Annotated in this window: 45 protein-coding genes, 1 other RNA gene, 2 pseudogenes and 1 riboswitch; of the genes and pseudogenes, 22 read left to right on the plus strand and 26 right to left on the minus strand. The window is 71.9% G+C overall.

The genetic code is table 11. The features are described from left to right. Positions 1-223 precede the first annotated feature (223 nt). Positions 224-1459, minus strand: coding sequence for a cytochrome P450 (locus AC067N_RS00005; protein WP_478676574.1), 1236 nt, complete (start codon positions 1457-1459; stop codon positions 224-226). A gap of 224 nt (positions 1460-1683) precedes the next feature. Here AC067N_RS00005 and AC067N_RS00010 point away from each other — a divergent pair, with 224 nt between their 5' ends. Continuing rightward, the gene (locus AC067N_RS00010; RefSeq protein ID WP_478676575.1) at positions 1684-2853 is read left to right on the plus strand and encodes a steroid 3-ketoacyl-CoA thiolase; all 1170 of its coding nucleotides are present in this window, start codon (positions 1684-1686) and stop codon (positions 2851-2853) included. Here AC067N_RS00010 and AC067N_RS00015 read toward each other — a convergent pair. Together AC067N_RS00015 and AC067N_RS00020 are read right to left on the minus strand one after the other, a co-directional pair. After that, positions 2837-3127, minus strand: coding sequence for a DUF397 domain-containing protein (locus tag AC067N_RS00015; RefSeq protein ID WP_478676576.1), 291 nt, complete (start codon positions 3125-3127; stop codon positions 2837-2839). The two genes, AC067N_RS00010 and AC067N_RS00015, sit on opposite strands and share 17 nt — an antisense overlap. Then, entirely contained in the window at positions 3120-3935 is an 816-nt protein-coding gene (locus tag AC067N_RS00020) for a helix-turn-helix domain-containing protein (RefSeq protein ID WP_478676577.1), read from the minus strand. The genes AC067N_RS00015 and AC067N_RS00020 overlap by 8 nt, the downstream gene beginning before the upstream one ends. Positions 3936-4027: 92 nt before the next feature. On the opposite strand from AC067N_RS00020, the gene AC067N_RS00025 reads away from it, so the two are divergent. Then, complete coding sequence (locus AC067N_RS00025) at positions 4028-4462, plus strand: ATP-binding protein (protein ID WP_478676578.1); 435 nt, start codon at positions 4028-4030, stop codon at positions 4460-4462. A 194-nt stretch (positions 4463-4656) separates the two neighbouring features. Here the strand turns inward: AC067N_RS00025 and AC067N_RS00030 are convergent. The 7 genes and pseudogenes from AC067N_RS00030 to AC067N_RS00060 form a co-directional block, all read right to left on the minus strand. After that, positions 4657-4980, minus strand: a pseudogene (locus tag AC067N_RS00030) (Fic family protein); the annotation flags it as partial. Between the two features lie 237 nt (positions 4981-5217). Next, complete coding sequence (locus tag AC067N_RS00035; protein WP_478676579.1) at positions 5218-5925, minus strand: hypothetical protein; 708 nt, start codon at positions 5923-5925, stop codon at positions 5218-5220. Between the two features lie 313 nt (positions 5926-6238). Further along, positions 6239-6652 (minus strand): aggregation-promoting factor C-terminal-like domain-containing protein, encoded by a 414-nt coding sequence (locus AC067N_RS00040; RefSeq protein WP_478676580.1) that lies wholly within the window; start codon positions 6650-6652, stop codon positions 6239-6241. 347 nt (positions 6653-6999) lie between these two features. Continuing rightward, entirely contained in the window at positions 7000-7857 is an 858-nt protein-coding gene (locus tag AC067N_RS00045; RefSeq protein WP_478677157.1) for an ECF transporter S component, read from the minus strand. A 53-nt stretch (positions 7858-7910) separates the two neighbouring features. Then, on the minus strand, positions 7911-9698 hold the full coding sequence (locus AC067N_RS00050; RefSeq protein ID WP_478676581.1) for an ABC transporter ATP-binding protein: 1788 nt from the start codon (positions 9696-9698) through the stop codon (positions 7911-7913). Next, complete coding sequence (locus tag AC067N_RS00055) at positions 9695-10867, minus strand: energy-coupling factor transporter transmembrane component T (RefSeq protein WP_478677158.1); 1173 nt, start codon at positions 10865-10867, stop codon at positions 9695-9697. The genes AC067N_RS00050 and AC067N_RS00055 overlap by 4 nt, the downstream gene beginning before the upstream one ends. 7 nt (positions 10868-10874) lie before the next feature. Then, a complete protein-coding gene (locus AC067N_RS00060; RefSeq protein ID WP_478676582.1) occupies positions 10875-11603 on the minus strand; it encodes an SCO2322 family protein in 729 nt (242 codons plus the stop codon). Between AC067N_RS00060 and AC067N_RS00065 the strand changes: the two genes are divergently transcribed. Beyond that, positions 11590-11766, plus strand: coding sequence for a hypothetical protein (locus tag AC067N_RS00065; RefSeq protein WP_478676583.1), 177 nt, complete (start codon positions 11590-11592; stop codon positions 11764-11766). The two genes, AC067N_RS00060 and AC067N_RS00065, sit on opposite strands and share 14 nt — an antisense overlap. Here AC067N_RS00065 and AC067N_RS00070 read toward each other — a convergent pair. Both AC067N_RS00070 and AC067N_RS00075 read right to left on the minus strand, forming a co-directional pair. After that, positions 11741-13036, minus strand: a complete 1296-nt coding sequence (locus AC067N_RS00070) for a prenyltransferase/squalene oxidase repeat-containing protein (RefSeq protein ID WP_478676584.1) — start codon at positions 13034-13036, stop codon at positions 11741-11743. The genes AC067N_RS00065 and AC067N_RS00070 overlap by 26 nt on opposite strands. 114 nt (positions 13037-13150) lie before the next feature. Continuing rightward, positions 13151-13290: riboswitch (cobalamin riboswitch) on the minus strand. A 64-nt stretch (positions 13291-13354) separates the two neighbouring features. Beyond that, positions 13355-14383 carry an MBL fold metallo-hydrolase gene (locus tag AC067N_RS00075; protein WP_478676585.1) on the minus strand — a complete coding sequence of 343 codons (1029 nt, stop codon included), beginning with the start codon at positions 14381-14383 and terminating at the stop codon, positions 13355-13357. A gap of 159 nt (positions 14384-14542) precedes the next feature. Between AC067N_RS00075 and AC067N_RS00080 the strand changes: the two genes are divergently transcribed. Both AC067N_RS00080 and AC067N_RS00085 read left to right on the plus strand, forming a co-directional pair. Next, positions 14543-16093 (plus strand): aldehyde dehydrogenase, encoded by a 1551-nt coding sequence (locus AC067N_RS00080; RefSeq protein WP_478676586.1) that lies wholly within the window; start codon positions 14543-14545, stop codon positions 16091-16093. Then, a complete protein-coding gene (locus AC067N_RS00085) occupies positions 16093-16326 on the plus strand; it encodes a ferredoxin (protein ID WP_478676587.1) in 234 nt (77 codons plus the stop codon). The genes AC067N_RS00080 and AC067N_RS00085 overlap by 1 nt, the downstream gene beginning before the upstream one ends. A gap of 419 nt (positions 16327-16745) precedes the next feature. Here AC067N_RS00085 and AC067N_RS00090 read toward each other — a convergent pair whose 3' ends face one another. Continuing rightward, on the minus strand, positions 16746-17402 hold the full coding sequence (locus tag AC067N_RS00090; RefSeq protein ID WP_478676588.1) for a TetR family transcriptional regulator: 657 nt from the start codon (positions 17400-17402) through the stop codon (positions 16746-16748). Between the two features lie 208 nt (positions 17403-17610). On the opposite strand from AC067N_RS00090, the gene AC067N_RS00095 reads away from it, so the two are divergent. Genes AC067N_RS00095 through AC067N_RS00105 form a run of 3 tightly spaced genes read left to right on the plus strand, consistent with a single transcriptional unit; the run spans position 17611 to position 20950 of the window. After that, on the plus strand, positions 17611-19086 hold the full coding sequence (locus AC067N_RS00095; protein ID WP_478676589.1) for a glycosyltransferase family 4 protein: 1476 nt from the start codon (positions 17611-17613) through the stop codon (positions 19084-19086). Then, entirely contained in the window at positions 19080-19850 is a 771-nt protein-coding gene (locus tag AC067N_RS00100) for a class I SAM-dependent methyltransferase (RefSeq protein WP_478676590.1), read from the plus strand. Before AC067N_RS00095 ends, AC067N_RS00100 begins: the two co-directional genes overlap by 7 nt. Continuing rightward, on the plus strand, positions 19847-20950 hold the full coding sequence (locus AC067N_RS00105) for a prenyltransferase (protein WP_478676591.1): 1104 nt from the start codon (positions 19847-19849) through the stop codon (positions 20948-20950). The genes AC067N_RS00100 and AC067N_RS00105 overlap by 4 nt, the downstream gene beginning before the upstream one ends. Positions 20951-21158: 208 nt before the next feature. Here AC067N_RS00105 and AC067N_RS00110 read toward each other — a convergent pair whose 3' ends face one another. The 4 genes from AC067N_RS00110 to AC067N_RS00125 form a co-directional block, all read right to left on the minus strand. Beyond that, positions 21159-21446 carry a hypothetical protein gene (locus AC067N_RS00110; protein WP_478676592.1) on the minus strand — a complete coding sequence of 96 codons (288 nt, stop codon included), beginning with the start codon at positions 21444-21446 and terminating at the stop codon, positions 21159-21161. 35 nt (positions 21447-21481) lie between these two features. Next, positions 21482-22492 carry an LLM class F420-dependent oxidoreductase gene (locus AC067N_RS00115; RefSeq protein ID WP_478676593.1) on the minus strand — a complete coding sequence of 337 codons (1011 nt, stop codon included), beginning with the start codon at positions 22490-22492 and terminating at the stop codon, positions 21482-21484. A 124-nt stretch (positions 22493-22616) separates the two neighbouring features. Beyond that, the gene (locus AC067N_RS00120) at positions 22617-23450 is read right to left on the minus strand and encodes a hypothetical protein (protein ID WP_478676594.1); all 834 of its coding nucleotides are present in this window, start codon (positions 23448-23450) and stop codon (positions 22617-22619) included. Positions 23451-23622: 172 nt separating this feature from the next. Further along, the gene (locus AC067N_RS00125; protein WP_478676595.1) at positions 23623-24618 is read right to left on the minus strand and encodes an N-acetylmuramoyl-L-alanine amidase; all 996 of its coding nucleotides are present in this window, start codon (positions 24616-24618) and stop codon (positions 23623-23625) included. 254 nt (positions 24619-24872) lie between these two features. On the opposite strand from AC067N_RS00125, the gene AC067N_RS00130 reads away from it, so the two are divergent. Continuing rightward, positions 24873-26993: a restriction endonuclease gene (locus tag AC067N_RS00130; protein WP_478676596.1), complete on the plus strand. Its 2121-nt coding sequence runs from the start codon at positions 24873-24875 to the stop codon at positions 26991-26993. Between the two features lie 22 nt (positions 26994-27015). Here AC067N_RS00130 and AC067N_RS00135 read toward each other — a convergent pair whose 3' ends face one another. Both AC067N_RS00135 and AC067N_RS00140 read right to left on the minus strand, forming a co-directional pair. Beyond that, positions 27016-27666, minus strand: coding sequence for a class I SAM-dependent methyltransferase (locus AC067N_RS00135; protein WP_478677159.1), 651 nt, complete (start codon positions 27664-27666; stop codon positions 27016-27018). Positions 27667-27813: 147 nt separating this feature from the next. After that, positions 27814-29301, minus strand: a complete 1488-nt coding sequence (locus tag AC067N_RS00140) for an MFS transporter (protein WP_478676597.1) — start codon at positions 29299-29301, stop codon at positions 27814-27816. 531 nt (positions 29302-29832) lie between these two features. Between AC067N_RS00140 and AC067N_RS00145 the strand changes: the two genes are divergently transcribed. The 3 genes from AC067N_RS00145 to AC067N_RS00155 all read left to right on the plus strand — a co-directional run bounded on the left by AC067N_RS00145 (position 29833) and on the right by AC067N_RS00155 (position 32917). Further along, positions 29833-30693 carry a MaoC/PaaZ C-terminal domain-containing protein gene (locus tag AC067N_RS00145; RefSeq protein ID WP_478676598.1) on the plus strand — a complete coding sequence of 287 codons (861 nt, stop codon included), beginning with the start codon at positions 29833-29835 and terminating at the stop codon, positions 30691-30693. A gap of 93 nt (positions 30694-30786) precedes the next feature. Further along, complete coding sequence (locus tag AC067N_RS00150) at positions 30787-31863, plus strand: Zn-dependent alcohol dehydrogenase (protein WP_478676599.1); 1077 nt, start codon at positions 30787-30789, stop codon at positions 31861-31863. 103 nt (positions 31864-31966) lie between these two features. Next, complete coding sequence (locus tag AC067N_RS00155; RefSeq protein ID WP_478676600.1) at positions 31967-32917, plus strand: 3-oxoacyl-ACP reductase; 951 nt, start codon at positions 31967-31969, stop codon at positions 32915-32917. Between the two features lie 165 nt (positions 32918-33082). Here the strand turns inward: AC067N_RS00155 and AC067N_RS00160 are convergent, their stop codons facing one another. Both AC067N_RS00160 and AC067N_RS00165 read right to left on the minus strand, forming a co-directional pair. Beyond that, complete coding sequence (locus tag AC067N_RS00160) at positions 33083-33244, minus strand: hypothetical protein (RefSeq protein WP_478676601.1); 162 nt, start codon at positions 33242-33244, stop codon at positions 33083-33085. Positions 33245-33387: 143 nt separating this feature from the next. Then, positions 33388-34914, minus strand: a complete 1527-nt coding sequence (locus AC067N_RS00165) for a hypothetical protein (RefSeq protein WP_478676602.1) — start codon at positions 34912-34914, stop codon at positions 33388-33390. A 412-nt stretch (positions 34915-35326) separates the two neighbouring features. Between AC067N_RS00165 and AC067N_RS00170 the strand changes: the two genes are divergently transcribed. Genes AC067N_RS00170 through AC067N_RS00180 form a run of 3 tightly spaced genes read left to right on the plus strand, consistent with a single transcriptional unit; the run spans position 35327 to position 38628 of the window. Further along, positions 35327-36202 (plus strand): Nif3-like dinuclear metal center hexameric protein, encoded by an 876-nt coding sequence (locus AC067N_RS00170; RefSeq protein ID WP_478676603.1) that lies wholly within the window; start codon positions 35327-35329, stop codon positions 36200-36202. Further along, positions 36199-36942, plus strand: coding sequence for a zinc ribbon domain-containing protein (locus AC067N_RS00175; protein WP_478677160.1), 744 nt, complete (start codon positions 36199-36201; stop codon positions 36940-36942). The genes AC067N_RS00170 and AC067N_RS00175 overlap by 4 nt, the downstream gene beginning before the upstream one ends. Before the next feature lie 30 nt (positions 36943-36972). Beyond that, entirely contained in the window at positions 36973-38628 is a 1656-nt protein-coding gene (locus AC067N_RS00180) for a bifunctional RNase H/acid phosphatase (protein ID WP_478676604.1), read from the plus strand. Positions 38629-38679: 51 nt separating this feature from the next. Here AC067N_RS00180 and eda read toward each other — a convergent pair whose 3' ends face one another. Beyond that, entirely contained in the window at positions 38680-39306 is a 627-nt protein-coding gene (gene eda, locus AC067N_RS00185) for a bifunctional 4-hydroxy-2-oxoglutarate aldolase/2-dehydro-3-deoxy-phosphogluconate aldolase (protein WP_478676605.1), read from the minus strand. A gap of 84 nt (positions 39307-39390) precedes the next feature. Further along, positions 39391-40173: a peroxide stress protein YaaA gene (gene yaaA / locus AC067N_RS00190; RefSeq protein ID WP_478676606.1), complete on the minus strand. Its 783-nt coding sequence runs from the start codon at positions 40171-40173 to the stop codon at positions 39391-39393. Between the two features lie 127 nt (positions 40174-40300). Between yaaA and AC067N_RS00195 the strand changes: the two genes are divergently transcribed. Further along, positions 40301-41803: an RNB domain-containing ribonuclease gene (locus AC067N_RS00195; RefSeq protein WP_478676607.1), complete on the plus strand. Its 1503-nt coding sequence runs from the start codon at positions 40301-40303 to the stop codon at positions 41801-41803. On the opposite strand, the gene AC067N_RS00200 is transcribed toward AC067N_RS00195, so the two are convergent. Together AC067N_RS00200 and AC067N_RS00205 are read right to left on the minus strand one after the other, a co-directional pair. Next, entirely contained in the window at positions 41754-42437 is a 684-nt protein-coding gene (locus AC067N_RS00200) for a hypothetical protein (protein ID WP_478676608.1), read from the minus strand. The genes AC067N_RS00195 and AC067N_RS00200 overlap by 50 nt on opposite strands. After that, on the minus strand, positions 42434-43216 hold the full coding sequence (locus AC067N_RS00205) for a MerR family transcriptional regulator (RefSeq protein WP_478676609.1): 783 nt from the start codon (positions 43214-43216) through the stop codon (positions 42434-42436). Before AC067N_RS00205 ends, AC067N_RS00200 begins: the two co-directional genes overlap by 4 nt. A gap of 260 nt (positions 43217-43476) precedes the next feature. Here AC067N_RS00205 and AC067N_RS00210 point away from each other — a divergent pair, with 260 nt between their 5' ends. From AC067N_RS00210 to AC067N_RS00235, 6 genes and pseudogenes are all read left to right on the plus strand, one after another. Continuing rightward, complete coding sequence (locus AC067N_RS00210; RefSeq protein ID WP_478676610.1) at positions 43477-44295, plus strand: helix-turn-helix domain-containing protein; 819 nt, start codon at positions 43477-43479, stop codon at positions 44293-44295. A gap of 143 nt (positions 44296-44438) precedes the next feature. Then, positions 44439-45155 (plus strand): annotated as a pseudogene (locus tag AC067N_RS00215) (DMT family transporter); the annotation flags it as partial. Between the two features lie 163 nt (positions 45156-45318). After that, an RNA gene (rnpB, locus tag AC067N_RS00220) (RNase P RNA component class A) lies at positions 45319-45725 on the plus strand. A gap of 221 nt (positions 45726-45946) precedes the next feature. Next, positions 45947-52714 carry a DUF3320 domain-containing protein gene (locus AC067N_RS00225; protein WP_478676611.1) on the plus strand — a complete coding sequence of 2256 codons (6768 nt, stop codon included), beginning with the start codon at positions 45947-45949 and terminating at the stop codon, positions 52712-52714. 127 nt (positions 52715-52841) lie between these two features. Next, positions 52842-54752 carry a DNA/RNA helicase domain-containing protein gene (locus AC067N_RS00230; protein ID WP_478676612.1) on the plus strand — a complete coding sequence of 637 codons (1911 nt, stop codon included), beginning with the start codon at positions 52842-52844 and terminating at the stop codon, positions 54750-54752. Between the two features lie 177 nt (positions 54753-54929). After that, positions 54930-57047 (plus strand): DUF2075 domain-containing protein, encoded by a 2118-nt coding sequence (locus tag AC067N_RS00235; protein WP_478677161.1) that lies wholly within the window; start codon positions 54930-54932, stop codon positions 57045-57047. Positions 57048-57099: 52 nt separating this feature from the next. Here AC067N_RS00235 and AC067N_RS00240 read toward each other — a convergent pair whose 3' ends face one another. Further along, on the minus strand, positions 57100-57228 hold the full coding sequence (locus AC067N_RS00240) for a DUF6408 family protein (protein WP_478676613.1): 129 nt from the start codon (positions 57226-57228) through the stop codon (positions 57100-57102). Between the last annotated feature and the right edge of the window lie 443 nt (positions 57229-57671).

Consider the following 57671-nt stretch of genomic DNA (forward strand, 5'->3'; position numbering starts at 1 on the left):
GGGCGAAGCCCGGCAAGCACGACACGAGCACCGACGACAGCACCCCGCAAACCGCCGCAACCGATCCACGCAACCCCGTCCACGGCTGACCCCCAGCCGACCCACGGAACCCCGTCCGAACGACGACGTGCGCGACGACGTGCGCGACGACGTGCGCGACGACGTGCGCGCGGAACGGGCCGACGGCGCCGGGAGGCCGTCGGCCCGAGTCGGGGCGATGTCGTCAGCTCGCGCTGACCTGAAGGTGTTTGACTCCGTTGATCCAGGCCGAGCGCAGCCGGTCCGGGTCGCCGACGAGCCGCAGGTTCGGCAGGGCGTCGGCGATCGCGTTGAAGATGAGGCCGATCTCCAGCACAGCGAGGGACTTGCCGAGGCAGAAGTGCGGTCCGCCGCCGCCGAAGCCCAGGTGGGGGTTGGGGTCGCGGGTGATGTCGAAGGCGTCCGGGTTCTCGAACACCTCCGGATCGTGGTTGGCGGAGGCGTAGAAGATGCCGACGCGGTCGCCCTTCCTGATCCTCTTGCCGCCGAGTTCGGTGTCCTGCGTGGCGGTGCGCTGGAAGGAGTTGACCGGGGTGGCCCAGCGGACGATCTCCTCGGCGGCGGTCGCCGGGCGCTCCCGCTTGAAGATGTCCCACTGGTCGGGGTGGGTGAGGAAGGCGTGCATACCGTGCGTGATGGCGTTGCGGGTGGTCTCGTTGCCCGCGACGGCCAGCATCAGCACGAAGAAGCCGAACTCGTCCGAGGCCAGGCTTCCCTCGTCCTCGGCGGCGACCAGGGTGCTGACGATGTCCTTCGCCGGGCACTGCTTGCGGTCGGCGGCCATGTTCATGGCGTAGGCGATGAGTTCGGTGGCCGACTCCTGGCCGACCTCCTCGGTGATCGCGTACTCCGGGTCGTCGTACGAGATCATCCGGTTGGACCACTCGAAGATCTTCGCCCGGTCGTCCTGCGGGATGCCGATCAGCTCCGCTATGGCCTGGAGCGGCAGTTCGCAGGCCACCTCGGTGACGAAGTCGAAGGGACCCGGCTGGGCGAGCGCCTCCCGGGCGATGGCGTGGGCCCGTTCGCGCAGGTTGTCCTCCAGCGCGCGGATCGCCCGAGGGGTGAAGACGCGCTGGACGATCTGCCGTACCCGGGTGTGCTCCGGAGGGTCCATGTTCAGCAGGATCAGCCGCTGCGCGTCGATGGCGTCCCGCTCGATGTGCTCGTTGAAGCGGATGATCGCGGTGTTCAGGAACGAGGAGAACAACTCGGGATGCGTGGAGACGTACTTGACGTCCGCGTGCCGGGTGACGGCCCAGTAGCCCTCGTCGGCGAAGCCCGCGATGCCCGGTGCCTGCGGGACCCAGTGGACCGGTTCCGTGCGGCGCAGCTCGGCGAACTCCGGGAGGGGGACACGATGGTGCAGCAGATCGGGGTCGGTGAAGTCGAACCCGTCGGGCATCGCTGGACAGGGCATCGGCAACTCCTGACGGAGCATCAGCTATGACGGAATTGCGGTGACCGTAGTAACGGGTTCTACAACTGGCAAGGGGTACGAGCCCCCCAATTGCCGCACGCCCCTTGCCTTGTCGGAGCCGCGCTCAGCAGACTGCTGGCGGGAACTAGAACGCGTACTAGTTCTGCGTGGCGGGCCGGGCCGGGACGCCCCGCGCCGCGCGGGTAACCGTTGAGAGGATCCTCATGGCCGCGGAACCCGTGATCGTCGAAGCCGTACGCAGCCCCATCGGCAGGCGCGGCGGCGCGCTCGCCAACCTCCACCCCGCCTACCTGCTGGGCGAGACCTACCGCGAACTCCTGGGCCGCGCCGGCATCCCCGCCGACTGCGTCGAGCAGATCGTCGGCGGCACGGTGACCCATGCCGGCGAGCAGTCCATGAACCCCGCGCGCACGGCCTGGCTGACCATGGGCCTGCCGTACGAGACGGCCGCGACGACCGTCGACTGCCAGTGCGGTTCGTCCCAGCAGGCGTCGCACATGGTGGCCAACATGGTCGCGGCGGGCGTCATCGACGTCGGGATCAGCTGCGGCGTCGAGGCGATGTCCCGGGTGCCGCTCGGGTCGGGCTCCAAGCACGGGCCCGGGAAGCCGTTCCCCGACGAGTGGAACGTCGACCTCCCCAACCAGTTCGAGGCGGCGGAACGGATCGCCCGCCACCGGGGACTGACCAGGGAGAACGTCGACGCCCTCGGCCTGCTCTCCCAGGAACGGGCCGCCGTGGCCTGGGCCGAGGAGCGCTTCAAGGGGGAGACGTTCGCGGTCCAGGTCCCCACGACGGAGGAGGAGCAGGGGGCCGGTCAGGGCATGTGGCGCCTGGTGGACCGGGACGAAGGGCTCAGGGACACGTCCGCGGAGGCGCTGGCCCGCCTGAAACCGATCATGCCGACCGCCGTCCACACGGCCGGGAACTCCTCCCAGATCAGCGACGGGGCGGCGGCGATCATGTGGGCGTCGAAGCGGATGGCCCGGGCGCTGAAGCTACGGCCGAGGGCGCGGATCGTCGCCCAGGCCCTGGTGGGCTCCGACCCCCACTTCCACCTGGACGGCCCGATCGACGCGACGAAGGCGGTGCTGGGCAAGGCGGGGATGTCGCTGCGCGACATCGACCTCGTGGAGATCAACGAGGCGTTCGCGTCGGTCGTGTTGAGCTGGGCGCAGGTCTTCGAGCAGGACCTGGAGAAGGTCAACGTGAACGGCGGTGCGATCGCTCTGGGTCACCCCGTGGGGGCGACGGGAGCGCGGCTCATCACCACCGCGCTCCATGAACTGGAGCGCCGGGACAAGGAGTTCGCCCTGGTGACGATGTGCGCGGGGGGTGGCTTGGCCACCGGCACGATCATCCAGCGGCTGTAGTGGCCCAGCCGACGAAGCGGTTGAACGCGGCGGGGCCCAGGGCGAGATGGGGTCCCGCCGGGTTCTTGGAGTCTCGGATGGCGATGGTGGGGGTGGGGGAGGAGGCGGGGGGTGTGGCGATCTCCACGCAATCACCGCCCTGGTCGCCGCTGTACGACGACTTGCGCCAGGTGAGGGGGCCGAGTGGGGCGCATTCGACGCAGGAGCCGCCGGTGTCCGTGCTGTAGCTCGACTTACGCCATCGGGCGCCGGTCGGGCGAGGGATGCTACCCATAGCGTTCCTCCATCACATGCCGGATCAGCTCCACCGAGTCTCTGATGGACAAAGCGGCAGCCTGCAGATGATCGTAACGGAGCATGCGGTTCTCGACCGCGTCCGGATTGGCGGTCGCGTGGCCCGTTTCGTAGTCCTCGCTGTACACGACGGTGGGGTCGTTCGAGAAACGGAAGACGTCGAATGCCCCCGGGAAGCCCGCGTGGCTTCCGGCGGTGAACGGGAGTACCTGAATGTTGACGTTCGGGTTCTTCTCGCAGGCCAACAGTTTCAGCAGTTGGCCTCGCATGACGTCGGTGCCGCCGAGCTTCTGGTACAGCACTGCTTCGCCCAGTACGGCCCAGAAGGTGGGGGGCTTGTCCTTCTCGAAGATGCGCTGTCGCGCGATCCGGGCAGCGATGCGATTGTCCAGGTCGTGGTCGTTCACGGCGCTGAAAACGGCACCTGCGTACGCCTCCGTCTGAAGCAGGCCGTGCACCAGTTGAGGTTGGAAGACGTAGATCGCGGTTGCCCGTGCTTCCAGCTCCGCCACTTGCTGGAACCAACCTGGAAGTTGACTGCGCATCACCAGCGTGAGGAGACGCGACAGCAGCCCGTCAGTTCCCAGCGCCACGTCCGCCCGCTCGCTGAACTCCGCCGTCGGCACCTTCCTCGCTGTCTCGATCTGGCCGATGAGCGACGCGGTGTAGCCCAGGATGCTCCCCAACTGCTTCTGCGTCAGGCCCGCCGCCTCCCGGCAACGCCGCAACTCGTAGCCGTAGTAGTCCAGCGGTGAGGCGCCGGGGTCGAGGGTGTTGATCTGGGTCATGGGCCGTCCCGTCGTTGAAGGTTGAACTCACTGTTCTACGGGTTGTGTCCGTTCTGTCGCCGACAGTAGTCGCGGCAGGTCACCCTTGTGGTGTGAACGGACACTTTCCCCCCATCGTTCTGGGCGCTCGTCCCGTCCAGTACCGGATGTGCTTCACCGTGGGTGAGCACTCCGCGCATCACATCCGCCGCATCCTCCGCTCCTGTCTCGACGAGTGGGAGATGCCGGAGCTGGCCGACGCGGTGGAACTCGGGGTCACGGAACTGCTCGCCAACGTCGTACGGCACGTCCCGGACCGGCGCTGCACGCTGCTGATGCTGCGGTCCGCGGCCGGGGTCCGGGTGGAGGTGACGGACGGGTCGACTCAACTCCCGGTGTTACGGGCGGACCTGTCGCCGGACGCGCTCGGCGGCCGGGGGCTCGTGCTGGTGGACGCGGTCGCGGACAAGTGGGGTGTGGGCATGTGGGGCGACGGCAAGACCGTCTGGTTCGAGTGCCGCAGCGGCGGAGAGGAGAGGTCCGCGTGAGCGGCGCGACGGGTGGTGCCCGCGATGGGTACGGCGACCAGATCGGCCAGGGACAGCGCGCCGCCGGGATCGTCGGCGGGGCGGGGCACCCGGCGTACGGGCCCCACTTCGTCCAGCGCGACACCGTCGCGGGCCAGTACGTACGTCAGCGCCAGGAACGCGGAACGGGCGTTTCCGTCGGTGAACGGGTGGAAGAAGCAGACGTCGAGGTAGACGCGGGCGGTGCGCGCCGGGAGCACAAGCGTCGGGTTCGCGCTCTGCGCGAGGCGGTCGGCGAGGCGGTCCGGAAGGCCGGGGCCGGTGCCGTAGCGTTCGCGGCCCTGCTTGGCGTACGCGGGGAACGCGCGGAACGCCGGGCGCTTCGGCAGGCCCAGGACATGGCGTTGCCAGGTGGCGAGGTGCTCGAAGGTGAGGGGCCGGCCGGCGCTGACGTCGGCGCCGGCCCGGTCGAGGGCGGCGCGGAGGCGGACGGAGCGTACCGGGGACCGCGGGTGGTCGTGGGCGTGGACGTCCTGCACCGCCCCGTCGTCTACCGGGGTGACCGGTACGACTGGGAGGCGTTCGTGCGGGCCGGTGGGAAGGAGCCCGGGCGGGATGACTGCACGTGTGCGGTCCCAGGGGACCGTGTCGCGGAGGGTCAGCCACAGCCGTAGGTGGTCTGGGGTGGCGGCCGGGCGGGTGGGCGCGGCCGACGGGGCCAGGACGTGGTGGGGCGGACCCGTGCGCAGGGCCGCCCCCTCCGCCGACCTGCGACGTCAGCCTCCGATGTTCCTGAACGTCGTCGCCGTGCCGTGGTCGCCCAGGCCTGTGAGGACCTGGAGCTTCCTGACGGGCTTGGTACCGGCGCTCTTGAACTTGGGTGTGGCGGTCCACGTGGTGACGGCGTCGAGCATGTTCGCCTCGGGGCCGAACTTCGTGGCGGCGGCCTTCACGCTGAACGCGGCGTTGTGGTTGACGCCCTTGTGGCCCGACTTCCAGCCCTTGCCGGTGATCATGCCGTTCTTGCCGGTCTCGTAGGACAGCGTGGTCGTCGCGCTGGTGACCGGGATGTCGAAGATCCGCTGGGTCGCCGTGACGGACAGGCTGACCGTCTTGGTGTTCTTCGCGGCGCGGGACGCGGCGACCGTGGTGCTCGTGAAGGTGACGTCCTTGTTGTAACGGACCGTCTTCGTCTTCGCCTTGCTCGGGATGTCGCCGGACTGTGTGACGGCGAACGCCCTGAACACCCGGGCGTTCTGCAGATAGCCCACGAACGCCCGCTGCTTGGGCGCGGGCAGCCTGCTGAACGCCTTGAACGTGGTGCCGCCGCCGGGCGCCCTCTTCAGCCATGTCTTGTAGGCGTCCACGGTCAGCTGCGACGGCGCGGTGGGTGCGGTGTCGGCGGCGAACGCCTGGCCGGAGCCGCCGAGCAGGGCCACGGAGGCCGCTGCGGCCACGATGGTCGCGGTGATGCGGTTGCGCACGGTGGTTCTCCTCGTCACGCGGGCCGCCGCACCGTTCGTACGGGGTCATGTCCCGTTCGGCGCACGGCGGTTGCCCGGAAGTCGTCCTGGGGTCCCGACGAACGTATGTGTGAGCGGGGAGGGCGGGTAATTGTCTCTTCGGGCAGCGCCCCGGAGGGCAGTATGCGCTGCCCGGGAAGGCGAGGGTGGAGGCGAGGACGAAGGCGGAGGTGAAAGGCCGAGGCGAAAAGTGGAGGCGAAAGGCGAAGGCGGCGGCCCCGGGGATCGGGGGCCGCCGCCTTCAGCCGTGATTCGGCGGGTTGCGCGTGGCGCGTCAGTACCAGTGGTTGGCCTGCCAGAACTCCCACGCGCCGCACGGGCTGCCGTAGCGGTCCTTCATGTAGTCCAGGCCCCACTTGATCTGGGTGGCGGCGTTGGTCTTCCAGTCGGAACCGGCGGAGGCCATCTTCGAACCGGGGAGCGCCTGGACCAGGCCATAGGCACCCGAGGACACGTTCGTCGCGTTGACGTTCCAGTCGCTCTCGTGGTCGACGATCTTGGAGAAGCAGGTGTACTGGGCCGAGTTCCCGATCATCTTCTTCGCGGTCGCCTGGGCCTGCGTGGCCTCCGAGGTCGCGGCCTGGGCGGGCACGGCGGTGAGCAGCGCACCGGCGGTGGCGGCGACGACGGCGGTACCGGCGAGGGCCTTCTTCGGGGAGGCGATGCGGCGGAGAAGAGTGCGAGTCACTGGGAACCTTTTCTACGGGGACTGGTACATCGCGGGCATGCCCTCACCGCATGCGGTGCGGTGGCGGCGTACGTCGGCGCCGAGCCCGTGGGGGTGGTCGGCGCCGTGCGACTCGTCCACAGAAGCAGCCCGGGTGACCTGTCCGCAAACACCCCTTTTGCTAGTCGTGGTCGTATGAGGGTGTGTGGCGGACTCTGTGACGTGGCTCTCAACCCGCAGGTCGGGCGCTGTTGCGACGTGGTCATGCCACGTCATTCGATCTACGACCACGCTTCGTATGTGACCTGCGTCCTGTGGGGTGCTTCACCGCGCGCGCGACGGTACGTATGCGCGGGGCGACTCCGCGCTCAGGGCCGGGGCGGGTCGAATGTGACCGCGCTCTCGAAGGCGGCCCGGCGCGTGGCCCGGCGCAGCGCCCGCAGAACCGGGGCGCCGAGTGTGAGCGTCAGAGCGACGGTGACGACGGCGCGCCCCAGGTCCCAGCCGAGAGAGGTGGCCAGGCAGTACGCCAGGAAACGGGCGAGGTTGGCGGCGGGGGACGCGTCCGGCTGGAAGGCGATGTTCGAGGCGAGCGCGTCGATGAAGGGCCAGCCGTAGAGGTTCATGACCGTGCCGTAGACGAAGGCGGCGACGAAGCCGTACGCCGAGAGCAGGACGAGTTCGGCGCGGCCCCGCAGCCGCCTGGCGCCCGGCAGCAGTCCCGCGCCCATCGCGAACCAGCCCATCGACAGCATCTGGAACGGCAGCCACGGCCCCACACCACCGGTGAGCAGGGCGGACGAGAACATCGTCACCGCGCCGAGCGTGAAGCCGAAGCCCGGGCCGAGGACACGTCCGCTGAGCACCATCAGGAAGAACATGGGCTCCAGCCCCGCCGTCCCCGCGCCGATCGGGCGCAGTGCGGCGCCGGTCGCGGCGAGGACCCCGAGCATCGCCACGGCCTTCGCACCCATCCCCGCCTCCGAGATCGTGGCCGCCACGACGCCGACGAGCAGCACGAGCAGACCGGCGAAGAGCCAGGGGGCGTCCTGGGCGTGCGCGCTGACCTGGGAACCGGGGGACGCGAAGAAGGGCCAGGCGAAGGCGGCGGCACCGACGAGACTGACGAGGGCCAGGGCGAGAAGGGAACGGAGGGAGAGGGGGACGGGACGGGGGCGAGGGCGGGGGCGAGGGCCGGGTGCGGGATGCGGTGCCGTGGGTGCCATGGGTGCCGCGGGTGTGGTGGGTGTGGTGGGTTCGTTCGGGGAGGGGGTGCTTTTCATGGCCCCTCCTGTTCAGCCGCTCGCAGGGCGCGGCTCACCTGGGTCGTCGTCAGCCACTTCTGCGGGGCCAGGATCTTCGTCACCTGCGGGGCGAAGGACGGGGAGCCGACGACCACCTCGGCGGTCGGGCCGTCGGCGACCACCTCACCGTCGGCGAGGATCAGCACGCGGTCGGCCAGCTCGGCCGCCAGTTCCACGTCGTGCGTGGCCAGCACGATGGCATGGCCCCCGGCGGCGAGGCCGCGCAGTGTCGTGACCAGGCGGGCCTTGGCCGCGTAGTCGAGGCCGCGGGTCGGCTCGTCGAGGAGCAGCAGCGGGGGCCGTGCCGTCAGCACGACCGCGAGAGCGAGTGCCAGCCGCTGGCCCTCCGACAGATCGCGGGGATGCGTGGTGTCCGCCACGCCGGGCAGCAACTCGTCCACCAGCCGGCGGCATGTGCCCGGCTCCGCGCCCGCGTCCCGGTCCGCCGCCGCGCACTCGGCCGCGACGGTGTCCGCGTAGAGCAGGTCCCTCGGCTCCTGGGGGACGAGCCCGACCCGGCGCACGAGGTCCCTCGGTGCCGTCCGGTGCGGCAGGGCTCCGCCGACGCGCACGGAACCGGCCGCCGGGGGCACCAGGCCGACCAGCGCGGAGAGCAGGGTGGACTTTCCGGCGCCGTTGCGGCCCATGAGGGCGAGGATCTCGCCGGGGGTGATCGTGAGATCCACGTCGTGCAGAGCGCGGCCGCTGCCGCGGTGGACCGCGAGGGAGGTCGCTTCGGCGAGGGGGACGGCCTCGGTGGGCTGGGTGCGGGCGGTGGGTGCGGGGGCCGGTTCGCGGGAGAGGAGGCGGCGGAGTCGGGGAAGGGCGGGGGAGGGGGTGGGGGTGGGGTGGGCCGGGGTGCGTCGGGTGCGGGTGGTGGGTGGCTGGGCGCGCAGTTCCCCGCGCCCCTGGGGGGCGGCGGTGTGGGGTGGAGCAGCAGGGGTGTGGCCGGCCAGGCGGGCTCGCAGGGGGGCTGCCTGGCGCCGGGCCTCCCGCACTGTCAGGGGGAGCGGGGTCCAGCCGGCCAGGCGGCCCAGGGTCACCACCGGGGGATGGACCGGGGAGACGGCCATCACCTCGGCGGGGGCGCCCAGGACGGGGCGTGCGCCCGGCGCGGGGAGCAGGAGGACCTGGTCGGCGTACTGGATGACGCGTTCGAGGCGGTGTTCCGCCATCAGCACCGTCGTACCGAGGTCGTGGACCAGGCGCTGGAGCACCGCCAGGACCTCCTCCGCGGCAGCGGGGTCCAGCGCGGAGGTCGGCTCGTCCAGGACCAGGACGTCGGGGTGCGGGGTGAGCACCGAACCGATGGCGACACGCTGCTGCTGACCCCCGGAGAGCGTCGCGATGGGCCGGTCGCGGAGGTCGGCGAGGCCGAGGAGGTCCAGGGTCTCCTCCACCCGCCGCCGCATCACGGCCGGAGCCAGGCCCAACGACTCCATGCCGTAGGCGAGTTCGTCCTCGACCGTGTCCGTGACGAAGTGGGCGAGCGGATCCTGCCCCACCACGCCCACCACATCGGCGAGTTCGCGCGGCTTGTGCGTACGGGTGTCCCGGCCCGCCACCGTGACCCGCCCGCGCAGGGTGCCCCCGGTGAAGTGCGGTACGAGCCCGTTCACGGCGCCCAGAACCGTCGACTTCCCGACCCCCGACGGCCCGACCAGCAGGACGAGTTCACCTTCCGGGACCTCGAAGTCGAGTCCCTGGACGGTGGGTTCGGCCGCACCGTCGTACGTGACGGACACGTCCTCGAAGCGGATCATGCGTCTTCCTTGCCGGGGGCGGTGATGACGGCGGGAGCGGTGGGGGTGACGAAGGCGGCCGGAGCCGGAGCCGGAGCCTGCGGCCCGGGCACGGTGAAGGACGGCAGCAGGCCCACCAGGATCGCGGCGGCCGGCCACAGCGGGAGGTCCGGGGCGGTGAGGGGGACGACGGTGGGGTGCAGGGCGGCGGAGTCGTACGCCGCGCAGAGGACCAGGAGTACGGCGACGGCGGCGCCCGACGCCCCCACCAGCGACGCCCGTGCGTCCCACGCGTCCGGCCGGTAGCGGGTGCGGGGCGAGCGACGGCCGCCCAGCCGCAGGCCCGCGAGCGCGGCGGCCAGACCGGTGAGCAGCACGGGGAGGCCGTAGCTGCCGCCCGCGGCGGTCAGTACGCCGTACGTTCCCGCGCAGACGCCGAGCAGTCCGCCGAGGGTGAGCGCGGCGGTCGTACGGCGGACGGGGGCCGGGACCTCGGCGGTGCGGCCGTACCCGCGTGAGTCCATCGCGGCGGCCAGGGCGACCGACCGTTCCAACGCGCCCTCCAGCACCGGCAGTCCGACCTGGAGCAGACCCCGGACTCCCCGGTCCGGCCGCCCGCGCAGCCGCCGGGCGGCCCGCAACCGCTGCACGTCCGCCACCAGATGCGGGGCGAACGTCATCGCCACCACCACCGCCACGCCCGCCTCGTACAGCGCGCCCGGCAGCGACTTCAGCAGACGGGCCGGGTTCGCCAGGGCGTTCGCGGCGCCGACGCAGATGAGGAGCGCGGCGAGCCGCAGACCGTCGTACAGCGCGAACAGCACCCCCTCCGCCGTCACCCGCCCGCCCAGGCGGATGCCCTGCGCCCAGCCGGGCAGCGGGACTTCGGGGAGCGTGAGGAGGGTGTGCGTGCCGGGGACGGGGGAGCCGAGCACCACCGCGAAGGCCAGCCGGATCACCAGCACCGCCAGGCCGAGCTTCACGAACGCGGTGTACGAGCGGGCCCAGGGGGCGTCCGTGCGGTGCGTCGCCACGACATACCCCGCCACGGCTATGAGGAGGCCCAGAAGGAGGGGGTTGGTGGTGCGGGACGCGGCGGTGCCGAGCCCCAGGGCCCAGAGCCACCAGGCGAGGGGGTGCACGGAACGCCCCCGGTGCCCGCGCCGCACGGGGCGCCGGCGGTACGACAGCCCATGGCTACCCACGGCGGCGTCGCCCGGCCTGCCACGCCGCCGCCGCGCCGAGCACCGCGACGGCGCCCGCGCCCACGAACAGGCCGACGGACGGGCCCTTCTCGTCGGACGTGCCGGTGCCGCCGGAAGCGGCTGAGGCGTCGGGGCCGGTGGTCCTCGGAGCCGAGCCGGACGTGTCGGCCGCCCCGTCACCCGCGACGACCTCCCCGCAGCCCTTCCGGGGGTAACCGGCGATCGAGCAGAGCAGCGCGTTCGTGTCGTAGCGGAGCGGCTTCGCCACGGCCGCGAGCGCGTCGGCGCTGGTCGCGTCCGACGGCACGCGCGCACACGCGGTACGCGCCGACGGGGGCGTCTCACCCGCCGGGGCGTCCGCGGCCGTGCCGAAGTCGATGACGAGCGCGATCCGCTTCTGTCCGTCGCGGGCGGCCGTACCCGAGCAGATGGCGTCGAAGCCGGCGGCCCCGCGCGGCTTCGCGGCGTCGTCCGAGTCCTCGCTGACGGCGAACCGGAAACCCTGCACGTCCCCGTCCGAGGGCCGGGCGGTCGACGGCCCCTGCATGGCGTACACCCAGCCGGAGCCGTCCGACGTCCGGTCCCAGAAGGACCAGTACCGATAGGCGGCGGCATGGGCCTGCCCGCCCAGCCCCACCAGCACGAACAGCAGCACCACGGCCGACGACAACACGGCCGTGACGCGCCGGGCCACGACGCGCGCCCCCGTGAGTCGCGTCACCGACGGCGACGTGACCGGCGACGTGACCGGCGGCGGCGTCACCGACGGCGACGTGACCGGCGGCGTGACCGGCGGCGGCGTGACCGAAGCGCGCCCGGGCAACGACCGCCCGGCGGAGCTTCGCGGCCGTGACCGGCTCACGGCCGCCGCCGCTTCCTGGTGAGCCCCGTCAGCGCCGCGCCGACGATCGCGGCGAGCCCGAGTCCGGCACCCAGCACCACTCCGGTCGCGACCCCGCCGCTGTTCTCGTCCCCGTCGGCGGTGTCGTCGCCCGGCACGCCCGTGTGGTCGGCCACGTCCCGGGCCGGCCCGGTCTCCGTCAGCTGTGCCACCAGGTCCGCGCCGCCGAAGTCGCGCGGATCGGTGCCGGTGGCGTGCGCGGCGAGGATGAGCTGGGAGTACGCGGCGGGGCCGGACTTCGCCGCCCACGGGCCGTGGTTCTTCGCCAGCCAGGCCAGCGGCTTCCCGGCGGCCTTCGTCTCCCCGGCGGCGGCCAGCGCCACGACCGCGTCGGCGGTGTTGCCGAGGTCGGGCTGGTCCTCGGCGCCCGCGAGGGCGGACTTCAGATAGCCGTCGGAGGTCAGGGCCCCGGCGAGGTACACGGCACCGTTGTGGGCCGCGTCCTCGGGCGAGGTGCCGCCTGCGCACTCACCCGAGGCACCGGCGTTCGCGCCGCCGCCCTCCCCCGCCTTCCCGGCGTCGACCACGAACCCCTCGCCCAGGCTGCCCAGCACCGCGGCGGCCGTGGCGTCGGCGTTGGCGGCGAGCCCGCCCTTCTTGTCGGGCTGGTAGGCGAAGGCGCCGCTGCCCTCGGTGCCGACGGCGCACGGGAGGGCGAGGGCGCGCAGGGCGTCGTAGGGGGAACGGCCGGCCTTCTTCTGGCCGTCGGGCTTCTCGCCCACGGCGGCCAGCGCGCCGATGACGACGGACGTGGAGTTCGCGTCGCTGGGCCCGCCGGCGGTGAAGCCCCAGCCGCCGTCGTCGTTCTGGTTGTCCTTCAGCCAGCCGACGGCCCGCCCGGCCTCGGCGTCGTGCCCGCCGACCGCGGCGAGCGCCTGCACCGCGGCCGCCGTGCTGTTGGTGTCGACGGCGGTCTTGGCGTCGCACTTCGCCGTGGGGTCGGGCCGGTACGCCGCGAACGCCCCGCTCGCGCACTGCTGGCCGAGCAGCCACTCCACGGCCCCGGCGCCGGGCCTCTCGCCCACGGCGTCCAGCGCGACCAGCGTGAGTGACTGCCGCCATACGCCGTCGTACCTGGGGTCCGTCGACCCGTACAGGCCGGTGGGTATCGCCTGCGACGGCGACGCGGACGGCGCGGCGGGGGCGGTGTCGTCGGCGAGGGCGGCCGGTGCGAAACCGGTACCGAGTCCGGTGCCGACCCCGGCTGTGGCGGCCAGTACGGCGACGACCGCGGCGCTGCGGCGGACATTCATGATCGGCGGTGCCTCTCCCTGACGGGAGCCGGGCGGCACGGCGCGACGCCGGGCGGCTCGGCTCCGTATTCCTCGACGGTGCCGTACACCGGCGGACGCCGGTGACGCGAGCCGGTCACAGTTCCGCACAGGGCAGTCCGACTCGCCGATCGCGCGGACGGCATCGGCTCACGGTTGCGGGTCAGCGCCGGATTTGCACCGGCTTCCCCCTGTACGGGCGTGACGACCCGGCCACTCTACCTGTCGGTAGCCAACAGCCCGAGGCCACCTGTGCCGGAGGGGGCTCCCGCTGAGCCCTCCGGCGGGCGCAGCCCGGTCTCACACCGCCACGTACGTCACCGGGTCGCTCCCCGCCACCGCCTCCGCCCGGCCCTGCTTCACCAGGCGGCGCAGGTGGGCCTCCGCCTCGGCGACGGCGATGTTCCTCGATCCGTAGGGGATCTCGGACCACGGGCGGTTCCACTCCATGCGTTCGGCGAGCTGCCACGGCGTGAGCGGGGTGGTGAGGAGGGAGCGCAGGTCGGTGAGGCGGGACTCGTGGTGCGTGAGCAGCTCCCGGACGCGGGCCGAGGCGTCGGTGAAGGTGTACTGGTGGGCCGGGAGGACCTCGGCCGGGGTCAGGCGGGCGACGCGTTCGAGGGAGTCGAGGTAGTCGCCGAGGGGGTCGGTGACGGTGGTGTCGTCGGGGTCCTCGTACAGGCCGATGTGCGGGCTGATCTCGGGGAGGAGGTGGTCCCCGGAGAACAGCCGTCCCCGGCCCGGGAGTTCGGCGGGGTGGTCCTCCTCCAGGTGCAGGCAGACATGGCCGGGGGTGTGGCCGGGCGTCCAGATCGCGCGGAGGCGGCGGCCCGGCAGGTCGAGGAGCTCGCCGGGGACGATCTCGCGGTCGGGGAGCGCGGGGGAGAGGCCGGGCAGGGTACGGGGGCCGCGCGGGGCGCGCAGCGGGGCCACGTGCTCCTCGGGCGCGCCGGCCGCCGTCAGCTTGGCCGCCATGTACGTGAACCAGCGCTCCGGCCGGGTCTCCCGCGTCCGCCGTACCACCGAGGCGTCCGCCGCGTGCATGGCCAGCCAGGCGCCGGACGCCTCCCGCACCTTGCCCGACAGGCCGTGGTGGTCCGGGTGGTGGTGCGTGATCACCACGCCGGTGATCTCCCCGACCGACGTACCGCAGGCGACGAGGCCCTCGCACAGCGTGTCCCAGGAGGCCGGGTCGTCCCAGCCGGTGTCGACGAGCACAGGGCCGCGGTCGGTGTCGACGACGTACACGAGCGTGTGGCCGAGGGGGTTGTCCGGGATGGGCACCTGGAGGGACCGGACGCCGCCGCCGTGGTCGTACACCTGCGCCATGGGCTCCCCAATCGCCGCCTTCCCGCAACTATAACTAGAACAGGTTTCGATGGGAGGCCGAGTCAACCGTCGTCGCCCCGTGGACTCCTTCCATCGGAGCTGGTATCAGTTCCGTATCTGATGCACCGTCAGAGATCGGCTCAGGGGAGGCAGTCGGCCATGACCGAGCTCGTGGAACACGGACAGCTTTTCATCGGCGGGGAGTTGACGGATCCCCTGGGCACGGACGTCATCGAGGTGGTCTCGCCGCACTCGGAGGAGGTCATCGGCCGCGTACCGCACGCCTCACGCGCGGACGTCGACCGGGCCGTGGCCGCCGCGCGGAAGGCGTTCGACGAAGGACCGTGGCCCCGGACGACCCTCGGCGAACGCATCGAGGTCGTCGCCCGCATCAAGGACGCCTTCGCCGTGCGCCACGAGGAGTTCGCCCGCCTCATCAGCGCCCAGAACGGCACCCCGTTCACGTCCAGCGTCATGGTGCAGGCCCTCGCCTCGATGATGGTGTGGGACGCGGCGATCACCACGGCACGGAACTTCACCTACGAGGAGCACCGCGACGGCGTGCTCGGGAAGATCCTCGTGCGGCGCGAACCGGTCGGGGTCGTCGCGGCCGTCGTCCCGTGGAACGTCCCGCAGTTCACCGCCGCCGCCAAACTCGCCCCCGCGCTGCTCGCGGGCTGCCCCGCGATCCTGAAGGTCTCGCCCGAGACCCCGCTCGACGCGTATCTGCTCGCGGAGATCGCCGCCGAGGCCGGGCTCCCCGAGGGCGTCCTGTCGATCCTGCCGGCCGACCGCGAGGTCAGCGAGTACCTCGTCGGGCACCCGGGCGTCGACAAGGTCTCCTTCACCGGCTCGGTCGCCGCCGGCAAGCGGGTCATGGAGGTCGCCGCCCGCAACCTCACCCGCGTCACCCTGGAGCTGGGCGGCAAGTCGGCCGCCGTGATCCTGCCGGACGCCGACGCGCAGACCGCCGTCAACGGCATCGCGCCCTTCGCCTGGATGATCAACGGCCAGGCCTGTGTCGCCCAGACCCGCATCCTCGTCCCGCGCGGCCGCTACGACGAGTTCGCCGAGGCCTTCGCGGCGGCCGCCTCCGCCCTCACGGTCGGCGACCCCCTCGACCCCGCCACCGAACTGGGCCCGCTGGTGGCCCGGCGCCAGCAGCGCCGCAGCCTCGACTACATCCGCATCGGCCAGGAGGAGGGCGCCAAGATCCTCGCCGGCGGCGGCCGCCCCGCCGGCCTCGACCGGGGCTGGTACGTGGAGGCCACCCTCTTCGGCGACGTCGACAACTCCATGCGCATCGCTCGCGAGGAGATCTTCGGCCCGGTGATCTGCCTCCTCCCGTACGGCGACGAGGCCGAGGCCGTACGGATCGCCAACGACTCCGACTACGGCCTGAGCGGCAGCGTCTGGACCGCCGACGACGAGCGCGGCATCGAGATCGCCCGCCAGGTGCGCACCGGCACCTACTCCGTCAACACCTTCAGCCTCGACATGTTCGGCCCCTTCGGCGGCTACAAGAACTCCGGCCTGGGACGCGAGTTCGGACCCGAGGGCTACGGCGAGTACCTGGAGCACAAGATGATCCACCTGCCCGCCGGATACCAGCCGCCCGCCGACGCCGACGCCGACGCCGACGCCGACGCCGACGCCGACGCCGACGCCGACGCCGACGCCGACGCCGACGCGGGGAAGGGGGTGGGCTGATGGGCGACCGCTGGCACGTGGAGGTCGACCGCGCGATCTGCATCGGCTCCGCCCAGTGCACACACCTCGCCCCGGACGCCTTCCGGCTCGACTCCGCGATGCAGTCCCACCCCGTAGAGCCGGACACCGACGCGGGCGAACGCATCCTGAAGGCGGCGGAGGGCTGCCCGGTCGAGGCGATCTCGATCGCCCTGCTCGGGAGCGGGGAGCCGGTGTTCCCGCCGGAGGATTAGGGCCCTCCACCAGGAGCGCGACGTCCACGCGGGCGCCCCGGCGCGTGTCCCTCGCGACCCCCGAGGAAGGTAAAGAATCCCCTGTGAGGGGTTGTATATGCCTATGGGCGTTCTATCCTGGAAATCGGCCTACGGGACGAGTGAGGGAGTCCAACCGGAGTAGCCGACATGGGCGAGAGGCGCAGGTCTCCGCTGGTGCCGACGTCGACGGTCGGGCTGAGAGGCCGGAAGGTCGCTGGTACAGGACCGACGGCGACCCCCAGCACCTGATCCGGGTCATACCGGCGCAGGGAACCCGTCTCGTAGGTCCTTCATGGCGCGCCTCTCCCGTGGGGCCGGATGTGCCCCGGCGTGCGCTCCCGGCGTGTGTCTTCGGCGTGTGTCTCCGACGAGCCCCGGTGCCCCCCGCGGTGCCGGGGCTACTTCTCGCCCTCCGGCGCGGTCAGGTCGATCAGGCGGCAGACCGTTTCGATGTCGATCTTCACCTGGGCGATGGAGGCGCGGCCGGAGAGCCAGGTGATGAGGGCCGAGTGCCAGGTGTGCTCGATGACGCGGACGGCGGACAGCTGCTCGGGGGTGGGGTGTTCCAGCCCCATGGAGTCGAGGATGATCGCGGTCGTCTGGTGGGAGACCTGGTCCACCTCGGGACTGACGCTGCGGTCGGCGAAGGTGAGCGCGCGGACTATGGCGTCCGCGAGATGCGGCTCGCGCTGAAGGGCCCGGAAGGCCCGCATCAGGGTCTCGGCCACCCGCTCCGCCGCCGTCTCGCCGGTCGGCGGCTTCTTCCGCAGCGTTCCGTGCATGTGCTCCAACTGGTCCTGCATCGTGGCGACCAGCAGATGGATCTTCGAGGGGAAATAGCGGTACAGCGTGCCGAGGGCGACCTGCGAGGACTCGGCGACCTCACGCATCTGCACGGCGTCGAAACCGCCCCGGCTCGCCAGCTGCGCGCTCGCGTGCAGGATGCGGCGCCGGCGGGCCTCCTGCCGCTGGGTGAGGGGCGGCGAGTCCCGCCGCGACTCCGGTCGCGGTTCCTGTCTCGCGCTACTGGCGTCCACCTTGGCTTCCGCAGGCATGGGTACCGTTCCGTGACAGTCGGTGAGGGCGTGCGATCCGACAGCATGCCAGGGCGCGTGCCGTGGCGTGAATCACCTGATCCTCCGCTCACCGCGGCCCTACCTGCCGGTAGATTCAGTGCTCCTTGAACGATCAAGTCTGTAACTTGTTCTACATTACCGTCCCGACGTAATCTCACCGGACAACACAGGCAGAAGGGGGCCGAGAGTGACCGCTGAGGCCAGTGAGGCGGGGCATCGGGCAAGCCCCGCCGCCGACGGCGGCCGACCGCTCGACATCGCGCTCCTCACCTATAAAGGGAACCCGTTCTGCGGGGGCCAGGGCGTGTACGTACGGCACCTCTCGCGCGAACTCGCCCGCCTCGGCCACCGGGTGGAGGTCATCGGCTCCCAGCCCTACCCCGTCCTCGACGAGGACGCGGTTCCCGACGCCGGACCGGGCGGGCTCTCCCTCACCGAGCTGCCCAGCCTCGACCTCTACCGGCAGCCCGACCCCTTCCGCACCCCGAAGCGCGACGAGTACCGCGACTGGATCGACGCGCTCGAAGTGGCGACCATGTGGACCGGCGGCTTCCCCGAGCCCCTGACGTTCTCCCTCCGCGCCCGCCGCCATCTGCGCGCCCGGCGCGGCGAGTTCGACGTCGTCCACGACAACCAGACCCTCGGCTACGGCCTGCTGGGCGATGTCGGCGCGCCCCTCGTCACCACCATCCACCACCCCATCACCGTCGACCGGCAGCTGGAGCTGGACGCCGCCGAGGGCTGGCAGCGCCGCACGTCGGTACGCCGCTGGTACGCCTTCACCCGTATGCAGAAGCGCGTCGCGCGCCGGCTGCCGAGCGTGCTCACCGTCTCCGGCACCTCCCGCCAGGAGATCGTCGACCACCTCGGCGTACGGGGCGACCGCATCCACGTCGTCCACATCGGCGCCGACACCGACCTCTTCTCGCCCGATCCCTCGGTGGCGCGGATACCCGGCCGGATCGTCACCACCTCCAGCGCCGACGTGCCCCTGAAGGGCCTCGTCTTCCTGGTGGAGGCACTGGCGAAAGTCCGCACCGAGCACCCCGCGGCCCACCTGGTCGTCGTCGGCAAACGGCCCACCGAGGGCCCCGTCGCCCAGGCCGTGGAGCGGTACGGCCTCGAAGGCGCCGTCGAGTTCGTCAAGGGCATCTCCGACGCCGAGCTGGTCGACCTGGTCCGCTCCGCCGAGGTCGCCTGCGTGCCCTCCCTGTACGAGGGCTTCTCGCTCCCCGCCGCCGAGGCCATGGCCACCGGCACACCCCTGGTCGCCACCACCGGCGGCGCCATACCGGAAGTCGCCGGACCCGACGGCGAGACGTGCCTCGCGGTCCCCACGGGCGACGCCGGCGCCCTGGCCGCCGGGCTGAACCGGCTGCTCGGCGACCCCGACCTGCGGGCCCGCCTCGGCCACGCGGGCCGCGAACGGGTGCTGCGCCGGTTCACCTGGGCCAAGGCCGCCGAGGGCACGGTCGCCCACTACCGCGAGGCGATCGCCCGCGCCGAGGGGCGCCCGGCGGGGGCCGCCGTGAGCACCGCCGCCCGCGCCGTACCGGCGGCGGACCGCACCGCCGACCGAGCCGTCGACGCCGGCGAGGCCGTCGAAGAAGCAGTTGAAGCAAACCGCGAAAGCGCCGACCGCGAAAGCAGGGCCACGTGCTGACCGTCGATTTCTCCCGGTTCCCGCTCGCCCCGGGGGACCGCGTCCTGGATCTCGGCTGTGGAGCGGGCCGGCACGCCTTCGAGTGCTACCGGCGCGGCGCCCAGGTCGTCGCCCTCGACCAGAACGGCGACGAGATCCGCGAGGTCGCCAAGTGGTTCGCGGCGATGAAGGAGGCCGGCGAAGCCCCCGAAGGCGCGACCGCCACGGCGATGGAGGGCGACGCCCTCGCCCTGCCCTTCCCCGACGAGTCCTTCGACGTCGTCATCATCTCCGAGGTCATGGAGCACATCCCCGACGACAAGGGCGTGCTCGCCGAGATGGTCCGGGTGCTCAGGCCCGGCGGCCGCATCGCGATCACCGTCCCGCGCTACGGCCCCGAGAAGGTCTGCTGGACGCTCTCCGACGCGTACCACGAGGTCGAGGGCGGTCACATCCGCATCTACAAGGCGGACGAACTCCTCGGCAAGGTCCGCGAGGCCGGCCTCAAGCCGTACGGCACCCACCACGCCCACGCCCTGCACTCGCCGTACTGGTGGCTGAAGTGCGCGTTCGGCGTCGACAACGACAAGGCGCTGCCGGTCCGCGCGTACCACAAGCTGCTGGTCTGGGACATCATGAAGAAGCCCCTGGCCACCCGGGTCGCCGAGCAGGCGCTCAACCCGCTGATCGGCAAGAGCTTCGTGGTGTACGCGACGAAGCCGCACCTGCCGCGGATCGCCGACGGCGGCGCCGCCGGGACCGAGGCCGGGGCGGCCGCCAAGTGACCACGCCCCGGACAGAACACCTGGTCCTGCCCGGGGTCCTCACCGCCGAGCAGGCCGCCGCCACCGTCCGCGGGATCCTCGCGGTGCAGCGGGAGGACGGCGCGATCCCCTGGTTCCGCGGACATCACCTGGACCCCTGGGACCACGTCGAGGCCGCCATGGCCCTCGACGCGGCCGGTGAGCACGACGCCGCCGAGCGCGCCTACGAGTGGCTGCGCCGGCACCAGAACGCGGACGGCTCCTGGTACGCCGCGTACGCCGACGGCGACGCCGACGACATCACCGACCGGGGCCGTGAGACCAACTTCGTCGCGTACATAGCCGTCGGCGTCTGGCACCACTACCTGGCCACCGGCGACGACACCTTCCTCGACCGCGTCTGGCCGACCGTCCACGCGGCGATCGAGTACGTCCTGCGGCTCCAGCAGCCCGGCGGCCAGATCGGCTGGAAGCGCGAGGACGACGGCACGCCCGTGACCGACGCCCTGCTGACCGGCTCCTCCTCCATCCACCAAGCGCTGCGCTGCGCGCTCGCCATCGCCGAGCAGCGCGAAGAGCCGCAGCCGGACTGGGAGTTGGCCGTCGGCGCGCTGCGGCACGCGATACGCCGCCACCCCGAGCGGTTCCTCGACAAGGACCGCTACTCGATGGACTGGTACTACCCGGTGCTGGGCGGCGCGTTGACCGGTACGGAGGCCAAGTCCCGTATCGAGGAGGGCTGGGACCGTTTCGTCGTCCCCGGCTTCGGCGTCCGGTGCGTCGTCCCCAACCCGTGGGTGACGGGCGGCGAGTCCGCCGAACTCGCCCTCGCGCTCTGGGCGATGGGCGAGTCCGACCGGTCCCTGGAGATCCTCCAGTCCATCCAGCACCTGCGCGACCCCGCCACCGGTCTCTACTGGACGGGCTACGTCTTCGAGGACCAGGCCGTCTGGCCCGAGGAACTGACCTCCTGGACCGCGGGGTCCCTGCTCCTCGCCGTGGCCGCGCTGGGCGGCCACGAGGCGACATGCGCGGTGTTCGGCGGGGAGCGGCTGCCGCGGGGCCTGGACGACTTCGACGACTCGGAGTGCTGCGCTCCGCCGTCCGGGCAGGGGGCTTGAGGCCGTGAAGCGGCCGCGGGTGAGTGGGCGCTGGTCGCGCCCACGCGGCCGCGCCGCATGTGTCCCTGCCCCGCGCCCCTGAAGAACACGGGCCGGGCCCGGGGGTGTTCAGGGGCGCGGGGAACTGCGCGAGCGACCACGACCCACCCGCAGCCCCCGGAAGCCGCGACCACCCGACCTCCGACCGGGCGGCCCGCTCCGCGAAGCGCTAGTGGCGGTGCATGCGGTTCGCGATGGCGTGGCCCACGAGCAGGTAGACCACCGCGGCCAGGCCGTAGCCGGCGACGACCCGCGCCCACTGCTCGTCGAAGGTGAACAGGTCGTGGGACCAGCCGGCGAGCCAGCGGGCCGCGTCATGGACGAACTGCACGAAGTCGTTTCCGCCGTTCGCACCCAGCAGGTACATCAGGATCCACAGGCCGAGAATGAAGGCCATCACGTCCGCGACGATCGCGATGACCCGGCCCGCCTGGTTGGAGCCGCTATATCGAGACATGCTTGACGGGTTGCCCGTAACACCTGGCCGAAACCCTATGAGTTGAGCTCGGCCAGCACCCGCAGCGTCGGCCGGTCCGGTGCCACCACGAGCAGATCCGTCACCGGCCCCTTCCGCCACGCCTCCAGCCGCTCGGCGATCCGCTCCCTCGGCCCCACCAACGAGATCTCGTCGGCGAACGCGTCCGGCACCGCGAGCACGGCCTCCTCACGACGGCCGTCGAGGAACAGCGCCTGTATCCGCCGGGCCTCCTCCTCGTACCCCATGCGCGCCATGAGGTCGGCGTGGAAGTTGCGCTTCGCGTGCCCCATCCCGCCGATGTAGAAGCCGAGCATGACCTTCACCGGCAGCAGCCCCTCGCTGACGTCGTCGCAGAGCTGCGCCCGCGCCATGGGCGCGACGAGGAACCCCTCGGGCAGACCGGTCAGCGACGCCTCGTAGACGTCCGTCCGCGTCGGCGACCAGTACAACGGCAGCCAGCCGTCCGCGATCCGGGTGGTCTGCGCGATGTTCTTCGGCCCTTCGGCGCCCAGCAGGACGGGCAGATCGGAGCGGAGGGGATGGGTGATGGACTTCAGCGGCCTGCCCACGCCCGTGCCGTCCGGACCGCCGTACGGCAGCGCGTGGAAGCGTCCGTCGAGCTCGACGGGCGCCTCCCGCCTCAGCACTTGGCGTACGACGTCGACATACTCCCGTGTCGCGGTCAAGGGTGAACTCGGGAACGGCCGCCCGTACCAGCCCTCCACGACCTGCGGACCGGACAGCCCCAGTCCGAGGAGCATCCGCCCCCCGGAGAGATGGTCGAGGGTGAGCGCGTGCATCGCGGTCGCCGTCGGCGACCTGGCCGCCATCTGCGCGACCGCCGTGCCCAGTTTGATCCGCGACGTGCGCGCCGCGATCCAGGTGAGCGGCGTGAACGCGTCCGACCCCCAGGACTCGGCGGTCCACACCGAGTCGTACCCGAGCCGCTCCGCCTCCTGGGCGAGCGGCACATGGTCCGCCGACGGACCGCGCCCCCAGTACCCGAGTGCCAGACCGAGCCGCATGCGCCCGCCTCCTGACGGTTGACGGTTCGTCAGTTCTGTCGGTGAGGAGGGCGACTGTACGACAACGGCCCCCCGCTCGGAAGAGCGAGGGGCCGGTCGTACGGCGAGGGGCGCGGTGCCGCGCTCAGCCGCGCTGGATGCCGGTGGTGTCCTGGAGGACACCGCGACGGCCGTCCTGCGTCTGGGCGACCAGGTTGGCGCCGCGCTGCTCGACCGCCAGGTACCAGGTGCCCGGCGCCAGTTCGGCGATCGTCGACTGCGAGCCGTCCTCGGCGAACAGCGGACGCGCCACCGGCACGGCGAACCAGAACGGCGAGAAGTCGCTCGCCGCCGCCTGCTGCGGGGCCGGGGCCTGCTGCTGCGGCGGCTGGCCACCGAACGGCGCGCCCGGCTGGCCCGGCTGCGGCTGGCTCGCACCGTACGGCGCCTGCGCACCGGCACCCGGGTAGCCGTAACCCCCCGGAGGCTGGGCGCCGTAGGGCTGCGGGGCGGCGGGCCGAGGGGCGCCGACGAGGGCGGCCTTGAGCGCGGGGACGAGGGGGGTGGCGATGGCCGCGGCGGCCATGACCAGGGTCGCGATGAGGGCGAGGATGAGGCCGGTGCCGGCGTCGGGGCCGTTGGCGTCGTTGACGTTGTCCACGCCGCCGCCCGGGTCGAAGATGTTCCCGAGCGCGCTCCACGCGGCGAAGACCGTGAAGGCGATACCGAAGTGGCCGAGGTCGATACCGGCGATCTTCGGAGCCTGCGGCAGCCCACGGGCGATGACGATGAACGCGGCGCCGAAGATGCCCGCCAGGACGACGCTGAGCAGGATGGGCCCGCTCTCCCAGAGGTTGGGCATGTCGATGCTGTCGGGAACCCCGTCGTACGAGTAGTTCTCGAGGAACGACGCGATGAACAGCAATACCGCTGCTCCGATCACGACGCCGTCGCCTCTGGTGAGGGAGCGGATATTCACTTCAGGTCCTTCGTCAGTCGTCTCGTCATCGGTGTGGAGGCGTCGCTGTTCACCATGTCGCCGTCAGGCTCCGGTGGGAAGCGCGGGGGTGGCCCCTCATCGTAGGGACGACCATATCGTCCGCCCGACGTAGCCGTACGTCGGGATTGCCACGATGATCACGACCCTTCCCCTACCCGCGCAGGAAACTCACGATTCCCTCAGAGATCCCCTGCGCGGCCTTCTGCCGCCATGTGCCACTGGTCAACAGTGCCGCGTCCTTGCTATCGCGCATATTGCCGCACTCGATGAACACCTTGGGGACCGTTGACAGATTGAGACCGCCCAGGTCCTGACGTGTGACGAGACCGGTACCTGCGCCCACGTAGTTGGAGGGCGCGCTGCCCGTCTCGCGGACGAACTTCCCGGCGATGCGCTCCCCGAGGTCGCGGGAAGGACCGACGATGGGGCGGGTGTCGGCGGCGCCCTCGTTCACGGCGCCCGGAAGGATGACGTGGAAGCCGCGGTTGCCGGCGCCTGAGCCGTCCGCGTGGATCGACACCACCGCGTCGGCCTCCGCCTCGTTGCCGATGCGGGCCCGCTCGTCGATGCAGGGACCCCACTCGCGGTCGCCGTCCTGCGTGAACTTCACGGTCGCGCCCTGCCGTTCGAGCAGCGTCCGGATCCGTCGCGAGACGTCCAGCGTGAACCTGGCCTCCGTGTAACCGTCGTTGGTCGACGTCCCCGTGGTGTCGCACTCCTTCATCCCGGTGCCGATGTCCACCTTGCGGTTGATCTCGGCGGTGTGCCGGAAGTTCGCCGTGTTGTGGCCGGGGTCGATGACGACGACCTTGCCCTTCAGGGGACCGTCGGCGGCGGCTCCCGAGGAGGGCGTGGGGCTGGCTTTCCCGCCGTCGCCCCCTTCCTTGCCGTCCTTGCCGTCGCCGTCCTTCGAAGGGGCCGGCTCGGCGGAGGGCGTCGGCGACGCCGGGGGAGCGGTTTCCGGCTCGCCCTGCGGGGCCGCCCGGTTCGACCCGTCGTTCCCTCCGCCCGGGTCACCGACGGCCTGCCACACCCCCCACCCGGCCACCGACCCCACCACGACGGCGGCGACGGCCACGGTCAGCGGACGGCGCAGAGGTGAACGGCGGGGCTGGGGCGGCTCGAAGTCCGGTCCTACGTACGACACGCCTGCCACCATACGGGGCGGGCCGCCGGTGACGGCTGCCCGGCGCCGTACCCGATGCCGTACCGCCGTGGTCCGTCCCCTGCTGCCGCCGCTGCCGCTGCCGCCGCCCCTGCGGGCCCGGCGCCCCGGCAGGGGTGTGACCAGCGGATGGGCGTACAGGCGGTCGCACGGTAGAGTCGGCCAATTACTGCTTGTCGTGGGGGCAGGGCTCGGCCGGGCGGTGGCAGGAGCCCTGGGGGGAGGGCCTGTAACGGATGAGTCGTCGCTCCAACGGGTTGGTCGGGGTCTGGGCCGAGGCACAGCGCCAGCAGCAGCGTCAGATGGAGGCGCGGGCCAGGCAGCAACGGGAGTACGAGCGGCAGCAGCGCGCGTACCAGCGGGAGGTGGCCCGCAGCCACCGCGAGCAGCAGCAGGCCTACCGGCAGCGGCGTGAGGCGGAGGCCCGCAGGCGCACCGAGGAACTGGACGCGCAGGTCGCCGCCCTCCAGGGGCTGCTGGCCGCCGGCTGCCGGGCCCCGGCGTTCCGCGCCGCCTCCCTCACCCGCCCCGAACAGCTGGAACCCTTCGCTCCGGGCGTGCTCGCCCACCCGGTGCCCATGCCGGACCCCGCTCACTACCAGGCCCAGGGCGGCTGGACCGCCGGCCGGCGGGCCCAGGCGCAGGCCGAGGCCAGGGACCGGTTCGAGCAGGACTGGCACGCGGCCCAGGCGGCGGAGGCTCAGCGGCAGCGTCAACTCGCCCAGTACCAGCGGCAGTACCAGCAGTGGGCCGACGGACAGCTGGCCGACATCCGCCGGCACAACGCGGGCGTCGCCGAGATGACGACGGCCCTGCGGGACGGCAGCGACCCGGAGGCCGCCGTCGAGTACTTCTCCGCGGCGCTCTACGCCTCCGCCGCCTGGCCCGAGGGCTTCCCCCGCCAGGTCTCCGCCGCCTACGACGCGGCCGCCCGCGAACTCGTCCTCGACTGGGAGCTGCCCCGCTTCGACGTCGTCCCCGAGACGAAGTCCGTGCGCTATTTGTACAACGCCGACCAGGACAAGGAGACCGCCCGACCCGTCACCCAGCGGCGCGCCCTCTACCGGGACGTCCTCGCCCAGTGCGTCCTGCTCGTGCTGCACGACCTCTTCGCGGCCGACGAGTTCGGCGCCCTGGAGGCGGTCACGCTGAACGGGTTCGTCGACGACCACGACCCGGCGACCGGCCGGCGCGCGCAGATCGTCCTCGCGAGCGTCGTGGCACCGCGTGCGGTGTTCACGGGGCTGCACCTGGAGCAGGTCAGCGCCGTCGACTGTCTGCTCGACGGGCTCCGCGGGCAGCTGTCCGCCAAGCCGGACCAGCGCACCGCCGTACGGCCGGGCCGCCGGCCCGCCGACGTCGGCAACGGTGTCGTCACCCACGGCGGCGACGAGGACCCCGATCTGCTGGAGATGGACCCGGTCGCCTTCGAGGAGCTGGTCGCCGAACTCTTCCAGGCCATGGGGATGCAGGCGGTCACCACCCAGCGCTCCAACGACGGCGGTGTGGACGTCGACGCCCTCGACCCGACCCCGATCCGCGGCGGCAAGATCGTCGTCCAGGTCAAGCGCTACCGCAACACCGTCCCCCCGACGGCCGTCCGGGACCTCTACGGCACCGTCCAGCACGCGGGCGCCAACAAGGGCGTCCTGGTGACGACGTCCAGGTTCGGACCCGGCTCGCACACCTTCGCCAACGGCAAGCCGCTCGAACTGGTCTCCGGAAGCGAACTCGTCGACCTGCTCCACCGGCACGGCCTGCGCGGGCGCCTGGGCACGGGCGAGCGCGCCGTCCCCGCCCAGCGGACTGCGCAGGACCCCCGGCAGGCCATGGCCACAAGCCCCGGCACCGGCGAGCCCACGGGGCCCACGGACGCCTTCAGCGTGCTGGGCATGGGGTGGAGCGGCACCGTCGCCCTGGACGTCTGCGCGCTCGTCTGCCACGGCAACCGGGTGCTCAGCGACGACCACTTCGTCTTCTACAACAACCTGCGCACCCCCGACGGCACGGTCCGCGCGCTCCCCCCGGTGGCACCGGACAAGGCCGCGATCCAGGTCTCCTTCGACGCGCTGCCCGCCGAGGCCGACCGGCTCGTCCTCGTGGCGGCGATCGACCCCGCCGTCAACCCGGAAGCCGACCTGTCCGGCTTCACCGACGCCCGCATCCGGCTCCTGGACCCGTCCCGCACCGAGCAGGGCCGGCTCGACGTCTCCGACGGCCGCCAGGGCGAGACCGCCCTGGTCCTCGGCTCCTTCCGCCGCCGCGCCAACGGCGACTGGGACTTCGTCCTCGGCGGCAAGGGCTACCGCGGGGGCCTGGAGGAACTGGTCCAGGACTACGGGATCGAGGTCGCGTAGGCAGGGTCGGGAGGGGGCCGCGTCAGATACCGGCCGCCGTGCGCCGCAGCACCCGCAGTGAGTCCGTCGCCGACACCTCCGTGAACGCGCCGGAGGCGAGGGCCCGCAGGTAGACGCGGTACGGGGCCTGGCCGGTGAACTCGTCGGCCGGGTCGGGGAAGACGTCGTGGATGACGAGGAGGCCGCCCTCGGCGACATGCGGGGCCCAGCCCTCGTAGTCGGCGGTGGCGTGCTCGTCGGTGTGGCCGCCGTCGACGAAGACGAGGGCCAGGGGGGAGTTCCAGACCTTCGCCACCTGCGGGGAGCGGCCCACCAGCGCGATCACGTGCTCCTCCAGGCCCGCTCGGTGCAGCGTGCGGCGGAAGGCCGGCAAGGTGTCCATCAGGCCGATCTCGGGGTCGACGGTCTCCGGGTCGTGGTACTCCCAGCCCGGCTGCTGCTCCTCGCTGCCCCGGTGGTGGTCGACCGTGATCGCCGGGACGCCCGCCTCACGCGCCGCGTCCGCGAGGAGGATCGTCGAGCGGCCGCAGTACGTGCCGACCTCCAGCAGCGGGAGCCCGAGGCGCCCCGCCTCGACGGCCGCCGCGTACAGGGCCAGCCCCTCGCCCACGGGCATGAACCCCTTGGCCGACTCGAACGCGGCGAGGATCTCCGGCTTGGGGGCCGCGGGCATGGGGTCCTCCGTGGTGGTGTGGTCGTATGCGTCGGCGGGTGCCTGGCCGGGTGCGGTACGGGGCCTCATGGCCGTACGTCCCCGGAGGCGCTCCATGCTGCCATGCGGCCGGTCGGCGTCGTCAGGACACCCGTCCCCCGGACGGTGTCAGGACACCCGCTCGACCGGGCGTTCGACGCCTGCCGTGTCCTCCGCGCTGCTCGCCCGGAGGGTCGGGCCGTTCACGGGACGGCGGCCGGGGAGCAACACGGCGACGAGGATGCCGACGGCGACCGCGGCGGTGGCGATCAGGAACGAGACCCGGAAGCCGTGCATGGTGGGGACCGCGACACCGCCGACGTGGTTCGCGGTGCTGGCGAGGACCATGCCGACGACGGCGCTCGACACCGATGTGCCGATGGAGCGCATGAGGGTGTTGAGACCGTTCGCGGCACCCGTCTCGGAGGGGTCGACGGCGCCGACGATCAGCGCGGGAAGCGAGGAGTAGGCGAGGCCGATACCCGTGCCGAGGACCACCGACACCACCACGGTCTGCCAGGCGGCGCTCATCAGCCCGAGGCCCGCGCCGTAGCCGACCGCGATGATCACCAGACCGAGGATGAGGGTGTACTTGGGCCCGTATTTGGCGGACAGCCGGGCGTAGACCGGCGCGGTGAACATCATCGTCAGACCGAGCGGTGCCACGCACAGGCCCGCGACGACCATCGACCGGCCGAGGCCGTAGCCGGTGGACGTGGGCAGCTGGAGGAGCTGGGGCAGAACGAGGGAGACGACGTAGAAGGAGACGCCGACCATGATCGAGGCGAGGTTGGTGAGGAGCACCTCGCGACGGGCGGTCGTGCGCAGGTCCACCAGGGGCGCGGCGATGCGCAGTTCCAGGACGCCCCACAGCATCAGCACCAGAGCCGACGCGGCGAACAGTCCGAGCGTGGTCACGGAGGTCCAGCCCCAGTCGCTGCCCTTGGTGATGGGCAGGAGGAAGAGGACCAGGCCGAGGGAGAGGCCGAGCGCACCGAGGAGGTCGAAGGTGCCCTCGGCGCGCGTCTTCGTCTCGGGCACGGCGACGAGGGTGAGGACGATCGAGAGGACGCCGAGGCCGGCCGCACCGAAGAAGAGGACGTGCCAGTCGGCGTTCTGGGCGACGGCCGCGGCGAGCGGCAGGGCGAGTCCGCCGCCCACGCCTATGGACGAGCTCATCAGGGCCATCGCCGAGCCGAGGCGTTCGCGCGGCAGCTCGTCGCGCATCAGGCCGATGCCCAGCGGGATCGCGCCCATGGCGAAGCCCTGGAGGGTACGGCCCACGATCATCGGGATCAGGGCGCTGGTGAATCCGCTGATCAGCGCGCCGACCACCATCACCGCCAGGCTGGCGAGCAGCATCCGGCGCTTGCCGTGGAGGTCGCCGAGACGGCCCATGATCGGGGTGGCCACGGCGCCCGAGAGAAGGGTGGAGGTCAGGACCCAGGTGGCATTGCCGGGGGTGGTGTCGAGGAGCTGGGGGAGGTCCTTGATCACCGGGACCAGCAGGGTCTGCATCACCGCGACCACGATGCCCGCGAAGGCCAGCACGGGGACGATCCCGCCGTTCGTTCTCCGGGTGGGCTCGTGTGCGGCTGGTGTGTGCGGATGCGTCATGGAGCGGGCCTCCTGGCCGGACGAAGGTGCGTGACGGCTGAACCTCGTCGACCTGGGCAACTATTCCGATGGTTTGAGTGGCTAACGAAATCTTGACCTGCTCATGGGAATGTGATCGCCCGTCAGGCCGGGAGGGGCGATGTCCGCGGCGGCGCGCCCGAGACTCGTCCGGCGTGGGGTGCGGTGCGGTGGAGGTGGGCGCGGTGGGGGGATGGCGGGGTCGCGTCGCGGCGGCCCGGGGGTCGGGCCGGTGTCGGGGCCGGTGTGGGTTTCGGGGCGGGCGTGGTCGCCGGGTGGCCCGCGGGGGTGGGCGCCCGGCGCCGGGTGCCCGCATCCGAGGCGGCTTCCGATCCTCATCTGACACAGTGTCAGGAGTCTTCACAAGTGCACGTGCCTCGGCTATACAGAGGGTCGCCGGACTGGAACGCGTTCTAGAAGGGCGGGTTCCGGACCCCTGTGACGACCTCGGCGCGGCCGCTGGTGCGGACGGTCGTGCCGAGGTTCCGAGGTTCTTCCGAGAACAGGAGCCCCATGCCCATCGACGCAGCCAGGGCCCTCGCGGCCGAGCCCCGCTCCGCCGGGATCACCTGGACCCGCAAGGACGTCCTGCTCTACCACCTCGGCATCGGCGCCGGCACCCCCGCGACCGATCCGGACGAGCTGCGCTACACCCTGGAGTCCCGGCTGCACGTCCTGCCGAGCTTCGCCACCGTCGCGGGCGCCGGCTCACCGGATGTCATCGGCGGCCTGAACGTCCCGGGCGTGGACGTCGACCTCGCCAAGGTCCTGCACGGCGGCCAGCGCGTCGCACTGCACCGGCCCATCCCCGTCGAGGGCCGCGCGACCGCGACCTCCCGGGTGGCGGCGGTGTACGACAAGGGCAAGGCCGCCGTCCTGGTCATGCGCACCGACGTGGCCGACACCGAGGGCCCGCTGTGGACGAACGAGGCCCAGATCTTCGTCCGGGGCGAGGGCGGCTGGGGCGGCGAGCGCGGCCCGTCCGCCCGTCAGGAGTCACCGACGACCGCCCCCGACAAGGAGGTCGAGCGCGTCGTACGCGAGGACCAGGCGCTGCTCTACCGCCTCTCCGGCGACTGGAACCCGCTGCACGCCGACCCGGAGTTCGCCGCCCGCGCCGGGTTCGACCGCCCGATCCTGCACGGTCTGTGCACCTACGGGATCACGCTCAAGGCCGTGGTGGACACGCTGCTCGACGGGGAGGTCGCCCGGGTCCGCTCCTACGGCACCCGCTTCGCGGGAGTCGTCCTCCCGGGCGAGACCCTCCGCATCCGGATGTGGCGGCCGGACGACCGCTCGGTCCGGGTGGCGGTCAGCGCCGCCGACCGGGACGACGCTCCGGTGCTGGCGGACACCCTGGTCGAGCACGAATGAGCAGTTCAGCGCAACCGTAGGTCATGTACGCCGGACAGGTTCAGTACTCCTGACGGGTTACTGCCGGCCGGTACTCCTGAGGGGAGCCGCACCATGCGCGCAGCCGTACTGCACGAGATCGGCCAGGACAAGCTGGAGGTGCTCGACGACGTCGAGGCGGCGGGCTTCGGGCCGGGCAAGGTGAGGATCCGGGTGCGGGCCACGGGCCTGTGCCACTCGGACCTGTCCGCGATGGCCGGGGTGCTGCCGCAGCCGGGGCCCTTCGTCCCCGGACACGAAGGCGCCGGGGAGATCCTCGACGTGGGGGAGGGCGTGAGCGGCCTGAAGCCCGGCGACCGGGTCGTCGTCTGCTGGCTGCCGGCCTGCGGCAGCTGTCCGGCCTGCAAGCGCGGCCAGACCCAGCTGTGCCTCGCCGGGTTCCTCAACGCGGGCACCCCCAACTTCAAGCGGCCCACCGGTGACGTCTTCGGCTTCGCGGGCACCGGCACCTTCGCCGAGGAGGTCGTCGTCGACGCCGGGTGCGCCGTGCCGATCCCCGACGACGTGCCGTTCGACGTCGCCGCTCTCATCGGCTGCGGGGTCACCACCGGTCTCGGCGCGGCCCTCAACACCGCCGACGTGGAGGCCGGTTCCTCGGTCGCCGTCATCGGGTGCGGCGGCGTCGGCATCTCGGCGATCCAGGGCGCCCGGCTCAAGGGCGCCGCCGAGATCGTCGCCGTGGACCCGGTGGTCTCACGCCGCGACGCGGCCCTCAGGTTCGGCGCCACCAAGGCCGTCTCCCCGGAGGAGCTGGCCGACGCCAAGCAGTCCGTCACCGGAGGCGAGGGCTTCGACTACGTCTTCGAGGTCGTGGGCCGCTCGGCCACCGCCCGCACCGCCTACGAGAACACCCGGCGCGGCGGCACCCTGGTCGTCGTCGGCGCGGGCGCCATGGACGACTTCCTCCAGCTCAGCATGTTCGAGCTGTTCTTCGACGAGAAGCGCATCCTGCCCTCCATGTACGGCGGCGGCGACGTCCTGCGCTCCTACGAGCGGGCCATCGCCCTGTGGCGGGCCGGCCGGATCGACCTGGAGGGCCTGATCACCCACCGGGTGCCCCTCGCGGACATCAACGAGGCACTCGACCAGATGCGCACCGGAGCGGCGCTGCGGACCTGCATAGAGGTCTGACGTCCCCGGCGCCACGGACGACTCCGAAGCGGACTCCGGAGGCCGAGCACGGCCCGGGTGCCGCTGCCGGCCTGGACGGACTCCGACGACTTCAAGGATGCCCATGTCATTGCCACTGGAGGGACTGTCGGCGATCGTCACCGGCGCGGGCCGGGGCCTCGGCCGGGCCGAGGCGCTGGAGCTCGCCCGGCTCGGCGCGGCCGTCGTCGTCAACGACTACGGACAGCCGGGCCGGGACGGCACCGGGGGCGCGTCCACCGGGCCCGCCGAGGAGGTGGCGGCGGAGATCCGGGCCGCGGGCGGCCGCGCCCTGGCCCACAGCGGTGACGTCTCCGACCACCACCAGGCGCGGGAGCTGGTCGAGTCGGCGATCGGGGAGTTCGGAAAGCTGGACATCCTGGTCAACAACGCGGGCATCCTGCGCGACCGGATGGTCTTCTCGATGTCCGAGGACGAGTGGGACTCGGTGATCCGGGTCCACCTCAAGGGCCACTTCAACACGATCCGCTTCGCGTCCGCGCACTGGCGTACGAGGGCGAAGGCCGCGGGTGAGCCGGTGTACGGGCGGATCGTGAACACCTCGTCCGAGGCGTTCCTCGCCGGCTCGGCCGGCCAGCCCAACTACGCGGCGGCGAAAGGCGGGATCGTCGGACTGACCACGTCCTCGGCCCAGGCGCTCGGCCGGTACGGCGTCACGGCGAACGTGATCTGCCCCCGGGCGCGGACCCGGATGACGGAGGACGTGTTCGCGGGCCTCGCCCGCCCCGAGCGGGGCCCCGACCCGCTCGCCCCCGAGCATGTCGCGCCGCTCGTCGGTTACTTGGCCTCACCCGTCGCCGGACACATCAACGGGCAGCTGCTCGTCGTCCACGGCGGCATGGTGGCCGTCGTCGAACGGCCGCGTGTGCAGGCGCAGTTCGACACCAAGCAGGACACGTTCACCTACGACGAACTGGACGGCCTGCTCACGCCGTACTACGCGGACCGCCCCCAGGGGGAGACCTTCGCGGCGACGGAGGTGCTGGGGCTCAGGAAGCGGGACGGAGTCGGCTGACCCGCCCTGCCCGGCCGCGGGGCACAGGCGCGGCGGAACGGCCACGGCCCCGCCCCGTCGGTGACGGGGCGGGGCCGGGTATCGCGGTGATGAGCGGTCCGGTACCGGATTGACGTTTCTTCAGATCGGCTGTCCGGACCGATCGCAGATGACGTGTGCCGCAGTTCAGGCGGCCGTCGTCGTCTCCGCCTGCTCGACCGGCTTGCGGTGACGCCCGCGAGGCGTCGCCTCGGCGTCGTGGGCCGAGATCTGGCCCCGGTGCCTGCCGTGGCCGTCCACCTCGTGGTGGTCGGCAGTGGGCGGCTGAGTGGTGTGCGCGTCGCTCATGGAATGTGTTCCCCGTCGGCATGATCTTCTTACAGGCGGGTGAGTTTAACGGGCTTCGGCCCACGATCCGAAGGCGCCTGAAGGCGTGTCGGCCTCCGTCGCGCCGCCATGGCCGAAACCTGTAAGGGCCCGGCGCGAGCACGTCACCCGACGGTCAGCTCTTCGCTCACCCGCCCTTCCAGCGGAGCCTGTTGCAGCGGCACGGGCCGGGTGAGGGCAGGCCCGCCCGCCGCCACGGCCTCGGGCGCGGGCGGGAGCCCCGAGACGCCCATGGCCCCCACCCCATCCGGTACAACCGGCACGACCGGCTCAAGCACCTCATACGGCACGCCAGGCACAGGCACGCCAGGCACAGGCACGCCAGGCACAGGCACGCCAGGCACAGGCACACCTGGCACAGGCACACCTGGCGCAGGCACACCTGGCACACCAGGCACATCTGGCGTACCCGGCGCACCGGAATCAGTGGTCTCGCCCGGCTCGTCGGGCACTCCGCGCACACCCGGCGGGGCCCCCTCGTCCGCCGGACCGACTCCCCGAGCATCCTCGGGGGCCGGTTCGCGGGCTTCCGGCTCCTCCCTCCAGGGCACGCCCACCCGAGCCAGTCCGCACCGCACCACCCCTGTGGCATAGGGCAGTTGCAGCACTCCGTCCCTCGTCCACAGTCCTGCCCCCGTCAACCACCCCTCGGGGGACGGCAGATGGTAGACGTGGCGGGAGGCGGGGCGCCACAGACCGACCCAGCTGCCCCGGGCACCGTCCACGCGCAGCGCGACCGCGCAGCGCTCCGGGGTCAGGATCTGGCCCGGCTGGATGGCGAAGGGGGTCATACGGTGGCCGTCGGGGGCCCGCAGGCACTCCGGGAAGCGGACCGGCAGGGTGCTGCCCAGCACGCCCCAGCCCAGCCGGTCGTGGCCGGGCGAGGGCGCGTCCGAACTGATCAGCAGCAGCCCGCTGTCGGTATCGGCCAGCAGCAGCCGGTCGTTGCTGTCGTCCGCGATCTGGAGGAGGGGCGAGACCTCCCCGTCCCGCTCCAGGTCCACCACGACCGTCTTCGTGCGGCCGTCCCACTCCCGGTCCAGGGCGAGCAGCCGGCCGGCCGCGTCCAGCCAGACCCCGCCCGAACACCGCCCCGGTACCTCGGCCACCCGCTCCGGCCCGAACGCTCCGCCCGCCACCAGCCACACCACCGTGGAGCTCCGGCCCACGGCGAGGGCGTACGCCCACTCCCCGCATGGAGCGGGGGGCAGCAGCCGCAGCTCGGTGGCGGTATCCCCGCAGTCGACCGCGCCGAGGAGCAGTTCGCCGGTGCCCGGTCCGGTCGGGTAGAGGAGTGAGAACAGATGCCGTTCGCCCGCCCGTCGGTGGATGAGGACACGGCCGTCCGTCAGGGGGAGGACCTCGGTGCCGGGTTCCTCGGGCTGGCTCGCGGGCAGCGGTACGGCGTACGGCTCGGGGCCGTCCAGGGTCCAGCGCTCGGGGAACCAGGACGCGTCACCGGCGAGGGCGAGGCGTGCCGCGTAGCTCCCGTCCGCGGTGATCACGCAGCCGGGCGGCGACGAGGACCGTTTCTTCCCGTCGCCGGGGCCGCCTTCCTCGCTCTCGTCGTGCCCCTGTCCCGTCGCGTTCCCGTGGCCCGTCGCGGGGGATGGGGATGCACAGGCCGTCATCGTTCGATCACCTCCGGCCATGAAGCTAGTTTTCGCACGCACAGGCGTGGGGCAACCGGGCTTCCCCTTCACACATAAGGGTGCAAGCCCTGCGATTCACCTGAGGGAACGGCGAGGGATGTGCTGCCGGAGGCGTCGAGCGGCGTGGGCGGTCACCAGGGGTGAGGGGGCCCACCGGCCCGCGGGAAGGCGATCACCGGCCCGGTGGAGGTGGCCGCCGTCGCCCGGCGGGAGGTCCGGAGCGGCGGGCCGGAGGTCCGGAGCGACGGCCACGGGAGGTCGGGAACGACGGCCACGGGAGGTCGGGAACGACGGCCACGGGAGCGGCGGCAGCCGAGGCCGGGCGTCGGGGCGGCTGGTCAAGTGACCCGTGGCCGGTCGGGGACGCCAGTGGTGCAGGTAGCCTTTGTGCGTGCCCCGTCTGTCTGAAGTCATCGCCGAGCTCGACGCTCTCTGGCCGCCCGAGAGGGCCGAGGGGTGGGACGCGGTCGGCACGGTCTGCGGCGACCCCGACCAGGAGGTCACCCGGGTCCTGTTCGCCGTCGACCCGGTGCGGGAGATCGTCGAGGAAGCGGTGAAGCTGGGGGCGGACCTGCTGGTCACCCACCATCCGCTGTATCTGCGCGGTACGACGACGGTGGCGGCGTCCACCTTCAAGGGCCGCGTCGTGCACACCCTCATCAAGAACGACATCGCCCTGCACGTCGCCCACACCAACGCGGACACCGCGGACCCCGGGGTCAGCGACGCCCTCGCCGGGGCGCTGGACCTGCGGGTCGTACGACCCCTCGTGCCGGACCCCTCCGACCCCGCCGGGCGGCGCGGTCTCGGCCGCGTCTGCGAGCTGGACCACCCGCTGACCGTACGGGAGCTGGCCGCGCGGGCCGCCGAGCGGCTGCCCGCCACCGCGCAGGGCATCCGGGTCGCCGGCGATCCCGAGGCGCTGGTCCGCACGGTCGCCGTCAGCGGCGGCTCGGGCGACAGCCTCTTCGACGACGTGCGCGCGGCCGGTGTCGACGCCTTCCTCACCGCGGACCTGCGTCACCACCCCGCCTCCGAGGCCGTCGCCCGTACGACGGAAGCCGCGGCGACCCCCCTCGCGCTGCTCGACGCGGCGCACTGGGCCACCGAATGGCCCTGGTGCGAGCTGGCCGCCGCACAGCTCGACGAGATCTCCGACCGGAAGGGATGGGACCTGCGGGTCCACGTCTCGAAGACGGTCACCGACCCCTGGACCGCCCACGCGGCGTCCACCACCGCCACCGAGAACCTGGGAGCCCCCAACTGAACGCCGCGCCCGCCGACCAGATCCGACTCCTCGACGTCCAGGCCCTCGACGTGCGCCTCCAGCAGCTCGCGCACAAGCGGAGGTCGCTGCCCGAGCACGCCGAGATCGAGTCGCTGACCAAGGACCTCACCCAGCTGCGCGACCTCCTCGTCGCCGCGCAGACCGAGGAGAGCGACACCGCCCGGGAGCAGACCAAGGCCGAGCAGGACGTGGACCAGGTGCGCCAGCGTGCCGCCCGTGACCAGCAGCGCCTGGACTCGGGCGCGGTCAGCTCCCCGAAGGACCTGGAGAACCTCCAGCGTGAGATCGCCTCCCTCGCCAAGCGGCAGGGAGACCTGGAGGACATCGTCCTGGAGGTCATGGAGCGCCGGGAGTCCGCGCAGGAGCGGGTCGCCGAGCTGACGGAGCGGGTCGGCGCCGTCCAGGGCAGGATCGACGACACGACCGCCCGCCGGGACGCGGCCTTCGAGGAGATCGACGGCGAGGTCGCCTCGGTGACCAAGGAACGCGAGGTCATCGCCGCGTCCGTGCCCGCCGACCTCCTCAAGCTCTACGACAAGCTCCGTGAGCAGCAGGGCGGCATCGGTGCGGCCAAGCTGTACCAGCGCACCTGCCAGGGCTGCCGCCAGGAGCTGGCGATCACCGAGCTGAGCGAGATCCGCAAGGCCGCTCCCGACACGGTGGTCCGCTGCGAGAACTGCCGCCGGATCCTGGTGCGCACGGCGGAGTCGGGTCTGTAGGGCGGGCGGACAGACCAAGAGGCTGATGTGGTGCGGGAGTTCATCGTCGAGGCCGACGGGGGTTCCCGGGGCAACCCGGGACCCGCGGGCTACGGTTCGGTCGTCCTCGACGCGGCGACCGGTGAGCCGCTGGTGGAGGCCGCCGAGTACATCGGTGTCGCCACGAACAACGTCGCCGAGTACCGGGGCCTCATCGCCGGCCTGAGGGCGGCGTACGAGCTGGACCCGGCGGCAACGGTCCGCGTCCGCATGGACTCCAAGCTCGTCGTGGAGCAGATGTCGGGCCGCTGGAAGATCAAGCACCCCGACATGAAGCCCCTCGCCGCCGAGGCCGCGCGGGTCTTCCCGCCCGGCCAGGTCACGTACGAGTGGATCCCGCGGGACCGGAACAAGCACGCCGACCGGCTCGCCAACGAGGCGATGGACGCCGGGAAGCGGGGCGAGCGGTGGTCGCCGTCCACGTCGACGGCTGACCTGGACACCCGGGCGACCCGGACCGGGGCCGCCGCCTCGGGCGCGGGCGCCGTCCCCGAGCCGTCGGGTCCGCCCGGGGACGCCGCGGCGGGCGCGGCGAGGGCCAGGGCGGCGCTGGCGGGTGCCCGGGGGGAGACCGGCGTCGCGAGCGGCGGGGGAGCCAGGACGGCTTCCGTCGGGGCCCGGGCCGCCGCCGGGGCCGGGTCGGCCGGGGGTGAAGCCGGTACCGGTGCCGAAGCGGAGGTCGGAGCCGTCGCCGAGGCCGAGACCGGGACCGAGGCCGAGACCGGGACCGGGACCGGGACCGGGACCACGACGGCGACCGGAGCCGTCGCCGAGGCCGAGACCGGAACCGAGGCCGAGACCGGGACCACGACGGCGACCGGTGCCATGGTCGGTGCCGGTGCCGAGGTCGGGCCCGGTGCCGAAATCGACGCCGGGGGCGCGGCCGACGCGGTTGCCGCGCGGGATGCCGCCGCCGACACCCGTGCCGCCAGGAACGCCGCCGCCGGCACCCCCGCCGTGAGGCGGAACGTCGACGCCGACCTCCGCGCCGCGAGGAACGTCGCCTCCGCCGCCCCCGATCTCGGTACTCCCGCGACCTTCGTGCTGCTGCGGCACGGGGAGACGCCCCTGACGCCCCAGAAGCGGTTCTCGGGGAGCGGCGGTTCCGACCCGTCCCTCTCCGACATCGGCCGCTACCAGGCGGAACGGGTCGCCGCCGCGCTGGCGGCGCGCGGGACGATCCAGCAGGTCGTGTCGTCGCCGCTCGCCCGCTGCCGGGAGACGGCGGAGATCGTCGCGGCCCGGCTAGGACTCGGGGTGACGATCGAGGACGGGCTGCGGGAGACGGACTTCGGCGCCTGGGAGGGGCTCACCTTCGGCGAGGTGCGGGAGCGCTACCCCGACGACATGAACGCCTGGCTGGCCTCGCCGGACGCCGAACCCACCGGCGGCGGCGAGAGCTTCGAGGCCGTGGCCCACCGCGTCGCCGCCACCCGCGACCAACTGGTCGCGGCACACCGGGGCCGTACGGTCCTGCTCGTCAGCCATGTCACCCCGATCAAGACCCTGGTCCGCCTGGCCCTCGGCGCACCCCCCGAGTCCCTGTTCCGCATGGAACTCTCGGCGGCCTCCCTGACGGCCCTGGCGTACTACGCCGACGGCAACGCCACCCTCCGCCTCCTCAACGACACGTCACATCTGCGCTGACCGGCGGCCGTTGGGATCACGCGATCGCCGCGCCGGACCGGTCACGGTCGCTCAAGCTCCGCGCAGGGCCGCCGCCCGACGGGCCAGCGCCTCGACCCGCCCCCAGTCCCGCGCGGCGATCGCGTCCGCCGGGAGCATCCAGGTCCCGCCGACACAGCCGACGTTGGGGAGGGAGAGGTACTCGGGCGCTTCGTCCGGCCCGATCCCACCCGTGGGGCAGAACCGGGCACGCGGCAACGGTCCCGCGAGCGACCTCAGATACGCCGTACCGCCCGCCGCCTGCGCCGGGAAGAACTTCATCTCCCGCACCCCGCGCTCCAGCAGTGCGACGACCTCCGACGTGGTCGACACCCCCGGCAGGAACGGCACCCCGGACGCCTGCATCGCCGCCAGCAGCACCTCCGTCCAACCGGGGCTCACCAGAAAGCGCGCGCCCGCCCGCACCGCCTCCGTCACCTGCTCCGCCGTGACGACCGTGCCCGCCCCGACCACCGCGTCGGGCACCGCCCCGGCGATCGCCCGGATCGCGTCGAGCCCCGCCGCCGTCCGCAGCGTCACCTCGATCACCGGCAGCCCTCCGGCGACCAGCGCCCGCGCGAGCGGCACGGCATCGGCGGCGTCCTCGATGACGACGACAGGGACCACGGGGGCGAGGTCCAGCACGGACGGCGGGGTCATGCCCTCATCGTGCCCGGCAGCAACAGCATGCGCAAAGACCGTTGCGCATGCTGCAATGCGGCAAGTCGCCGAGCCCCGCCGGGGTCAGTGCACCTCCGTCACCAGCACATCCAGCGTCCACGCCCTGCCCGCCCCCGCCGGCGGCTCCACCTCCACCACGTACCCGAGGTCCCGCAGCGCCTCCACCAGCTGCGCCGGGCCCTTGGGCGCGGCACCCGCCGACAGCAGACTGCGTACGATGCGGCCCTTGGTGGCCTTGTTGAAGTGGCTGACGACCTTCCGGGTCGGCGCGTGCAGCACCCGTACGGTCGCCGTCCGCCCGGCGACCTCGCCCTTCGGCTTCCACGCGGAGGCGTACGCGGAGGACCGCAGATCGAGGACGAGCCCGTCACCGGCCGCCTCGGGCAGCGCCGACGCCATCGCCGTCCGCCAGTGCGTGCCGAGCGCCCCGACGCCGGGCAGCTTCACACCCATCGAGCAGCGGTACGAGGGGATGCGGTCCGTGACCCGGACGGCGCCCCACAGCCCCGAGAAGACCAGCAGCGAACGCGCGGCCCGCTGCTTCGCGGCGGTGTCGAGGGAGGACAGGTCGAGCGCGTCGTACAGCACGCCCGTGTAGATCTGGCCGGCCGGGCGCGCCCCCGCCGTCCGCAGCTCCGCGTTCTTCGCGACCTCGCCGCGCAGTCCCTCGCTCAGGCCGAGCACCTCGCGGGCCTTGTCCTCGTCGCCCGCGCACAGCTCGACCAGTTCACCGAGCACGGCCTCCCGCGCCTCGGTGAGCGCCGGGAGGGAAAGGGACTCCAGCTTCAGCGGAGCGCCACCCGCTGAGGGGGCCTTTCCTTCGGACGGGGGCAGCAGGACGAGCACGGGTACTCCTTCGGATAGGGCTCCGCGACAGCGTACGGGGTGCGGACCGGGCCCCTGACGACCCGGTCGGCCCGCGCAGGACCGCCGTCGGGGTGCCCCCGAGCCCGCCCCGCCCTAGGCTCGACGCATGCCCCGCCGCCACCTCCGCGTCCTGGGCGCCCCCGAGGCACCCCTCCGGGCGGCCCTGCGCGCACTGCGCGGTGAACTCGGCGTGCCCGACGCCTTCCCGCTCCAGGTCCTCGTCGAGGCGGAGCACGCCGCGAAGTCGCCCCGCCTGCCCTCGTACGACGCCACCGACATCCCCCTCTTCACCATCGACCCGCCCGCCTCCACCGACCTCGACCAGGCGATGCACCTGTCCCGCCGGCCGGGCGCCGACGGCCGCCGGGGCTACCGGGTCCGCTACGCCATCGCCGACGCCGCCGCGTTCGTCACCCCCGGGACCGCGCTCGACGCGGAGGCCCACCGCCGCGTGACGACCCTGTACTTCCCCGACGGCAAGGTCCCCCTCCACCCCGCCTGCCTCTCCGAGGGCGCCGCCAGCCTCCTCCCCGACCACACCCGGCCGGCGGTGCTGTGGACCCTGGACCTCGACGCCGACGGCCGTACCGAGAGCGTCGACGTCCGCCGCGCCCTCGTCCGCAGCCGCGCCAAGCTCGACTACGCGTCCGTGCAGAAGGAGATCGACGCGGGCACCGCCGAGGAACCCCTCGCCCTGCTCAGGGAGGTCGGACACCTCCGCGAGCGCCTCGAAGTGGAACGCGGCGGCGTCTCCCTCAACGTCCCCGAACAGCAGATCGTCGAGCGGGACGACCCCGACGGCCGGGGCGCCGACGGCGCGTACGAACTCGAACTCGCCTACCGCGCGCCCCTCCCCGCCGACGGCTGGAACGCCCAGATCTCCCTGCTCACCGGTATGGCCGCCGCCGAGCTGATGCTCAGCCACGGCACCGGCATCTTGCGCACCCTGCCCGCCGCGCCGGACGGCGCCGTCGGCCGTCTGCGCCGCACCGCGAAGGCGCTGCGCATCGACTGGCCGCACCACGTCTCGTACGCGCACCTGGTCCGTTCCCTCGACCCGCACGACCCCCGCCACGCCGCCTTCCTCCAGGAATGCACGACCCTGCTGCGCGGCGCGCACTACACGGTCTTCCGCGACGGCACCCTCCCCGACATCACCACGCACTCCGCCGTCGCCGCCCCCTACGCCCACTGCACGGCACCACTGCGCCGTCTCGTGGACCGCTACACCTCGGAACTCTGCCTCGCCGCCGCCTCCGGCACCCCGGCCCCCGAGTGGGTCCTGGCCGCCCTCGGCACCCTCCCCGACGAGATGTCCGGGGGCAGCCGTCTGGCGGGCCGCGTGGAGCGCGAGTGCGTGGACCTCGTCGAGGCCGCGCTGCTCAGGGGCCGGGTCGGGGAGGTCTTCGAGGGATGGGTGGTGGACGTGGAGGAGCGGGCGGCGGATGCGGGCGAACACGAGACGGGAACCGTCCAGTTGGAATCCCCGGCGGTGATCGGCCGCATCGTCGGACGGCCCGGCCGGCCGCTGCCCCTGGGAGAACGGCTGCGCGTACGGCTCACACAGGCCGAGCCGGGAGCGGCGAAGGTCCGCTTCGTACCGGCGTGAACCCCGCCCGGGCCTGACGGAGCCGCTCGATCTCCTGCCCGATCTCCCGCACGAGCAGATCGGCCTCGTCCGCGTGGAACCGCACGAGCCGTACCGCCCTGGGCCGCCCGAAGAAGGTCAGGTACTCGACCTCATGCGAGAGTTCGAGGGTGACGGTGGTCTGCGAACCGGCCTCCAGACTCAACTCCCCGTCCCTCTTCCCGTGCGTCAGGCACAGCTCACGGCGGACCGAGGCGACGGCGGCGAGCGGGACGCGAAGGTCCACGGAGGCGAAGCGGCGCAGCCGCAGCGCCGTGCCGGTGAGGACGTGGGGACGGGTCACCGAGGCGGCGTGCAGCCCGGCGACGATCAGGATCGTGTAGAGGTCGAGGACGAGGAAGACCCGGTGCGCCAGGGGGTGTTCGCGCAGGAGAACCGACATGGTCACCGTCTCGACGACGCACACGAACCCGAAGCCGAGCATCATCGCGCCCTGCCCGCGCGCGTACCCGAAGGCCCGCCCCTCCCCGGTCCCCTGCGGCCGACGGACCACCCAGCGGAACAGGCAGGTCAGCAGCAGGAGTTCATGACGGACGAGGGCCCGGCCGATCCGGTGGGCACTGGTCAAGGCGTTCGGTGTCCGCGGCGCGGTCATCGGCGCTCCTCCGTGAGTATCCGGAACGTGCGGCGGACGGCCTCCGCCTGGGCGGGTGCGAAGTCGGCGTAGAAGGCCCGCAGGAAGCCGCTGCCCCCGCCCGCGTCGTCGGCCACGTCGAGGTCGACGTCCCGGGAGATCATGTCGGCGGGGATGAGATCGGCGAGCAGGCGGGCCGCCTCGTCCACACGCGGGTCCTCGAGGCCGGCGTCGGCGAGGTCGTCGAGCAGCGCGTAGGCCCGGTGTGCCCGCTCGGCCGCGCCGGGCGCCGCCATCATGGCCTCCAGCCCGGCCAGCAGCCCGGCCCGAACCTCGGGTGTCGCGGTCGTCTCCAGGAGCGCGAACACCTCGCGGTCCTTGGCGGCCATGGGGGACTCGGACGCCATGGGCCCGAACGTGCCGAAGAGATCGGCGAGTTCCGGCGAGAGGGGACCCCCCGCGGGCAGCCGCCCGCACCGCGCGTCCTCCATCAGGACCCGCAACCGGGCCCGCCGCTCCCGGACCGCCGACTCCTGCCGCGCCAGGTCCTCGTCCAGCTCGCGAAGCACCTCGACGAGTTCACGGCCCGCGTCGTCCGCGAGCACGTCCCGCACCTCGGCGAGCCCGAGCCCCAGCTCCGTCAGCCGCCGAATCCGCGCGAGCCCGACCGCGTGCCGCAAGGTGTAGTCCCGGTAGCCGTTCGCCCGCCGCTCCGGCTCCGGCAACAGCCCCAGCTGGTGATAGTGCCGCACCGCCCGGGTGGTGACCCCGACGACCGCGGCCAGCTCTCCGATCCGCATGACACCAGTAGAAACGTTGACGTCGCGGCAGGGTCAAGCGACACCGGGCGGGGGCCGCAGACGGTCGAAGCCGGACGCTGCCCGACCGCACCGACTCGTTCGAGGGAACAGCGTTGATCTCCGGGCCAGGAGGGCCGCCGGTACCGCACCTGGACACGGCGGACCTCCTCCGAAGAACGGACGGACCCGGTCCGCGGGGATGGAAACGAGCCACCCGCGCGTTGCACCCCCGTGACCGACCGGAGGAAGGGGCGGGGGACATGGGCGGCAGTGAACAGACCCGGTGGACACGGGCGACCCTCGGCGGCCCCGACCGCCCCCTGGACCTGCTGACCGCCCGCTTCGACCGGCACCGCTACGCCCCGCACACCCACGAGGAGTTCAGCGTCGGCATCTGCGTGCTCGGCGCCTCGTGCATCGACTACCGGGGCGGCGCCCTGACCGTGGGGGAGGGCTCGATCGTCGTGCTGGCCCCGGGCGAGGTCCATACCGGCGAGTCGGCGTACGGCACGTACGCCTACCGCGCCCTCTACCCGGCCCCCGCCCTCCTCACCGACGGCATCCTGGGCGGCACCCCGCACTTCCGCGACCCCCTCCTGCACGACCCCGAACTCGCCGCCGCCCTGCGCACCGCCCACCGCGAGCTGAGCACCTGTCCCGACCCGCTGGAGGCCGAGTCCCGCCTTCCCTGGCTGCTCACGGCCCTGGCCCGCCGCCACTCCACGGCCCGTCCCGCCTCCGACACGGTCCCCGGCGCCGGCACCATCGCCCGCGCCGTACGCGACCGCCTGGCCGACGAACTCCAGGCCCCGCCCTCCCTCGCCGACCTCGCCACCGGCCTGGGCCTCTCCCGCTACCAGCTCCTGCGCGCCTTCCGCACGACGATGGGCATGCCCCCGTACGCCTGGCTGGCCCAGTACCGGGTGAGCAGGGCCCGCGCCCTCCTGGAGACCGGCGGCCGCCCGGCCGAGGTCGCCGGCCAGGTGGGCTTCGCCGACCAGGCCCATATGACGCGCTGGTTCAGACGGGTGCTGGGCGTGACCCCGGCGGCGTACCGCACGGGCGTACGCCGCCCATAAGCCCAGGCAGCCCGGGCCCGGCGGCCCGCCGCGCAACAACGTTCAAGACGCAACCTCCCGACCGGCCGGAAACTCTCCTCATGACTGCACGCGGCTGGTTCCTCTTCTCTCTGATGGGAGTCCTCTGGGGCATCCCCTACCTGATGATCAAAGTGGCGGTGGACGGAGTGTCCCCGTCGACGGTGGTGTTCGTCCGCTGCGCCCTGGGCGCGGCGCTCCTGCTCCCCTTCGCGATCCGCCAGGGCGGACTGGCCGCGACCGTACGGACCCACTGGCGCCCCATGCTGGCCTTCGCCGTGATCGAGGTGATCGGCCCCTGGTGGACCCTGACCGACGCCGAACGCCACCTCTCCAGCTCCACGGCCGGCCTGCTGATCGCGGGCGTCCCGATCGTGGGCGTGCTCCTGGCCCGCTTCTTCGGCGACGCGGAACACCTGGGCGCACGGCGTCTGACAGGACTCATCCTGGGCCTGGCCGGAGTGGCGGTCCTCACCGTCCCGCACCTGACCGGCGGCGACGCCCGCTCCCTGGGAGAAGTCGCGATCACGGTGGTCGGCTACGCCACGGCCCCGCTGATCATGGCCCGCCACCTGAAGCAGGTCCCGACACTGCAGCTGATAGCCCCGGTCCTCCTCCTGTCGGCGATCGTCTACGCCCCCGCGGCGGCCCTGACCTGGCCGACGACCATGCCCTCGCCCGCCGTCCTGGCGTCCCTGGCCGGCCTCGGAGTGATCTGCACGGCCCTGGCCTTCGTGGCCTTCCTGGAACTGATCCGCGAGGTGGGCCCCACCCGGGCGACGGTCTTCACCTACGTCAACCCGGCGGTCGCCGTGGCGGCGGGCGCGCTCTTCCTGGACGAGCGGCTCACGACGACGGTCCTGCTGGCCTTCGCCCTGATCCTGGCGGGCTCGTTCCTGGCGACGGCTTCGGCGGACCCGAGGCCGACGGAACGCGTTTCGACGGGCCCGCAGTCGACTGGACCGGGGCGCCCCCGCCGCCCGGTACCATGGTCGACACGGCAGACGAGCCGGGCGGACGGCCGCGTGGAGTCCCCCTAGGGGGCTTCCCGAGGAACGTCCGGGCTCCACAGGGCAGGGTGGTGGCTAACGGCCACCCGGGGTGACCCGCGGGACAGTGCCACAGAAAGCAGACCGCCGGGGACCTCGGTCCTCGGTAAGGGTGAAACGGTGGTGTAAGAGACCACCAGTGCCCAGGGTGACCTGGGCAGCTAGGTAAACCCCACCCGGAGCAAGGTCAAGAGGGGCCGCCGTGAAAAGCGGCCCTGCGCGGACGTTCGAGGGCTGCCCGCCCGAGTCCGCGGGTAGACCGCACGAGGCCGGTGGCAACACCGGCCCTAGATGGATGGCCGTCTCCCCGGCCGCCGCGAGGCGACCGGGTGACAGAACCCGGCGTACAGCCCGACTCGTCTGCCGCCACCCGCGGCTCGACCGCGGAGAAAGCCGTTCTGTAGTTAGCGCTTCACGCGGTGGTGAGCCGACCGTAGAATTCCGCATCCAGGGGGATCAGCGGGACTTGTGCGGCCACCAGGACAGTACGGACGTCCGTGGCCGCGCTTCGCATCGGCTGCGCAGGGGATTGCCGTCGACGCCAGTGCTCCGTCGGCCCGGAAGCGACGACATCAGGGACCAGCGTGACGAACTCGGGTGACTTCGGGGGCAGCCAGGAACTCGACCGCCTCAAGGCGATGCTCGAGAGTTGGCGCACCTCTCTGGTGGACCTGAGCGGCCGTAATCGGCTGCTCAATTTTCGCCACACCAAGTCGGCGACACTGGAGATCTCGACTCCGTCCGCGCAGGAACTCATCGAGGGCCTGGCACGCGGCTGGGACTTCGCGCCTCTCCCGGACGAGGAACCGGAGGTTGGTGAGGGCAGGTCATCCGGCGATGTGGTCCTCACGAAGAAGGGGGACCGCACCGACGGAATCGTCACCCAGAAGACCACCGGGCCTTCCCTCCAGCGCGCGTTGAACAGCCTTCGCACCAAAGCGACACAGGTCTTCAACGACTACGGTCTGTGGACCCTCAACCTTGGCGTCGGCATGCTCCGCTGGCGTGAGGACGGGGCAGAGACCGGCAGCGACGCGCCCCTGATCCTGATGCCGGTGGTCATCGAGCGGGCGCGCAACGGCAGAATCCGCCTGCGGGCGAGCGATGACGAAGAACCGCGCCTCAACCCGGCCCTGAAGGTGAAGCTGGAGCAGTTCCGTATCGACTGGACACCGGTCGGCGAACAGGACCCCTCGGACCTGCAGTCAGTGCTCACCGCCGCGGCTCGCGCGGTTGCGGGCAAGGCCGGATGGCAGATCTCCGACCGTGTGGTGCTCGCACTCTTCGCCTCCCACAAGGAGTCGATGTACCAGGACCTGCTCGACAACGAGGGCCGCGTCCTCGGCAGCGACCTCGTACGGGCGATGGCTCTCGGCCCGAACTCCGGGCTCGCATCCGACCGGTTCGACTTCGAGGAGATCGAGCTCGACCGGATCGACGAACTGAGCCCGCCCGAGAACAGTCCGCTGGTGCTCGACGCCGACGCCTCGCAGCGGCAGGCCGTTGCCGCGGCCGTTGCCGGACAGTCGTTCGTCCTGGACGGCCCGCCCGGCACCGGCAAGAGCCAGACGATCACGAACATGATCGCCGGTCTGATGCACGCGGGCCGCAGTGTGCTGTTCGTCAGTGAGAAGGCGGCAGCCCTCGATGTCGTTCTCGACCGGCTGAAGTCGGTAGGACTCGACTCCTACGCCCTTGCCCTTCACAGCCACAACACCAGCCGCAAAGCAGTGGCACAGGAGCTGGGACGGGCGCTCGCGGAGGAGCCTCGTGCACCGCAGCTATCGCAGCAGACCCTGGCCCAGGTCAGGGAGCTGCGCCTCGCGCTCAGCGCCTATGCCGAAGCGATGAACGAGGTCCGCGACCCGCTGGGACGGACCCTGCACGACGTCCTGGGCCGGGTCGGCCGGCTGTCCGAGGCACCAGTGGCCTACCTGAGCCGTGGCGACGACCCTCGCACGGCAGAAGAGGCGACGTTTCGCGTCGAGACGCTCAGTGGCGAGGATCTGCGCCTGATCGTCGAGGCGACGAAAGTCATCTCCGATGCCTGGGAGGCGGTCGCCGACCCATCGTTCCCCTGGCGTGACCTGCGGGCCGGCCTGCCCCATCCCCGTCCTGTGCTGGAGCAGGCCAAGGCGGCGCGCGACGCGCTCGCGACGGCGGCCGAACGGTACCGGGATCTCGCCCCCGAGGGAGTACCCCTCACCGATCAGGGCGGAATCGACCGTCTGATCCTGCTACTACGGCTGCTCGACGTGCGGAGTCCCGTGCCGGAAGCCTGGCTGACCACGGATGCCTTCGCCGACGAGGTGGAGGACCAGGTCGACGCTTTCCTGGCGGAACTGCGCAAGGTGCAGCGTACGAGCACTGTCGTCCGAGCGGCGGTGGGCGAGCGGTGGCAAGAGCTGTCCACCAGGCTGACGGCCGAGCAGGGGGAGGCTGAGAGGGCGCTCTCCGCGATGGCGCCGAGAGGCCTCGACCTCGCCGGAATCACGGAGGAGCGAGCACGACAGTTCGCCCAGGAGTTCGATGCGACCGCCGGTGTGCTGGAGCGGACCCTGCAGAGCCTCAGCCGAGTCAGTCAGTTCGCCGGGCTCGCACATCCCAGCACCCCCGAGGAAGCACGTCATCTGTGCGACGTGATCGCCGTGGCCGGGACCGAACACCGTCCTCTCGAGCAGTGGTTGGTCCATGACGGCCCGGCGCGTGCAGAAGAGGCGGCTGTCCGGGGCGTTGCCGACGCGCTGAGCGACTTCTTCGCTCGACGCGACCAGGTGCTCTCCGCCCATGCCCTCGCGACGGACCACGCGGGCCCGGGGTGGGCGGAACTGCGCCCGGAGCTGAGCGCGGAAAGACCGGCCAATGAGCAGGCCCTCGCCGCACTGGATCCGCCGGGCGCCGTCATCGCGTCGCTGACCGGCCGCGAGGCCGCGGAGCTGGCCGAGCGGTTCGGCACGCTGGCCGACACCCTGGAGAGGGCCGCCGAGAACGCCGACTCGGTGGCCGAGCGCCTCGGGTGCGACCGGCCGAAGGCGACGACCGAGGCGGAGGACCTGGCCAGGCTCGCCGAGCTGGCCACTGCCTCGGACCGCGCGCTCGAAGCATGGCTGGACCCTCGGGCCCTTCCCGGTGTCCGGGCAGCCGTCGCGGAGATCTCTTCGGCCGCTGATGACCTGGCTGCCGCGGAGGAGGCGGCGCGCGACACCTTCCTGCCCGAAGTCGTCACGACACCCGAACTGCCCGCCGCGGTTCACCGGCTCTTGGAGGGCCGCCAGGGACTCGCCGGCATGCTGTCCAGCGGCATCCGGGCCGACCGGAAGCTCGTGGCCCGACTGACGCACGGTGGGTCGTGGCGCGGCGAGCTGTACGACAAGCTGCCACTGGCCGACGCCTGGTGCGCCGCGTACCGGAAGCTGCGGTCGCTGGCCACGACCCATGCCGAGCTGATCGGCCGCTATCGGGGCACGGCGCTGCCCGACGTACCGGCATTGCGCAAGGCACTCGCGCACGCCGAAGCGATCCACACCCTTGCACCGGAAACACTCGCCGACCCCTACCGCCGGAGTCTGCTGGCCACTCATCTGGCCGACGGCCGGGAACCCCAGCCCGCACTCGTCGAGCAGGGCACGGTGCTGCGCAGCCATCTCGACGCGTGGCGAAGGGAGTTGAGCAGCCCGTCGCTGGCACCGCATGCGGCCGACCTCACGAAGCAGCCGCTCGGTGACGACGCTCGCTGGCTGCGCGCTCACCTCGCCCCGTTGCAGCAGGCCGTCGCGCTGTTGACCACTGTGGCGTCTGTCGGTCGCCGGCACCACGGCCCCGGTTCCGCGCACACGCTTGCCTCCGCCCGCACGGCGGTCGCAGCCGCACACGCGGCACAGCAGGAGACCGCCGCGTTCGCCGCTCGGGCCGTGACCGACCGCAGCCTTCTCGGCCCCTGGTACCGCGGCCTCGACACACAGGCGGACGACCTGCGCGACGCCGCGCCCAACGGTGTGACGGGCTACGAGCCCATGGGTCAGCTTCTGCGCCGCGGCCTCGACCTGACGCGACAGCAACCGGGCCCGTACGCCACGCAGCAACAGCGGGAGTTCCTGGGCCGGTACGTCCCCGAAGGGAGCCCCCACACCGAGGCTCTGCAGACCGCTCTGGACTCCGCCCAGCTGATCGCCCGCCTCGCATCCGGGACGCTCACGGAGCCGGCGCGCCGGACGAGCCTCGTCGAGGTCCTGGCCGACGGCCGGCCCCAACCGCGCGACCTCCTCACACAGACCGAACAGATCCGCCGCGACCTGGACCTCTGGCAGGAGTACACGGGGCAGCGCCATGTCGCGACGGCCGGCACAGCGTTGGCCGCCCGCCCCCTCGACCGAGCGGTGAGCTGGCTTCGCGCGCACGTGGAGCCCTTCGAGGACGCGGCCGACCTCATCCGCTCAGCCGCCCGGGTCATGGACGAGGAGCCAGGTCTCACCCTGTCCCGGGCCAGGGAAGCGGTGGCCGCCGTCGTCTCCGCTCGCGCCGCCGAGTCTGCCTTCGCGGAGAACGACGCCACGTACCGAAGCCTTCTCGGTTCCCTCTACCAAGGCATCGAGACGGACCGCGAGGCGATCCTGGATGCCCTGGACTGGGCCCAGAAGGTCCGTCGTACCGCACACGGCGGCCACTCCGCGCCCCTGCCCCAGGCGGCGGCCCGGCTGATGCTGACCGCGTCGGCCGACCCGTCCGTCGCTGACCGCGCCGGTGACTGGCGCGGTCAGCGCGAGGCCCTCGCCGGGTACTTCGAGCCTGGACGGGCTGAGGAGCTGCGACGCGAGCTCGCCGAGTCGCTCACCGCGGCCCAGTCCCTTCTGTCGCGCCTCGACCGCGACCCCTTCGGGCCGGAAGCGTGGACCAGCTGCGCCGACGCACTGACCCTGCTGCGCGGCTACCACCTCGACGGGCTGCCCGATCAGCTCGCCCGCCGCGAGGTCTCGGCGGAGGACTTCCCCGCCGCCATGGAACGTGCCGTGCTCACCGCGTGGGTCGAGCACCAGCTGACCACCGACCAGAGGCTGAAGCCGATGCGGGCCGTGGAGCGTGACCAGTTGGTGGAGCGCTTCCGTAGGGCGGACCAGGACCTGGTGGCGGCGGCACACGCCGAGGTCATCGCCGCGTGCAACGCCCGCCGGCCTCGCCGGACATCGGTGGGCCAGGCCGCCGTGATCCGCCGCGAGGCCGAGAAACAGCGCCGCCACATGCCCGTACGGCACCTGTTGCAGCAGACCCGCGACGTCGTAAGGCTGGTCAAGCCCTGCTTCATGATGAGCCCCCTGACCGTCAGCCAGTTCCTGCCGCCCGACTTCGAGTTCGATGTCGTCGTCTTCGACGAGGCATCCCAGGTACTGCCCCAGGATGCGGTGAACTCCGTCTACCGGGGCAAGGCCCTCATCGTGGCGGGCGACCAGAAGCAGCTGCCGCCGACGTCGTTCTTCACCGCGGCCGGTGACAGCGACGACGGCGACGAGTGGGACGAGGACGCCACCGACGGCTTCGAGTCCATTCTCGACATGTGCAAGGCCAGCGGAGTCCTGCGCGGGCTTCCCCTGCGCTGGCACTACCGCAGCCGGCACGAAAACCTGATCGCTTTCAGCAACCACGACTTCTACGACAACTCCATGGTCACGTTCCCGGGCGCGCTGGAACAGGGACCGGACATCGGAGTGGAGTTCATCAAGGCGGACGGCGTCTACGACCGCGGCGGGAGCAGCGACAACCCGCTCGAGGCAGCCAAGGTGGCCCAGCGCGTCATCCACCACTTCGACACCCGCCCCGAGCACACTCTCGGCGTGGTCGCGCTGTCGAAGTCCCAGGCGGAGGCGATCGAGGAGGCGGTGCAGAAGGCGAGGGCCGCCCGCCCGGATCTCGACCACCACTTCACGGAAGGCCGACTCGACGGGTTCTTCATCAAGAACCTCGAAACCGTCCAGGGCGACGAACGCGACGTCATCATCCTCTCCATCGGCTACGGCCCCGACCACCGAGGCAAGCTGCTGTCGACGTTCGGCCCCATCAACCGCGAGGGCGGCTGGCGACGCCTCAACGTGGCCGTGACCCGGGCCCGGCGCCGCATGGAAGTCATCGCCTCCTTCCACGGAGGCGATCTGCCGGACAGCGCCAACAAGAGCGTGCAGCACCTCAAGCGATACCTGCAGTACGCCCAGCACGGTCCTGCGATCCTTCAGACCGAGGCCGCCGACCCGGACGCGGCTCCCGAGAGCCCTTTCGAAGAAGAGGTCATCGACGTCCTGCGCGGCTGGGGGTACGAGGTCCAGCCGCAGGTGGGGGTCGCCGGTTTCCGCATCGACATGGCGGTACGGCACCCCGGCGCGCCCGGCACGTACGCGCTGGGCATCGAGTGCGACGGGGCCATGTACCACTCCTCCCGGGCGGCTCGGGACCGTGACCGGCTCAGGGAAGCGGTCCTGCGCGACCTGGGTTGGAGGCTGCACCGCATCTGGGGTACGGACTGGTATCGGAACCGGCGGGATGCGATGGCGCGGCTGCGGGCCGCGGTGGAGGAGGCGTGCGCTGAGGATCCGCATGCGGTGCGAGTGGCGCCTCCGGCGAGGGCGGACGGCAGCGGTGGCGCCCCGGACTGCGGTGACGGTACGGCGGAGCCCGTGGACGGCCCGCTGAGCGCGGGGGGCGGAGAGGCGGCAGAAGCGGCCGGTGGTCCGGCAGCCCCACGAGTGGAGTTCGTGACCGTCGACGCCGGTCCTGCACCTTGGAGCCGTCCCTACCAGGAGGTCGACCCCGACCTGTTGGCAGAGGTACGTGACAGGTCGAGCAGCCAGCGGGGTATGTGGGGCGTGGAGTTGCAGGACCCCGGTGCCCTCGACGTGGTGGCGGACGTGGCGCTGTGCGTGGTCGAGGTGGAAGGGCCCGTCGAGAAGGAAGTGATCTACACCCGCGTCCGTCTCGCGTGGGGCCTCGGACGAGCGGGCCAGGTGGTCCGCGACCGCATCGACCGGGCTCTTCGCCGTCTGCTCAAGCAGGGCAAGATCGTTCACGTCGGTACGGCCTACGACAGGCCCGGCCACGAGACGGAGTTCGCGCGCACGCCGACGGAGCGGTGCGCTCGACGAGTGGCGGAGGTTCCTGCGGCGGAGCGGCAACTCGTACTCCGGAACGTGGTCGACGAAGGACCGGGCGTGCACCGCGAGGATCTGCTGCGAGAGACCGCTCGCTTCTTCGGATGGGCGCGACTCGGAGCCGATATCCGGGAGGCGCTGACGGGCGACATAGACGCGTTGATCGCCGCGGGGCACTTGATCGAGTCGGAGGGCGGCCTGATGCCTGCGCAGGGTTCTTGATTGTTCCGCCGGGTACCCTGAACCACATCGTCAACGCGGCCCGACGGGCTTCCGCTCCACCCCGGTGGAGTCTCGAAGGACATGCCCCCACCCGCACGAGTCATTTCGTGCTGCCTGGGGGAAGTCCTTGCTGTTCCGCGCGTCCGCGAAAACGGTCGCCGTCATGGCACTCGACGGTTCGCTGTTCCTGCACCTCACCGAGCAGTTCGTGCACCTGCACGGCTATCGGCCAGGCACCTCGGAGGTGCGTTCCTGGGAGCGCAGTATCCCCGTCCTGGCCGCCGCGCTCAACGACGCCGGCCTGGGCGACGTCGAGGTCATGCTGGAGTACGCGCTCCCGCTGAACAGCAAGCGCGCCGACGTCGTCCTCGCTGGAGTGCACCCGGTCACGGGCGAGCCGTCGTACGTCGTGGTGGAGCTGAAGCAGTGGAGCCAGGTCCTGCCCCACGAGGACGATCCCACCCTGTGCCACGTGGAGCGCTACAGCCACCCGGTCCTCAACCCCATCGAACAGGTGCGGCGCTACTGCGACTACCTGGTCAACTTCAACGGAGCGGTGGCCGAACACGGACATCGGATCAGCGGAGTGGCGTTCCTGCACAACGCCACGGAGTTCGACGTGGCCGGTCTGCGGGACATCGAGCGCGACGGCCGCGGGTTGCTCTTCACGGGGCAACGCCGCGGTGAATTCCTCGATCACCTTCGTTCGAGGCTGAGCGACGAGCGTTCGGGCGCACGGGCTGCGGACGAACTGCTCTCGGGTGCCACGGTGCCGTCGAAGCAGCTGATGGCCGTGGCCGCCGAGGAAGTGCGTGAGCGTCAGCAGTTCGTGCTTCTCGACGAGCAGCAGGTCGCCTACCGCATGGTGCTCAACGCGGTGGAGAGGGCGAAGCGGGCCGACCGCAAGGAAGTCGTCATCGTCACCGGCGGCCCCGGTACCGGGAAGAGCGTGATCGCGCTACAACTGCTCGGCGAGCTCTACCGGAGGGGCGTGGCCGCGGTCCACGCGACCGGCTCGCAGTCGTTCACCAAGACCATGCGCAAGGTGGCCGGCTCCCGGAAACGGGAGGTCCAGGATCTCTTCAAGTACTTCAACAGCTTCATGACCACGGAGAAGAACAGCCTGGATGCTCTGATCTGCGACGAGGCGCACCGCATCCGGGAGACGTCCGCCAACCGCTACACCCGCGCGGCACTGCGGACCGGCCGGGCACAGATCGACGAACTCATCGACGTCGCCCACGTACCGGTCTTCTTCCTCGACGAGCACCAAGTGGTGCGGCCCGGTGAGATGGGCACCGTGGACGACATCCGTGCGGCCGCGGCCAGACGGGACATCGACTGCCATGTCGTTCCCCTGGACAGCCAGTTCCGCTGCGGAGGCAGTGACGCCTACCTGCGCTGGGTGGTCCGGCTCCTCGGCCTCGAGCCCGGCGGGCCGGTCGTGTGGGAGCCCGACGACCGCATGCAACTGCTGGTCGCGGAGAGCCCCGAGGAACTGGAGGCGTTCCTCGACGCCCGCCGCGCCGAGAAGTACGGTGCCCGGATGTCCGCCGGCTACTGCTGGCGGTGGTCCCCCGAGCCCAAGCCCGGCGATCCCCTGCCCCTCGACGTCGTCATCGGGGGCTGGGCCCGGCCATGGAACCTGCGCGGGGACCGGTCGGTCTCCGGTGCGCCGCCGTCCGCGCTGTGGGCCACCGACCCCGCGGGCTTCGGGCAGATCGGCTGCGTCTACACCGCCCAGGGCTTCGAGTACGACTGGTCCGGCGTCATCATCGGCCCGGACCTGGTCTGGCGGGGCGACCGCTGGATCACCGACCGCACCGCGTCCAAGGACCCCGTGTTCAAGAAGTCCACATCGGACACCGACGTGGACCGTCTCATCCGTAACACGTACAAGGTCCTGTTGACGCGGGGCATGGTCGGCACGATCGTCTACTCGACCGATCCGGAGACCCGGGACAAGCTCCGGGAACTGGTGGCCGACCGACCGGAGCCGCGACCTGCGGCGTTCGAGGAGCCCCTTCTGCGGCGGTGAGCGCGCGGTATCCGGCCATGAAGGCTGCGCTTCCAGCCGACCGGTGGGTCATATGCGCCGGGGAAGGCGATCACTTCTCTAAGATCCCAGGCGTCATCGCGGCCCGACGGGCTTCCCACGTGGACATGCCCCCACCCGCACGAGTAACTCGTGCCCTGGGGGATCCACCTCGTGTCCATGCTCCTGCTGAAACTGGCGGCGCGGGATCTGCTGAACCTGAACTCGAGGCGCCGTATGGTGCCCCACCTCGCCGCGAGGTGGAAGCACTTCCTCAACACCGACGCCTCGTTGACCGAACGTTCCGCCTGGGCGGAGAGCCTGGTGCATCTTGCCGAGGACCTGGTCGCCGCCGACCGTGGGAACGTCGAGATGGTCGTCGAATGCGCGGCCACGCTCGACGAGACCGACCGGGCCGGGGACCCGCGGCTCATCGATGTCGTCCTCGTGGGCCACCATCCCGAGGAGAACGGCCTGTCCGTCCAGCTCGTCGAGCTGAAGCGCTGGTCGACGGTCACCCGGGTGGAGCGGGCGACCGCGGAGCTGGTGCATGTCCCCGGTATGGGGAGGAAGAAGCATCCGGCGCTGCAACTGCGCGAGTACTACGAGGCGTTCACGAGTGCCAGAGGACCGCTGCACGGGCTGGACTACGAGTGCGGCGGCTTCGCCTATCTGCACAATGCCACCGACGCCGCAGTGCTCCCGCTGGTCGGCGTGGACGCGCCGACCGGCTCCTACGCCCGGGTCTACACCAGCGACCGCCGCCCCCAACTGCTGTCGGACCTGCGGAGCAGCTTCGCCGCCGAGGGTGCCGACTCGGCAGCCGAGATTCTGTTACGAGGCATGGGCCTGCGCAACACCCCGTTGCTCGATGCCATGATCCGCTCCAGCGGCGAGGACACGGTCTTCACCCTGCGTGGCCGTCAGAAGAAGGTAGCCGACCAGATACTCGGCACCGCCGCCAAGGTGCTTCCCGACCCGCTGCGGCCCGCCCTCGTCCCTGACGAGCGTCGCGTGGTGTTCCTCGTCACCGGTGGTGCCGGTACGGGCAAGAGCGCCATCGGCCTCCAAATCAAGGCCGAGCTGGAGGCTGACGGCCGTACGGTCAAGTACGCCAGCGGCAGCAGGGCCTTCAACGGCGCCCTGCAGGAGCACGTCGGCTTCGGTGACCGGGAGTTCAAGGAGACGTTCACCTACTTCAGCAACTTCGTCACCCCGCCCGACCCGCCGCTGGACGTGCTGATCTGCGACGAGGCGCACCGTCTGCGCGATCGCTCCACCAACCGCTTCTGGAAACCCGAGGACTGGGGCACCAAGCCCCAGGTGGACGAGCTCCTCGACGCCTCCCGGTTGACCGTGTTCTTCCTCGACGAGGGTCAGTCCGTGCGCCCGCAGGAGGTCGGCACCGTCGCTCTCGTGGAGGACGCGGCACGGCGCTACGACGCCCACCTGGTCCGCTGCAGTCTGCGGGAACAGTTCCGGTGCGGCGGCAGCGACGCCTACATCCGCTGGGTACGCGGCGCGCTGGGGGTGTCCGGCGCGGAGCCGGAGCCGTGGACCCCGGACGGCCTGATGCACGTGGAGGTCGTGGACAGCCCGGAGGAACTCGAACGGATCATCCGTTCCGAGGCCGCGGCGGGAGCGTCCGCGCGCATGGTCGCCGGATACTGCTGGCCCTGGACGAAACCCATGGGCAAGGAGAAGCGGCTGGAACCCGACGTCCGGATCGGCGACTGGCACCGGCCGTGGAACGCGGACAGTGAGTCCTTCTGCGAGAACAAGACCGTCCCGCCTTCCAAGATCTGGTCCGTGCACGAGAACGGCCTCGGCCAGATCGGCTGTGTGTACACCGCGCAGGGCCTGGAGTGGGACTGGTGCGGCGTGATCATGGGCGAGGACATGGTCCGCCGCGGCGACCGTTGGGTGTTCCGCCGGGGCAAGGAGCGGGCGGACAAGGAGGCGGGCGTCAAGCGGGTGGCCGTTCCAGGGTCGTTCGATCCCAAGGTGAGGCCGAAGAGCGTGGACGACGACGAGTTCGCCCGCCTGGTCCGGCACGCCTACCACGTGTTGATGACCCGGGCGAGCCGGGCGACCGTGCTCTACTCCACGGACGAGGAGACCCGGGACTACCTGAAGGGGCTGGTCGGCGACGTCCAGATCCACGGTCTGCGCCCCACCTGGGAGAATCTGCCGGAGCAGGCGCGACAGCCGCATCTGCCCCGTCCCGGCCGAGGACGGCGCCGCCGCAGGAAGCGTCAGAAGAAGGACACCCCGCCCGGAGAGCTGCGTCTCTTCTGAATTGGCGGGCCTGTCCGTGGGGTGGCGGGCTCCCGGGCCCGCCACCTGCCGGTCAGAAGACCAGGCGCGCTACCACGGCGATGGCCGTCACCAGCAGATTGGTGATGACCCCCACCGCGACGTCGACCAGAATCTGCCGAATCCGGTCACGACGTGCAAGCGAGTACTCAACGGGGTTCATGGGTCTCCACTCCTGAGCGTGAGCTGGGAATGGCAGGGATCGCCCTACCGGGCATCCGCAGTCACACCGCGTGTGGCACGCGGTGGAGACCACTCGTCGCTCATCACCGAGGACCGGCACCTGGAACACCGCCGACGTACCCTCCGGGAAGGTGCGCAGCGGGCAACCACGTTAGTACACCAGCTAGTTGGCACAGATCGATTTTGGACGCCGATGTGTCTCCGCCGGAGGGCGGATGCGATGGCACGCGCCGGACGGCGTCGATCGCGACAGCATCGGCTGTGTGGGGTTTGCGCATGCTCATCTGAGGGGACGGGCGAGGCTCCAGGACATTGATGGTCGCGCAGCGAAAGTCACCGGAGTGGGGCGAAAAGCGGGGAATATCCCGTACTCCCGTCCTTCACCGTCTCTTTTCATGGCACGGCCAGCCACTAGGATCTGCG

It is taken from the genome of Streptomyces sp. NPDC042364, from assembly GCF_056437585.1.

Bases quoted from the DNA above. Each gene is read 5' to 3' on its own strand.
- AC067N_RS00050 (WP_478676581.1), bottom strand. From the start codon at position 9,698: ATGATCCGCTTCGAGGACGTGTCCGTCACGTACGACGGTGCGGCCGAA.
- AC067N_RS00085 (WP_478676587.1), top strand. From the start codon at position 16,093: ATGGGCGACCGCTGGCACGTGGAGGTCGACCGCGCGATCTGCATCGGC.
- AC067N_RS00165 (WP_478676602.1), bottom strand. From the start codon at position 34,914: ATGACGGCCTGTGCATCCCCATCCCCCGCGACGGGCCACGGGAACGCG.
- AC067N_RS00240 (WP_478676613.1), bottom strand. From the start codon at position 57,228: ATGAACCCCGTTGAGTACTCGCTTGCACGTCGTGACCGGATTCGGCAG.
- AC067N_RS00235 (WP_478677161.1), top strand. From the start codon at position 54,930: ATGCTCCTGCTGAAACTGGCGGCGCGGGATCTGCTGAACCTGAACTCG.
- AC067N_RS00130 (WP_478676596.1), top strand. From the start codon at position 24,873: ATGAGTCGTCGCTCCAACGGGTTGGTCGGGGTCTGGGCCGAGGCACAG.
- AC067N_RS00150 (WP_478676599.1), top strand. From the start codon at position 30,787: ATGCGCGCAGCCGTACTGCACGAGATCGGCCAGGACAAGCTGGAGGTG.
- AC067N_RS00155 (WP_478676600.1), top strand. From the start codon at position 31,967: ATGTCATTGCCACTGGAGGGACTGTCGGCGATCGTCACCGGCGCGGGC.
- AC067N_RS00145 (WP_478676598.1), top strand. From the start codon at position 29,833: ATGCCCATCGACGCAGCCAGGGCCCTCGCGGCCGAGCCCCGCTCCGCC.
- AC067N_RS00140 (WP_478676597.1), bottom strand. From the start codon at position 29,301: ATGACGCATCCGCACACACCAGCCGCACACGAGCCCACCCGGAGAACG.
- AC067N_RS00115 (WP_478676593.1), bottom strand. From the start codon at position 22,492: ATGCGGCTCGGTCTGGCACTCGGGTACTGGGGGCGCGGTCCGTCGGCG.
- AC067N_RS00045 (WP_478677157.1), bottom strand. From the start codon at position 7,857: ATGGCACCCACGGCACCGCATCCCGCACCCGGCCCTCGCCCCCGCCCT.
- AC067N_RS00070 (WP_478676584.1), bottom strand. From the start codon at position 13,036: ATGAATGTCCGCCGCAGCGCCGCGGTCGTCGCCGTACTGGCCGCCACA.
- AC067N_RS00080 (WP_478676586.1), top strand. From the start codon at position 14,543: ATGACCGAGCTCGTGGAACACGGACAGCTTTTCATCGGCGGGGAGTTG.
- AC067N_RS00110 (WP_478676592.1), bottom strand. From the start codon at position 21,446: ATGTCTCGATATAGCGGCTCCAACCAGGCGGGCCGGGTCATCGCGATC.
- eda (WP_478676605.1), bottom strand. From the start codon at position 39,306: ATGACCCCGCCGTCCGTGCTGGACCTCGCCCCCGTGGTCCCTGTCGTC.
- AC067N_RS00015 (WP_478676576.1), bottom strand. From the start codon at position 3,127: ATGGGTAGCATCCCTCGCCCGACCGGCGCCCGATGGCGTAAGTCGAGC.
- AC067N_RS00195 (WP_478676607.1), top strand. From the start codon at position 40,301: ATGCCCCGCCGCCACCTCCGCGTCCTGGGCGCCCCCGAGGCACCCCTC.
- AC067N_RS00090 (WP_478676588.1), bottom strand. From the start codon at position 17,402: ATGCCTGCGGAAGCCAAGGTGGACGCCAGTAGCGCGAGACAGGAACCG.
- AC067N_RS00205 (WP_478676609.1), bottom strand. From the start codon at position 43,216: ATGCGGATCGGAGAGCTGGCCGCGGTCGTCGGGGTCACCACCCGGGCG.
- AC067N_RS00020 (WP_478676577.1), bottom strand. From the start codon at position 3,935: ATGACCCAGATCAACACCCTCGACCCCGGCGCCTCACCGCTGGACTAC.
- AC067N_RS00210 (WP_478676610.1), top strand. From the start codon at position 43,477: ATGGGCGGCAGTGAACAGACCCGGTGGACACGGGCGACCCTCGGCGGC.
- AC067N_RS00160 (WP_478676601.1), bottom strand. From the start codon at position 33,244: ATGAGCGACGCGCACACCACTCAGCCGCCCACTGCCGACCACCACGAG.
- AC067N_RS00075 (WP_478676585.1), bottom strand. From the start codon at position 14,383: ATGGCGCAGGTGTACGACCACGGCGGCGGCGTCCGGTCCCTCCAGGTG.
- AC067N_RS00200 (WP_478676608.1), bottom strand. From the start codon at position 42,437: ATGACCGCGCCGCGGACACCGAACGCCTTGACCAGTGCCCACCGGATC.
- AC067N_RS00010 (WP_478676575.1), top strand. From the start codon at position 1,684: ATGGCCGCGGAACCCGTGATCGTCGAAGCCGTACGCAGCCCCATCGGC.
- AC067N_RS00135 (WP_478677159.1), bottom strand. From the start codon at position 27,666: ATGCCCGCGGCCCCCAAGCCGGAGATCCTCGCCGCGTTCGAGTCGGCC.
- AC067N_RS00005 (WP_478676574.1), bottom strand. From the start codon at position 1,459: ATGCCCTGTCCAGCGATGCCCGACGGGTTCGACTTCACCGACCCCGAT.